At 60.3% G+C, this 57,671-nt stretch carries 47 protein-coding genes and 1 pseudogene (1 of these 48 running past the window's edge); 33 read left to right on the top strand and 15 right to left on the bottom strand.

Annotated features, from left to right (window positions below; all coding sequences use genetic code 11):
* Positions 1 to 1,349: the 5' portion of a TonB-dependent siderophore receptor gene (locus tag GGR38_RS20610; RefSeq protein WP_183628287.1), read on the bottom strand. 760 nt of this gene lie to the left of the window's left edge; 1,349 of the gene's 2,109 nt are visible here — the first part of the coding sequence; the start codon lies at positions 1,347 to 1,349; its stop codon lies beyond the left edge, outside the window.
* Between the two features lie 296 nt (positions 1,350 to 1,645).
* A complete protein-coding gene (locus tag GGR38_RS20605; RefSeq protein WP_246405112.1) occupies positions 1,646 to 3,199 on the bottom strand; it encodes an acyl-CoA synthetase in 1,554 nt (517 codons plus the stop codon).
* Between the two features lie 267 nt (positions 3,200 to 3,466).
* On the opposite strand from GGR38_RS20605, the gene GGR38_RS20600 reads away from it, so the two are divergent.
* From GGR38_RS20600 to GGR38_RS20580, 5 genes are read left to right on the top strand one after another with little or no spacing between them, the layout of a single operon-like run.
* Positions 3,467 to 5,722: a TonB-dependent receptor gene (locus tag GGR38_RS20600; RefSeq protein ID WP_183628285.1), complete on the top strand. Its 2,256-nt coding sequence runs from the start codon at positions 3,467 to 3,469 to the stop codon at positions 5,720 to 5,722.
* Between the two features lie 20 nt (positions 5,723 to 5,742).
* The gene (locus tag GGR38_RS20595; RefSeq protein WP_183628283.1) at positions 5,743 to 6,993 is read left to right on the top strand and encodes a cytochrome P450; all 1,251 of its coding nucleotides are present in this window, start codon (positions 5,743 to 5,745) and stop codon (positions 6,991 to 6,993) included.
* Between the two features lie 26 nt (positions 6,994 to 7,019).
* Entirely contained in the window at positions 7,020 to 7,904 is an 885-nt protein-coding gene (locus tag GGR38_RS20590; RefSeq protein ID WP_183628281.1) for a helix-turn-helix domain-containing protein, read from the top strand.
* A gap of 4 nt (positions 7,905 to 7,908) precedes the next feature.
* Entirely contained in the window at positions 7,909 to 9,375 is a 1,467-nt protein-coding gene (locus tag GGR38_RS20585; RefSeq protein WP_246405111.1) for an aldehyde dehydrogenase family protein, read from the top strand.
* Between the two features lie 10 nt (positions 9,376 to 9,385).
* Positions 9,386 to 10,486: an NAD(P)-dependent alcohol dehydrogenase gene (locus tag GGR38_RS20580; protein ID WP_183628280.1), complete on the top strand. Its 1,101-nt coding sequence runs from the start codon at positions 9,386 to 9,388 to the stop codon at positions 10,484 to 10,486.
* Here GGR38_RS20580 and GGR38_RS20575 read toward each other — a convergent pair whose 3' ends face one another.
* The gene (locus tag GGR38_RS20575; protein WP_246405110.1) at positions 10,487 to 11,104 is read right to left on the bottom strand and encodes a TetR/AcrR family transcriptional regulator; all 618 of its coding nucleotides are present in this window, start codon (positions 11,102 to 11,104) and stop codon (positions 10,487 to 10,489) included.
* Positions 11,105 to 11,194: 90 nt separating this feature from the next.
* On the opposite strand from GGR38_RS20575, the gene GGR38_RS20570 reads away from it, so the two are divergent.
* From GGR38_RS20570 to GGR38_RS20530, 9 genes are read left to right on the top strand one after another with little or no spacing between them, the layout of a single operon-like run.
* Positions 11,195 to 12,328 carry an acyl-CoA dehydrogenase family protein gene (locus tag GGR38_RS20570; protein WP_183628278.1) on the top strand — a complete coding sequence of 378 codons (1,134 nt, stop codon included), beginning with the start codon at positions 11,195 to 11,197 and terminating at the stop codon, positions 12,326 to 12,328.
* A 37-nt stretch (positions 12,329 to 12,365) separates the two neighbouring features.
* Positions 12,366 to 13,133, top strand: a complete 768-nt coding sequence (locus GGR38_RS20565) for an SDR family NAD(P)-dependent oxidoreductase (RefSeq protein ID WP_183628276.1) — start codon at positions 12,366 to 12,368, stop codon at positions 13,131 to 13,133.
* Positions 13,133 to 14,326 carry an acyl-CoA dehydrogenase family protein gene (locus GGR38_RS20560; RefSeq protein ID WP_183628274.1) on the top strand — a complete coding sequence of 398 codons (1,194 nt, stop codon included), beginning with the start codon at positions 13,133 to 13,135 and terminating at the stop codon, positions 14,324 to 14,326. The genes GGR38_RS20565 and GGR38_RS20560 overlap by 1 nt, the downstream gene beginning before the upstream one ends.
* The gene (locus GGR38_RS20555) at positions 14,316 to 15,395 is read left to right on the top strand and encodes a phosphotransferase (RefSeq protein WP_183628272.1); all 1,080 of its coding nucleotides are present in this window, start codon (positions 14,316 to 14,318) and stop codon (positions 15,393 to 15,395) included. Before GGR38_RS20560 ends, GGR38_RS20555 begins: the two co-directional genes overlap by 11 nt.
* Complete coding sequence (locus GGR38_RS20550; protein ID WP_183628270.1) at positions 15,392 to 16,189, top strand: enoyl-CoA hydratase/isomerase family protein; 798 nt, start codon at positions 15,392 to 15,394, stop codon at positions 16,187 to 16,189. Before GGR38_RS20555 ends, GGR38_RS20550 begins: the two co-directional genes overlap by 4 nt.
* Positions 16,186 to 17,346, top strand: coding sequence for an acetyl-CoA C-acetyltransferase (locus tag GGR38_RS20545; protein ID WP_183628269.1), 1,161 nt, complete (start codon positions 16,186 to 16,188; stop codon positions 17,344 to 17,346). The genes GGR38_RS20550 and GGR38_RS20545 overlap by 4 nt, the downstream gene beginning before the upstream one ends.
* The gene (locus GGR38_RS20540; protein ID WP_183628266.1) at positions 17,346 to 18,323 is read left to right on the top strand and encodes an NAD(P)H-dependent flavin oxidoreductase; all 978 of its coding nucleotides are present in this window, start codon (positions 17,346 to 17,348) and stop codon (positions 18,321 to 18,323) included. Before GGR38_RS20545 ends, GGR38_RS20540 begins: the two co-directional genes overlap by 1 nt.
* Before the next feature lie 11 nt (positions 18,324 to 18,334).
* Complete coding sequence (locus GGR38_RS20535) at positions 18,335 to 19,111, top strand: enoyl-CoA hydratase-related protein (protein WP_183628264.1); 777 nt, start codon at positions 18,335 to 18,337, stop codon at positions 19,109 to 19,111.
* The gene (locus tag GGR38_RS20530) at positions 19,108 to 20,199 is read left to right on the top strand and encodes a CaiB/BaiF CoA transferase family protein (protein ID WP_183628263.1); all 1,092 of its coding nucleotides are present in this window, start codon (positions 19,108 to 19,110) and stop codon (positions 20,197 to 20,199) included. The genes GGR38_RS20535 and GGR38_RS20530 overlap by 4 nt, the downstream gene beginning before the upstream one ends.
* A 713-nt stretch (positions 20,200 to 20,912) precedes the next feature.
* On the opposite strand, the gene GGR38_RS24020 is transcribed toward GGR38_RS20530, so the two are convergent.
* Positions 20,913 to 21,050, bottom strand: coding sequence for a hypothetical protein (locus GGR38_RS24020; protein ID WP_221227182.1), 138 nt, complete (start codon positions 21,048 to 21,050; stop codon positions 20,913 to 20,915).
* A 33-nt stretch (positions 21,051 to 21,083) separates the two neighbouring features.
* Here GGR38_RS24020 and GGR38_RS24015 point away from each other — a divergent pair, with 33 nt between their 5' ends.
* Positions 21,084 to 21,332, top strand: coding sequence for a hypothetical protein (locus tag GGR38_RS24015; RefSeq protein ID WP_221227181.1), 249 nt, complete (start codon positions 21,084 to 21,086; stop codon positions 21,330 to 21,332).
* 62 nt (positions 21,333 to 21,394) lie between these two features.
* Entirely contained in the window at positions 21,395 to 22,627 is a 1,233-nt protein-coding gene (locus GGR38_RS20520) for a sensor histidine kinase (protein WP_183628259.1), read from the top strand.
* A 2-nt stretch (positions 22,628 to 22,629) separates the two neighbouring features.
* Here GGR38_RS20520 and GGR38_RS20515 read toward each other — a convergent pair whose 3' ends face one another.
* Together GGR38_RS20515 and GGR38_RS20510 are read right to left on the bottom strand one after the other, a co-directional pair.
* Positions 22,630 to 23,457 (bottom strand): DUF3313 domain-containing protein, encoded by an 828-nt coding sequence (locus GGR38_RS20515; RefSeq protein ID WP_221227180.1) that lies wholly within the window; start codon positions 23,455 to 23,457, stop codon positions 22,630 to 22,632.
* Positions 23,421 to 24,074, bottom strand: coding sequence for an outer membrane protein (locus tag GGR38_RS20510; RefSeq protein ID WP_183628257.1), 654 nt, complete (start codon positions 24,072 to 24,074; stop codon positions 23,421 to 23,423). Before GGR38_RS20510 ends, GGR38_RS20515 begins: the two co-directional genes overlap by 37 nt.
* Positions 24,075 to 24,188: 114 nt before the next feature.
* Between GGR38_RS20510 and GGR38_RS20505 the strand changes: the two genes are divergently transcribed.
* Entirely contained in the window at positions 24,189 to 24,926 is a 738-nt protein-coding gene (locus GGR38_RS20505) for a response regulator (RefSeq protein ID WP_246405108.1), read from the top strand.
* A 311-nt stretch (positions 24,927 to 25,237) separates the two neighbouring features.
* On the opposite strand, the gene GGR38_RS20500 is transcribed toward GGR38_RS20505, so the two are convergent.
* A protein-coding gene (locus GGR38_RS20500; RefSeq protein ID WP_183628255.1) for an IS3 family transposase occupies positions 25,238 to 26,340 on the bottom strand; the annotation gives its coding sequence in 2 pieces (ribosomal slippage) (positions 25,238 to 26,079 and positions 26,079 to 26,340; 1,104 coding nt in all).
* A 485-nt stretch (positions 26,341 to 26,825) separates the two neighbouring features.
* Between GGR38_RS20500 and GGR38_RS20495 the strand changes: the two genes are divergently transcribed.
* Positions 26,826 to 27,476, top strand: coding sequence for a BON domain-containing protein (locus GGR38_RS20495; RefSeq protein WP_183628253.1), 651 nt, complete (start codon positions 26,826 to 26,828; stop codon positions 27,474 to 27,476).
* Positions 27,477 to 27,659: 183 nt separating this feature from the next.
* On the opposite strand, the gene GGR38_RS20490 is transcribed toward GGR38_RS20495, so the two are convergent.
* Both GGR38_RS20490 and GGR38_RS20485 read right to left on the bottom strand, forming a co-directional pair.
* On the bottom strand, positions 27,660 to 28,466 hold the full coding sequence (locus GGR38_RS20490) for a universal stress protein (RefSeq protein WP_183628251.1): 807 nt from the start codon (positions 28,464 to 28,466) through the stop codon (positions 27,660 to 27,662).
* Positions 28,467 to 28,545: 79 nt separating this feature from the next.
* Positions 28,546 to 29,517 carry a zinc-dependent alcohol dehydrogenase family protein gene (locus GGR38_RS20485; protein ID WP_425497078.1) on the bottom strand — a complete coding sequence of 324 codons (972 nt, stop codon included), beginning with the start codon at positions 29,515 to 29,517 and terminating at the stop codon, positions 28,546 to 28,548.
* Between the two features lie 194 nt (positions 29,518 to 29,711).
* Between GGR38_RS20485 and GGR38_RS20480 the strand changes: the two genes are divergently transcribed.
* The 7 genes from GGR38_RS20480 (at position 29,712) to GGR38_RS20450 (ending at position 44,511) form a co-directional block, all read left to right on the top strand.
* Positions 29,712 to 30,206: an Hsp20/alpha crystallin family protein gene (locus tag GGR38_RS20480; RefSeq protein WP_183628249.1), complete on the top strand. Its 495-nt coding sequence runs from the start codon at positions 29,712 to 29,714 to the stop codon at positions 30,204 to 30,206.
* A 314-nt stretch (positions 30,207 to 30,520) separates the two neighbouring features.
* Positions 30,521 to 31,531 carry a universal stress protein gene (locus GGR38_RS20475; RefSeq protein ID WP_183628247.1) on the top strand — a complete coding sequence of 337 codons (1,011 nt, stop codon included), beginning with the start codon at positions 30,521 to 30,523 and terminating at the stop codon, positions 31,529 to 31,531.
* 143 nt (positions 31,532 to 31,674) lie between these two features.
* Positions 31,675 to 39,882: a GH36-type glycosyl hydrolase domain-containing protein gene (locus GGR38_RS20470; RefSeq protein ID WP_183628246.1), complete on the top strand. Its 8,208-nt coding sequence runs from the start codon at positions 31,675 to 31,677 to the stop codon at positions 39,880 to 39,882.
* A gap of 245 nt (positions 39,883 to 40,127) precedes the next feature.
* The gene (locus GGR38_RS20465) at positions 40,128 to 42,047 is read left to right on the top strand and encodes a PAS domain S-box protein (protein WP_183628245.1); all 1,920 of its coding nucleotides are present in this window, start codon (positions 40,128 to 40,130) and stop codon (positions 42,045 to 42,047) included.
* Positions 42,040 to 42,699, top strand: a complete 660-nt coding sequence (locus tag GGR38_RS20460) for a response regulator transcription factor (protein WP_183628243.1) — start codon at positions 42,040 to 42,042, stop codon at positions 42,697 to 42,699. Before GGR38_RS20465 ends, GGR38_RS20460 begins: the two co-directional genes overlap by 8 nt.
* Before the next feature lie 186 nt (positions 42,700 to 42,885).
* Positions 42,886 to 43,542 carry a Crp/Fnr family transcriptional regulator gene (locus tag GGR38_RS20455; RefSeq protein WP_183628241.1) on the top strand — a complete coding sequence of 219 codons (657 nt, stop codon included), beginning with the start codon at positions 42,886 to 42,888 and terminating at the stop codon, positions 43,540 to 43,542.
* 198 nt (positions 43,543 to 43,740) lie between these two features.
* A complete protein-coding gene (locus GGR38_RS20450; RefSeq protein WP_183628239.1) occupies positions 43,741 to 44,511 on the top strand; it encodes an outer membrane protein in 771 nt (256 codons plus the stop codon).
* Positions 44,512 to 44,679: 168 nt separating this feature from the next.
* Here GGR38_RS20450 and GGR38_RS20445 read toward each other — a convergent pair whose 3' ends face one another.
* The 5 genes from GGR38_RS20445 to GGR38_RS20425 all read right to left on the bottom strand — a co-directional run bounded on the left by GGR38_RS20445 (position 44,680) and on the right by GGR38_RS20425 (position 47,682).
* Entirely contained in the window at positions 44,680 to 45,048 is a 369-nt protein-coding gene (locus GGR38_RS20445; RefSeq protein ID WP_183628237.1) for an ANTAR domain-containing protein, read from the bottom strand.
* Positions 45,049 to 45,216: 168 nt separating this feature from the next.
* Complete coding sequence (locus GGR38_RS20440; RefSeq protein WP_183628236.1) at positions 45,217 to 45,669, bottom strand: baeRF12 domain-containing protein; 453 nt, start codon at positions 45,667 to 45,669, stop codon at positions 45,217 to 45,219.
* A complete protein-coding gene (locus GGR38_RS20435; protein ID WP_183628234.1) occupies positions 45,653 to 46,339 on the bottom strand; it encodes a hypothetical protein in 687 nt (228 codons plus the stop codon). Before GGR38_RS20435 ends, GGR38_RS20440 begins: the two co-directional genes overlap by 17 nt.
* 351 nt (positions 46,340 to 46,690) lie before the next feature.
* Positions 46,691 to 47,110 carry a CBS domain-containing protein gene (locus GGR38_RS20430; RefSeq protein WP_183628232.1) on the bottom strand — a complete coding sequence of 140 codons (420 nt, stop codon included), beginning with the start codon at positions 47,108 to 47,110 and terminating at the stop codon, positions 46,691 to 46,693.
* A gap of 230 nt (positions 47,111 to 47,340) precedes the next feature.
* Positions 47,341 to 47,682 carry a hypothetical protein gene (locus GGR38_RS20425; protein WP_183628230.1) on the bottom strand — a complete coding sequence of 114 codons (342 nt, stop codon included), beginning with the start codon at positions 47,680 to 47,682 and terminating at the stop codon, positions 47,341 to 47,343.
* A gap of 285 nt (positions 47,683 to 47,967) precedes the next feature.
* Here GGR38_RS20425 and GGR38_RS20420 point away from each other — a divergent pair, with 285 nt between their 5' ends.
* Genes GGR38_RS20420 through GGR38_RS20390 form a run of 7 tightly spaced genes read left to right on the top strand, consistent with a single transcriptional unit; the run spans position 47,968 to position 55,280 of the window.
* The gene (locus GGR38_RS20420; RefSeq protein ID WP_183628228.1) at positions 47,968 to 49,314 is read left to right on the top strand and encodes an erythromycin esterase family protein; all 1,347 of its coding nucleotides are present in this window, start codon (positions 47,968 to 47,970) and stop codon (positions 49,312 to 49,314) included.
* Positions 49,311 to 49,952, top strand: a complete 642-nt coding sequence (locus tag GGR38_RS20415; RefSeq protein ID WP_183628226.1) for a dienelactone hydrolase family protein — start codon at positions 49,311 to 49,313, stop codon at positions 49,950 to 49,952. Before GGR38_RS20420 ends, GGR38_RS20415 begins: the two co-directional genes overlap by 4 nt.
* Complete coding sequence (locus GGR38_RS20410) at positions 49,949 to 50,641, top strand: phosphoribosyltransferase (RefSeq protein WP_183628224.1); 693 nt, start codon at positions 49,949 to 49,951, stop codon at positions 50,639 to 50,641. The genes GGR38_RS20415 and GGR38_RS20410 overlap by 4 nt, the downstream gene beginning before the upstream one ends.
* 8 nt (positions 50,642 to 50,649) lie before the next feature.
* On the top strand, positions 50,650 to 53,025 hold the full coding sequence (ppsA, locus tag GGR38_RS20405; RefSeq protein WP_183628222.1) for a phosphoenolpyruvate synthase: 2,376 nt from the start codon (positions 50,650 to 50,652) through the stop codon (positions 53,023 to 53,025).
* A 4-nt stretch (positions 53,026 to 53,029) separates the two neighbouring features.
* Positions 53,030 to 53,590, top strand: coding sequence for a nitroreductase family protein (locus tag GGR38_RS20400; protein ID WP_183628220.1), 561 nt, complete (start codon positions 53,030 to 53,032; stop codon positions 53,588 to 53,590).
* Positions 53,591 to 53,625: 35 nt separating this feature from the next.
* A complete protein-coding gene (locus tag GGR38_RS20395) occupies positions 53,626 to 53,826 on the top strand; it encodes a hypothetical protein (protein WP_183628219.1) in 201 nt (66 codons plus the stop codon).
* Entirely contained in the window at positions 53,823 to 55,280 is a 1,458-nt protein-coding gene (locus GGR38_RS20390; RefSeq protein ID WP_183628218.1) for a CYTH and CHAD domain-containing protein, read from the top strand. Before GGR38_RS20395 ends, GGR38_RS20390 begins: the two co-directional genes overlap by 4 nt.
* Positions 55,281 to 55,548: 268 nt before the next feature.
* Here GGR38_RS20390 and GGR38_RS20385 read toward each other — a convergent pair whose 3' ends face one another.
* Positions 55,549 to 56,496: an IS110 family RNA-guided transposase gene (locus tag GGR38_RS20385; protein WP_183628215.1), complete on the bottom strand. Its 948-nt coding sequence runs from the start codon at positions 56,494 to 56,496 to the stop codon at positions 55,549 to 55,551.
* Positions 56,497 to 57,078: 582 nt separating this feature from the next.
* On the opposite strand from GGR38_RS20385, the pseudogene GGR38_RS20380 reads away from it, so the two are divergent.
* Positions 57,079 to 57,671, top strand: a pseudogene (locus GGR38_RS20380) (DUF932 domain-containing protein); the annotation flags it as partial.

Raw genomic sequence — 57,671 nt, 5'->3', positions numbered from 1 at the left:
TTGCGATAACCAACGGTCGCCTGCAACCATTCGCCCAGCGAGGCGCGGTCGAAAATATAGACGCCGAAGTCCTCCACCCGCGATGGATTGGCGATGATGCGCGCCGGGTTGGGCTGCTGGGGGATTGCGACCGGATTGTAGAGGTTTTGCGCGAAACTGTAGCGTACCGCCGTCGGCACATTGCTGTCGCGGGTGTAATAGGAAACGCCCACCATCAGCGCGTGGCTGATCGGCCCGGTCTGAAACGAACCGGAAATGTCGCTGCGATAGATGACGTTCTTGTAGTCATTGCCGCTGGTCATGGCCACCGAAAGCGTGCCGTCGCCTGTGCCCAGATTATAGCCCGAGAAAGAGGAATAGGCCCGGTTGCGCGTCAGATAGGACTGTCCCGCCGCCAGCGCGAGGCGCCATTTGGGCGCGAAATCGTAATTCACCCGCGCCAGCAGGTTCGTCTCCCACCCGCGCCCCTGCATCCATGCCGCGCCGAGGTTTTTCGACGAAGCCTGAAGCGGCGGGATGGCGATCACGCCGTTGACGGCGGCGGGCAGGCTGAATTCGGTCGGTTCGGTGATGGTCTTGAAATTATATTCCGCATCCAGCAGCACTTCGAGCCCATCCAGCGGCCGCCAGTCGAAGGCGCCGGAGATGAAGCGGCGCGAACCCGAACTGCGCTGGATGCCGGTTTCCAGCGAGGTTCCACCCGCATTGACCCGCAGTCCTGCGCGCGATCCCAAATTGCGCGAAACATCGACGCTGCCGCCAATCGTGCCATTGGAATCGCCCATGACGTCGATCCGGTTCACCGGTGCTTTGCCCGGCCTTTCGGTGACAAGATTGATGATGCCCGATGGTGTGGCAAAACCATAATAGAGGCCTGCGGCACCTTTGAGCACCTCGATGCGGTCCTTGCTCTCGATGGGTTGCTCGATCAGGTTCACGATCGGCAGGACACCGTTCCAGCGTACATTGGTAAAATTGTTGAGCGTGATGCCTCGGATAGCCAAATTGCTGTAGATTGCGCTGTTGATCTGGGCCTGTGTCACGCCCGGCGTGTTGCGCACCGCATCGACCACCGAGCGCACCTGCTGTGCTTCCAGAATATCCTTGGTCATGACCGCGATGGTCAGCGGCGTGTCGCGCAGGCGCGCATCGCGGAATGTTCCGGCCTGAACATAATCGGCACTGAAGCTGTCACGGCGATCGGCGGTGACGACGATTTCCTCCCCCTTCGCTCCATCGCCATCCTCGACGGTCGCGGCCAGAGCGAGGCCCGGCGCGGCCACGAGGGCCAAGGCAAGGAGCGAGGCGCCAGAGGTGCCGGACCATCGCGATGTCTTCTGCATTTTCATTTCGTCCCCACAAACAACATTTTGCAGGGCTAATACGCAAATGAGAATTAATTGCAATAGTGGAGTTTGACGAAAATCGCGGGATTTGGGCAGAACGGCGGCAAATAATCCGGATCAGAATATGTCCTTGGCCTGTCTCGCATAGGCATTGAAAACATCCGTCCGCGGGCAGCCAAGAGCTCTTTGACAGGCCCACCTTTTCCGCCCGCTACTGAGACATGGGCTTGGAGCGTAACGCTTGGCCACGCCCGAGCATCTATGAAAGCTTCCCCGAAGCCCCGGCGATCCGGCTGACTTTACCCACCAGCCCCGGCGCGAAATTCCTCCACCAGCTTGCTTTTCAGCAATTTTCCGGTCGGCTCCCGGGGCAGATCCCGGCGAAACTCAAACCGCTTGGGAGCCTTGATACCGCCCAGCCCTTGCCTGGCATAGGCCTGCAGATCGCAGGCAAGCGCTTCATCACCGACAACCCCCTCAACCGGTTGCACCACCGCTACCGCGATTTCGCCCATTTCCGCATCCGGCGCGCCCACCACGGCAATATCGGCAATGGCGGGGTGCGAGATCAGGTAATTCTCGATCTCCTGCGGATAGATATTCACCCCCCCCGAAATGATCATGAAATTTTTGCGATCGGTCAGAAAAAGATAGTCGTCCGCATCCAGATGCCCGATGTCGCCCATCGTGGCCCAGCCGCGATCATTGTGGGCCTGACGGGTCTTGTCCGGGTCCTGATGATATTCAAAGGCCGGGCCATGGGCGAAATAGACATTGCCGGTATGGCCAATAGGCAATTCCTGTCCCTCGTCATCCAGAATATGCAATTCGCCCAGCACGGCCTTGCCTACCGAACCGGGCCTTTCCAGCCATTCCTGCGAACACAGGGCGGTGATGCCGCACATTTCCGTGCCGGAATAATATTCCTCGATGATCGGCCCCCACCAGTCGATCATCGCCTGCTTCACCGCCACCGCGCAGGGCGCACCGGCATGGATCGCGGCCCGCATCGAGGAAAGATCATACCGTTTGCGCAAGGATTCATCCAGCTTGAGCAGGCGGACGAAATGGGTGGGCACCCATGTGCCATGCGTAACCCTATGCTTCTGAACCAGCCCGAGTGCGGCTTCGGCATCGAATTTGTTCATCACCACGACGCTGGCGCCAAAGCGATGCGCGGTGAGCGCCCAGCGCAGCGGCGCGGCATGATAAAGCGGCGAGGTGGAGAGATAGACCATGTCATGGTCCATGCCGTAGAGTCCCTTGCCCATGGCCATCAGCGGGGTGATCTGGCCCAGCGATCCTTCGGGCAGAGGCGGTTTGACACCCTTGGGCCGCCCTGTAGTGCCCGAGGAATAGAGCATATCCGCGCCGGGGCTTTCATCGCCGATCGGGGTGATGGGCATGGCGACGATCGCTTCCTGCCAGCCCTGCGGCCCGCCGATGGTACGGACGGGCACATCGGGCGCAAGCGCGGCGATCTGCCTGCTCAGTTCCGCCAGACGGTCGGACAGCACCAGCAGGCGCGCGCCGCAATCATGCAGGATATAGGCGGCATCCTGCGGGCTCAGCCGGGTCGAGATGCTGGTGAGATAGAGGCCGCAGCGCTGGGCCGCCCAGGCGATGGTGAAGGTGGCCGCTTCATTGTCCAGCATCACCGCCAAGGCATCGCCTCGCCGCAGGCCCATGCTGCGCAGGAAATGCGCGCCCTGATTGGCCGCTGCCTCCATCGCGCCATAGCTGAGCGCATCGTCTGTATCGGCAAAGATGCAGGCCGGTTTCTCGGGACAGATCCTGGCAAAATGGCGCGGATGAGAAAGCTGGCGGTCAGAAGGAAACGGGGGGTCGAACAAGAGGCCTCTCCATGGCTTTGGCTCGCTTGCCGCGCGGAGCCCAAACAGGGCGGGCGGGCATACGGCGCGCTTTCTTTGACCGGGAAAAGCAGCCGGCAGCACAAGGAGGCAAGGGCAGAGCAGGAAATGCCAAATTTTGCGACAAGGACGTCTAAAGCCATCGCCATCCATTAACGATACATCGATCCTCACAGCCACCGGTAAGGTCCGGACGGCGCAAAAAGCAGCCGAGCGGTAAATGCCGCCGGTTAATGGGAGGAGAGGATAATGGGAACGAAAGTTCTGGCGCATGCGGGATGGCGTGTCGGCCTGCTGACCCTTGGTTCCATGCTGGTTTTGGCCATGCCCGCCCGCGCGGCGGCCGATGAGAAGGACGGCGGCGCCCGGCCCGAGGCCGCCGAGATCGTGGTGACCGCGCAGCGTCGCGCGCAATCGGTGATGGATGTGCCGCTGGCCATTTCCGCGCTGGGGGGCAGCGGCCTGACCAGCAAGGGCGTGACCAATTCGGTCAATCTGGCGCAGGCCGTGCCCAATCTTCAGGTCAGCACCAATTTCGGCGCGGCTCAGCCCAATTTCTCGATGCGCGGCATTTCGGTTGCCAACGAGTATAATTCCAATCAGGTCTCGCCGGTGGGCGTCTATATGGACGATGTCTATCTGGCTGCGCGGGCCAGCCATGGCATGGGCCTGTTCGATCTGGACCGGGTGGAGGTGCTGCGGGGGCCGCAGGGCACGCTGTTTGGCCGCAACACCACGGGCGGTGCAATCAATTTCATTACCCGCGCGCCCAAGCTGGAGGGCACCAACGGCTATCTTGAAGCCGGATATGGCAATTTCAACACGTTTACCGCGCAAGGCGCGCTGGAAACCACGCTGGCGCAGGATCAGGTCGGCCTGCGCATGGCCGTCAATTATGTGAAGGGTGATGGCCAGTTCAGGAACCTCTATCCGGGCGGGGTCAATCCATCGAGTCAGGACACTTTGCAAGGCCGCTTGTCCTTGCGGATCAAACCCACCGGCTCGGGGCTGGACATCAAGATCCGCGCCTATGCCGGGCGGGACAATCCCACCGGTTCGGCCACTTTCGGGCTGCAATCGGCGCGCAGCGGGCTTGGTTTCTTTGAGGTCAATGAGAAGAACCTTGGTCTGAACCGCACCCGTGCATGGGGCGTGGCCGCCAATATCTCCTATGCCCTCAGCTCCGCCGTCACACTGACCTCGATCACCTCCTATGACGGGGGCAGCATCAACATGGGCCAGAATGCCGATGGCGCCCCGCTCGACATCCTTTACATCAACTGGAAGTCCGATTTCCGCCAGTTCGCCGAAGAAGCGCGGATCAATTACAGTTCTGACAGGCTCAAGCTGGTGACCGGCCTGTTCTATGGCTGGGACCGCACGATCACCGACAACAATTTCAGCATCGGCAGCGCGCTGGCGCCGGGCGTCAATGGTGGTTTCTTTCAGCATTTCCGTCAGGCCCGCACCTCCATCGCCGGTTTTGCCCAGGCCGATTACACGCTCGCGCCGCGCCTGACGCTGACGCTGGGCGGGCGCTATACGTCGGACAAGGCGCAGTATCGCGATGGCTATGCCTATCTCTTCATGGGCGGTTTCGGTGCGGCGCAGACGCCGCTGGCCACGACCGTGCCCTGTGCGGGGCTGGCGGGCACCTGCGCCTATGATCCTGCGGCGCGTTTTGCGCTCGATGGGTCGAACAATGCTTTCACCGGCCGCGCGGCGCTCAGCTACAAGTTTGATAACGGGCTGCTGTCCTATGTCAGCTACAATCGCGGCTATCGCTCGGGCGCTTTCAACGGGGGCAGCTATACGTCCTCGGCGGGCATCAATTATGTGAAGCCGGAAACGGTGAACGCCTTTGAGGCGGGGCTGAAGGGGCGGCTGTTTGACCGCAGCCTGTCCTTCTCGACCGCGCTGTTTTATTATGATTATGCCAATCAGCAATTGCAGGACACGCGCGCCGGGCCGGTGGCCTTCCTCGTCAACGCGCCCAAATCCGAAGTCTATGGCGCGGAGGCTGAATTCAACTGGCAGGCGGCGAGGGGGCTGTCCTTCAACGGTTCGGTCGGGTTGCTGCATGCCCAGTACAAGGAACTGACGCTTCAGGGCGCCAATTTGGCGGGCAAGGATCTGCCCTTTGCCCCGCATGTCACGGCCCAGGTCGGGGCGGACATCAACCTGATCGACAGCGGGCGCGATGTGCTGACCCTCTCGCCCAATCTGGCTTATAGCGGGCGCCAGTATTTCGCCCCGTTCAATCTGGCCAATGCGCCGGGCACGGGACAGATGAACAGCGAGCTGCAGCAGAATGGCTATGCCAAGGTGAACGCGCAGCTGCTCTGGAAACACGGTAATTATCAATTGCGCGCATGGGTGAACAATGCGCTGAACGCGCGGGTCTATGCCTATGGGCTGGACCTGCGCGGGGCGGGCTTTCCCTATAATTTCCTCGTGCCCGCAACGCCCCGCACCTTTGGCCTGAGCGGCCGCGTCAGCTTCTGACGCTTTTTCGGAGAACCGCCATGGTGCTTGCCACACTTACCCGGTCATTGGCCCGACCGGATCTGAAAAATCCCGATCTCTATGTGGAGGAGGTTCCCCACGATCTGTTTGCGCAATTGCGCCGGACCGATCCGGTCTATTGGAACGAGGAAAGCGACGGGCCGGGCTTCTGGGCGGTTTTGCGCTATGCCGATATTGTCGAAGTGTCGCGCCAACCCAAGCTGTTTTCCTCCGCCCATGCCAATGGCGGCCATCGCATCTTTAACGAAAATGAAGTTGGTCTGACCGGGGCGGGGGAAAGCTCCATCGGCATTCCTTTCATCTCTGTCGACCCGCCGGTCCATACCCAATATCGCAAGATGATGATGCCTGCCGTTTCTCCCGGCAGGCTGGCGGGGATCGAGGAGCGGATTGTCGAGCGGTGCAGGGTGTTGCTGGACGCCATTCCCCTCGATCAGCCAGTGGATATGGTGCAGGCGCTGTCGGCACCTTTGCCCCTGATGACTTTGTGCGAATTGTTCGATTTGCCGCCCCAGATCGACTGGCATTTGCTTTACGACTGGACCAACGCCTTTGTGGGCGAGGATGACCCCGATTTCCGGCAAAGCCCCGAACAGATGGCGCAGGTTCTGGGCAGCTTCTTCACCATGATGGGGGAATTGTTCGAAAGCCGCCGCCAAACGCCGGGACAGGATCTGGCCAGCCTGCTGGCCAATGCCCAGATTGACGGGCAACCGACTCCGTTTCGAGATTTCCTGGGCAATATGATCCTCGCGCTGGTCGGCGCCAATGAGACCACGCGCAATTCGCTCAGCCACACGATCGTCAATTTCGCGCGGCACCCCGATCAGTGGCAAATACTGCGCAGCAATCTCGATCTTTTGCCCGGCGCGGTGCGCGAAATGGTGCGCCATGCCAGTCCCGTGATGCATATGCGCCGCACCGCCACCGAGGATACGGTCCTTGGCGACAGGCGCATCGCCAAGGGCGACAAGGTGGTGATGTGGTACACGTCCGCCAATCGTGACGAGACGGTGTTTGAACGCCCCAATGATTTTGACATCACGCGCGGAAACATCCAGCATCTAGGCTTCGGCAGCGGCCAGCACGTGTGTGTCGGATCGCGCCTTGCCGAAATGCAATTGCGGGTGGCGTTCCGTCTGCTGGCAGAGCGGGTCAAAGGTTTCGAACTCTTGTTCACGCCGCGCCGGTTCCGGTCGAATTTCATAAACGGGCTCAAGAATCTCGATGTGAAATTGCAGGCCGGGTGATCGCCGGACCCGCGGGGAGAGAACAGATGCAGGAACATGCACGCTCAAATCCGGCGGGCACCAGCGAGGCGATCATTGCCGATGCGCTGGGGCGGGGGCCGGACATGCAATTGGGGTCAAAGCAGGATGGCTGGCAATTGTGCCGGTGGCGGCAATTCGTCGGCTCCTACACCGTGCCGGCCTTGCCCGAACCGCTCTACACCATGCATATCGCCGGGCAGCAGCACAACCGGACATGGCTGAACGGCGGGTGGAGCGAGCATGTCTCGATCCCCGGCTGCGCCACCATCGTGCCGGCGGGGCAACAGACGGGCTGGCTGGTGGATGGCGAACTCGATGTCGTGACGCTCAGTGTTTCGTCCGAGCAATTGTTCCGCGCGCCCGCGCAGGATCAATTCCGCCAGATGCGTTTTGCTTTTTCCGATCCGCTTGGCGCGGCGCTGACGCGGCAGGTGCTCTCCGAACTCTATGCCCCGCAAAGCACGGAGCGTGAGGTCTATATCGGCGCGCTGGTCAACGCGCTCAAGGCGCATATCCTGCGCGGCGCCAATTCGATGACATCGCAGGATATTCCTACCGCCTCCTTCTCCTCCTACCGCATTCACCATGTGATGAACGCCATCCTGCAAAACCCAGAGGCCGAGCATTCGCTCGAGGAAATGTCGAGCGTGGCGGGCCTTACACCTTCGCATTTCTGCCGGGTGTTTCGCAAGGCGACCGGGCTTTCCCCGCATCAATATGTGATGAAGACCCGCCTCGATAAGGCGCAGCAGATGCTGCACCAGAGCGACATGTCGATCGCCATGATTGCCGAAAGCCTGGGCTTTACCAGCCAGAGCCATTTCACCCGTGCCTTCCGCCATTTCTCGGGCGAGGCGCCCAGCGATTTCCGCAAAAGAAACAGGAATTGACCTCATGACGATGCAGCCCGGCTTTGCCGATTTGCAATTGCCGGACCTTAGCCTGTCGGTCGGCGCCGCGCCCTTGCCGGAGGCAGGGCGCTATGGGCTCGAAGATCCCTGCACCGGCGCGATCTTTGCTGATGTGCCGGTGGCGGGGGCCGATGCGGTCGATGCCGCCGTCGATGCGGCGCGGCGGGCTTTGGCGGACCCTTCGTGGCGCGATCTGGCCCCGCTGGCGCGCGAACGCCTGCTCCACCGCCTTGCCGATGCGATGGAGTCCGATCTACCCCGTCTTGCCGCGCTGGAGGCGCTCGATTGCGGCAAGCCTGTCGCCCTTGCCGAGGCGGTGGACATTCCTGCCGCCATTGCGTGGCTGCGCTGCTATGCCGGATGGCCCTCGAAACTGGCGGGCCGGGCCGGGACATTGGCGGCAACGCCGGGCCATTATCACGTCTATTCCCGCCGTGAACCGGTGGGCGTTGTGGCGGCCATCACGCCGTGGAATTTCCCGCTGGTGCTGGCCATGTGGAAAATCGCCCCGGCGCTGGCGGCGGGATGCACGCTGATCCTTAAACCGGCGGCGGAAACCCCGCTTTCGGCGCTACGGCTTGCCGAACTGGCACGCGAGGTCGGTTTCCCGCCCGGCGTCTTCACGGTCTTGACGGGTGATGGGGCAACGGGGGGGGCGCTGGCAGGTCATCCCGGCATCGCCAAGGTGGCTTTTACCGGCTCCACCATGACGGGCCGCGCCATTCTGGGCGCCAGCGTGCCTGATTTCAAACGGATCACGCTGGAACTGGGAGGCAAATCGCCCTCGATCATCTGCGCCGATGCCGATCTTTCGCTGGCCATTCCGCAGGCGGCGATGGGCTGTTTCTTCAACTCCGGTCAGGTCTGCTATGCGGGCAGCGTGGCCCATGTCCATCGCTCGATCTATGAACAGGTGCTGGAAGGGCTGGCGCAGGTTGGGGCCTCGCAAACACTGGGCCCCAGCGCGGATCGTGCCAGCCAGCTTGGGCCGCTGATCAGCGCGCGCCAGAAGGCCCGCGTGTCCGGTTTTGTCGAACGTGCCATGGCGGCGGGCATCGCGCGGGTAGGACCGCAGGCGGCCATACCCGCGCAAGGCCATTATGTCGCCCCAATCGTGCTGCGCGATGTGCCCCATGGCGCCGAAATCGCGCGTGAGGAAGTGTTCGGCCCGGTGCTGGCCGTCACCCCCTTCGACGATCTCGACGAGGTTATCGCTAGGGCCAATGACAGCGCCTATGGCCTTGCCGCCCATATCTGGACCCGTGATCTTTCCACCGCGCATCACGCGGCGGCGCGGTTGGAGGCGGGCACGGTCTTTGCCAATTGCATCATGCTGGCCGACCCCGCTTTCCCGTTTGGCGGGATGAAGCATTCGGGTCTGGGCCGGGAAAACGGGGCCGAGGTGCTGGACGCCTATCTGGAACCCAAAACCGTCGTCATGGCGATCTGAGGAGCGATTTATGCAGATTACCGCCGCCGTTGCCATTGCCCCCCACAGCGATTTTGCGATCCAGACGCTGGATCTGGACATTCCGCGTGCGGGTGAAGTCCTGGTGCGCATCTTGGGCGTAGGTCTGTGCCATACCGATCTGGTGTTTCGTGATCAGTTCGTGCCTTTGCCCTTGCCCGCCGTGCTGGGCCACGAAGGAGCGGGCGTGGTTGAGGCAGTGGGGGAAGGCGTCACCGAACTGGCGCCGGGCGATGCGGTCGTGCTGGGCTTTTCCAGTTGCGGCCATTGCCCGCGCTGCGACGATCATCTGCCCTCCTATTGCCGGGAATTCGTGCCGCTCAATTACGCGGGCGCCCGGCCCGATGGCAGCAGTCCCCTGAGCCGCGACGGCACGCCGGTGTCGGGCGCCTTTTTCGGCCAGTCCTCCTTTGCCAGCCATGCCATCACCCATCACCGTAATGTGGTGAAAGTTGAGGCGGGCGATGATCTGGCCATCCTTGGCCCGCTAGGTTGCGGGTTGCAGACCGGGGCGGGGGCGATCCTGCGTTCGATGGATTGTCCGCCGGGCAGCACGGTCGCAATTTTCGGTGGCGGTCCGGTGGGGCTGGCCGGGGTGATGGCGGCGCATTTGCGTAGGTGCGCCCGGATCATCCTGGTCGAACCGCTGGCCGCGCGTCGGGCGCTTGGGCTGGAGCTGGGCGCCAGTGAGGTGATCGACCCGGCGGCGGGCGATGTGGCGGGGGCGCTGCGTGCCTTGTTGCCCCAAGGCGTCGATTTCGCGCTGGAAACAAGCGGGCGTGAAGCGGTGGTCGAAGCCGCGCTGGCCAGTCTGACCAGCCGCGGCCTGCTGGGGCTGGTGGGCGTGCCGCCCAAACCGGATAGCGCGGTCAGCATCAATCTGGCCGGTCTGATCACCTTTGGCCACCGCATCATCGGGATTGTCGAGGGCGACAGCGACCTTCAGGGCTTCATCCCCGAACTGGTCGCGCTCTATCGCGCGGGGCAGTTTCCCTTCGACCGGCTGGTCAAGACCTTTCCTCTGAACCAGATCAACGCGGCCATTGCCGCGCAGCATCGCGGGGAATGCATCAAGGCGGTGCTGATCCCATAATCAGCGGGGCAGGAACCCATGGGCGAGATGCTGCACCAGATGGCGGGCAATCTGCGCCGGGGTTTCGTCTCCGGCGGGATCGTGCCATCGGGCGGGCCAGTTAAGCGCGCCTGCAAGAGTGAAGGCCAGCATCTTGGCATTGCCGGGCGCGATCGAACCGTCTTCCATGCCTTCCTCGATCAACTGACGCATGGCGGTGTCGATCTTGCGCTTAAGCGCGTGAAACTGCGCCCGGCTTTCGGCGCCCAGCGCCTCATCGCTGGTGCGGATCACGCATCGGCCAAAGTCATCCATGTTGATTTCGGCATAGCGCAAAAGGAAGGCGGTCAGCCGATCCGCCCCGCTGCCCTGCGCCTCACGCGATGCCTGCGCGGCCTCCAGCAATTGCGACAGGCCGATGGTCACGCATTCGAACAGCACCTGATCCTTGTTGCCAAGGTAATGATAAATCGTCGGTTTCGATACGCCCAGCCGCGCCGCGACATCATCGAGCGAGGTTTGATGAAAACCGCGTTCGTTGAACATCTGCACCGCCGCGCGCAGCACCGCGTCCCGTTTGGCCGCGCGTGCATGGCTGCGCTGTTGCGGGGTTTGAAAGGGGGATGGGCTTTGCGTCAAAATTTGTCTCCCGAACCGGCTTTGCCCTGTTGACACGAAACCAATCAGAAGACAATCTACTAATGAGTAGAAAATATACCGGAGAGTTTGATGATTCTCTCAGACACACAAACCGCCATCCGCGACATGGTCCGTACCTTTGCCAGAGAGGCCATTCGCCCCAATGTCATGGCCTATGAGGCGGCGGGCGCTTACCCGACCGATCTGTTCGCCAGACTGGCGGAGCTTGGCCTGTGGAGCATGACCGCGCCTGAAAGCGTGGGCGGGGCGGGGCTGGATGCGGTGTCCTATGCGCTGGTGCTGATGGAGGTGGCGGCGGGCGACGGGGCGCTTTCGACCATCCTGTCGATCCATAACAGTTTGATCGTGTCGGCCTTGCTCAAATATGGCTCTGCGGCGCAGCAGGATCGCTTCCTTGGCGATCTGATTGCGGGCCGTTTTACCGGCGCCTTCGCCCTGACCGAGGCGGATGCGGGGTCCGATGCATCGGCCTTGCGGACAAAAGCGTTGCGGGTCGATGGCGGCTGGAGGCTGAATGGCGCGAAACAGTTCATTTCGAACGGGCGCATCGCGGGCCTTGCGATTGTGTTTGCCGTTATCGATCCGTCGGCGGGCAAACGCGGGCTGTCGGCCTTTCTCGTTCCGACCGACAGTCCCGGCTACGGCGTGGATAAGGTCGAGCATAAATTGGGGCAATCGGCCTCGGACACCTGTGCGATCCGGTTTGACGATGTGTTTGTGCCCGATGAACTGGTGCTGGGCACGGTGGGGGATGGCTATCGCATCGCTCTGGCCAATCTGGAGGCGGGGCGCATCGGCATTGCCGCACAATGCGTGGGCATGGCCGCTGCCGCGCTGGACATCGCCATCGCCTATGCCAGGGACCGCCAAAGCTTTGGCCAGCCGATTATTCAGCATCAGGCGGTGGGCCATCGCCTGGCCGATCTGGCGGCAAGGCTTGAGGCGGCGCGGCAATTGGTGCTGCATGCCGCCGCGGTGCGCGACAGCGGTGCATCCTGTCTGATCGAAGCATCCATGGCCAAGCTGGTAGCATCGGAAATGGCGGAGGCCGTGGTGTCGGGTGCGATCCAGACTTTGGGCGGCTATGGTTATCTGGAGGATTACGGCGTGGCCAAGATCTATCGCGATGTGCGTGTGTGCCAGATTTATGAGGGCACCAGCGATATTCAACGGATGGTGATCGCGCGCGCTTTGGCAACCTGATCGCCGACACAACATTTCAAAAATCTGGAGACGAAAAATGGACATTCAAGGAATGGCGGCCATTGTGACCGGTGGTGCGTCCGGTCTGGGCGCGGCCACGGCGGAGATGCTGGCGGCGCGCGGCGCCCGCGTGACGATTTTTGACCTCAACGCGGGTTTGGGCGAGGCGAAGGCCAAGGAGATCGGCGGCCTTTACCGACCGGTCAATGTGACCGACGAAGAAGCCGTGCAAAATGCGATAGCGGAGGCCGAGGGTCTGCATGGCAAGGCGCGGATTCTGGTCAATTGCGCCGGGATCGGTCCGCCCGCCAAAGTGTTGAATCGCGAAGGCGCGCCGCTGCCGCTCAGCGAATTTGCCAAGATCATCAACATCAACCTGATCGGCACATTCAACGTGCTGTCGAAATTTGCCGCGCGTTTGGCCGATGCTGATGCGCTGAACGCCGATGGCGAACGCGGCGTGATCGTCAACACCGCCAGCGTCGCGGCCTTTGATGGCCAGATCGGCCAGCCCGCCTATGCCGCCAGCAAGGGCGGCGTGGTGGCCATGGCATTGCCCATCGCGCGTGAATTTGCGCGGATCGGCATCCGTGTAAACACGATTGCGCCGGGCATTTTCTGGACGCCGCTGCTGGCCACCCTGCCAAAGGAAGCGCAGGATTCGCTGGGCAAGCAGGTGCCTTTCCCCAGCCGCCTGGGTCAACCGCGCGAATATGCGCATATGGTCGAGGCGATTGTCACCAATCCCATGCTGAATGCCGAGGTGATCCGTCTGGACGGCGCGATCCGTATGGCGCCAAAGTGATGACGGGCATCGGCATGGAGGCGGCAAGGGCGCTGGCAGACAAGGTGGAGGCCTTTGTCCGCGATGTGGTGGCGCCCTATGAGCGCGACCCGCGCCGCGATGCCCATGGCGGGCCGGGCGAGGATCTGATCCTTGAACTGCGCGACAAGGCGCGGGCGGCGGGTGTACTGACGCCGCATATCCTGCCCGATGGATCGCATCTGACCCAGCGTGAAACCGCACTGGTGCTGGCGGCCAGTGGCCTGTCTCCGCTGGGGCCTATAGCGTGCAACACGGCCGCGCCCGATGAAGGCAATATGTTCCTGCTGGGCAAGGTGGGCAGCGCGGCGATCCGTGAGCGTTTTCTGACCCCGCTCGTCGCGGGGCGTGTGCGCTCCTGCTTTTTCATGACCGAACCGGCCGCGATGCAGGGTGCGGGGTCTGATCCGTCGATGATGATCACCACCTGTCGGCGCGATGGCAATCACTGGCTGGTCAATGGCCATAAATGTTTCAGCACCGGGGCCGACGGCGCCGGGATCGGCATTGTCATGGCCCGTTCGGAGGAGCCGGGCACCGAAGGCGGGGCCTGTATGTTTCTGGTCGATCTGCCCGATCCGGCGATCCGCATCACCCATGTGCCGGACACCATCGACAGCTCGATGCCCGGCGGCCATTGCGAGGTCGCCATTGAGAACCTGCGTATTCCCGCCGATCAGATGCTGGGCAATGCGGGCGAGGGTTTCATCTATGCGCAGGTGCGTCTGGCCCCGGCGCGGCTGTCGCATTGCATGCGCTGGCTGGGCGCGTGCCGCCGCGCGCATGAAATCGCCACGGATTACGCCAACCGCCGAATGGGTTTCGGCAAGCTGCTGATCGAGCATGAAGGGGTTGGATTCATGCTGGCCGAAAACATGATCGATCTCAAACAGGCCGAAGTGATGATCGACTGGTGCGCCGATGTGCTGGATGCGGGCAACCCCGGCACGGTGGAAAGCAGCATGACCAAGGTGGCCGTGTCCGAGGCGCTGATGCGCATCGCCGACCGCTGTGTTCAGGTGATGGGCGGAACCGGCGTGACCGACAAGACCATCGTCGAACAGGTGTTCCGCGAAATCCGCGCCTTTCGCATCTATGACGGGCCGACCGAAGTGCACAAATGGAGTCTGGCCAAAAAGATCCGGCGGGATTGGAGGCAGAGCCATGCTTCCTGAACCTCTGGGCGCGTCGGATATTGAGCAGGCGAATAAGGGCGCGGGCGCGGTGCGCGCCGCCCTTGACGAGGCGGCGCTGTCGGACTGGATGGCGCAGCATATTGCCGGTTTTTCCGGACCGCTGACCCTTGCCCAGTTCAATGGGGGGCAGTCGAACCCGACCTATCGCCTGTCCACCCCTGATGCGCGCTATGTGCTGCGCCGCAAGCCGCCCGGCGCGGTGCTGAAAGGTGCGCATGACGTGCTGCGCGAGGCGCGGGTGCAGCAGGCGCTGGCCGGTTCCGATGTGCCCGTGGCGCGCATTCTGGGCGTTTGCAGCGATCCGGCGATCATCGGCAATGATTTCTATATCATGGAGATGATCGAGGGTCGGGTGTTTTGGAACGCCGGTTTCACCGATGTCTCGGTGGAGCATCGCGCCGCCTATTTTGACGAGATGAACCGGATCATCGCCGGGCTGCACGGCGTGGAACCGGCCTCGGTCGGCCTCGGCAATTATGGGCGTCCGGGCAATTATTTCGCGCGGCAGATCGCGCGCTGGTCGCGTCAGTATCTGGACGATGAACTGGCCGGGCGGGACGAGAATATGGACGCGCTGGTGGCATGGCTGCCCGGTGCCATTCCGCCGGGCGATGAGACCGCGATTGTCCATGGCGATTTCCGCTGTGACAATATGATCTTTCACCCGACACAGCCGCGCGTTCTGGCGGTGCTGGACTGGGAATTGTCGACGCTGGGCCATCCGCTGGCCGATTTTGCCTATCACGCGATGATGTATCGCATGCCGCCTGACATTGTAGCGGGGCTGGGCGGGGCGGACCCTGTTCCTTTGGGCCTGCCGTCCGAGGCCGATTATATCGCCCTTTATTGTCAGCGCTCCGGGCGGACCGGCATCGACAATTGGGACTTTTACCTGGCGTTCCAGTTCTTTCGACTGGCCGCGATTTTTCACGGCATCAAGGGCCGCGTGCTGCGCGGCAATGCCAGCAATGCGCAGGCGCAGCAGCGGGCCGGGGCCTTTCCCCGTCTGGCAAGGCTGGCGCGCGAAGCGATGGAGGCATGTTCATGACAGCATCGGACGTTCTTCTTGACCGCCATGGCGCGGTGGCTGTGCTGACGCTGAACCGACCGGCGGCGGGCAATACGGTCAATATGGCGCTGGCGCTGGCATTGGAGCAGCGGGTCGATGAGGTCATCGCTGATGATGGCGTGCGCTGTGTGGTCCTGACGGGCGCGGGCAAATTGTTTTGCGGTGGCGGGGATATTGGCGCCTTTGCCGATGCGGGCACGGATGCAGGGGCCTTCCTGTTTGATCTGGCCGGCGCGCTGCACCGCTCTGTCCTGAAACTCGCCGCGATGGCCAAGCCGCTGGTCACGCTGGTCAATGGTCCGGCGGCGGGGGCAGGGCTCAGTCTGGCCATTTCCGGGGATGTGGTCCTGTGCGCGGCGAATACGCATTTTACTGCGGCCTATGGCGGCGTGGGCCTGACGCCTGATGGCGGGATGAGTTGGCTCTTGCCGCGCCTTGTCGGTCTGCGCCGCGCGCAGGACATGATCATCACCAACCGCCGCATAGGTACCGAGGAAGCCGCCGTCATCGGTCTGGTCACGCGGGTTGTAGCGCCCGATGATCTGCTGCGCGAAGGTCTGGCTCTGGCCGCATCGCTGGCCAATGGCCCGACGCGGGCGATCGGCGGAGCCCGCGCTTTGCTGGCCGCCAGCTTTCAGAACGATCTGGCCAGCCATCTCGATCTGGAGGCCGCGCGCATCGCAGTGGCTGGAGATGGCCCCGAGGCACGCGAGGGGATCGCCGCCTTTCTGACGCGCCGCAAACCCGATTTTACCGAAAGGACCAACCCATGAGCGAAGCTTATATCGTCGAGGCCGTCCGCACCGCCGGAGGCAAACGCAAGGGGGCCTTGGCCGGTTGGCATCCGGCGGATATGGGCGCGCAGGTGCTCAATGCGCTGGTCGAGCGCAGCGGGATTGACCCGGCGGCCATTGAGGATGTCGTGCTGGGCTGTGTGACGCAGGCGGGCGAACAGGGCTTTGCCTTTGCTCGCAACGCTGTGCTGGCCTCGAAATTGCCGCAGACGGTGCCCGCCGTCACCGTCGACCGCCAATGCGGGTCCAGCCAGCAATGTCTGCAATTTGCCGCCCAAGCGGTGATGAGCGGGACGCAGGATGTGGTGATCGCGGCGGGCGCGGAAAGCATGACCCGCGTGCCGATGTTTTCAAACATCAGCTATCATGCCGCCGATGGCGTGGGGGTGGGGCCGTTCAGCCAGAGCATCCTCGACCGCTTTGGAGTCAAGGGTTTCAGCCAGTTTGAAGGGGCCGAGATGATCGCCCGCAAATATGGTTTTGACCGTGAAGCGCTCGACCGCTTCGCCCTGCAAAGCCATCAGCGGGCCCATGCCGCTACGCAGGCGGGGTGGTTCGCCAAGGAGATCGTGCCGCTGGCCATTGAGGGCGGATGGCACGCGCGCGACGAAGGCATTCGCGCGGACGCCACGCTGGAAAGCATCGGCTCGGTCAAATTGCTGAGTGAAGGGGGCGCGATTTCGGCGGCCAATGCCAGCCAGATCTGTGATGGCGCCAGCGGGGTGCTGGTGGTCAGCGCGGCGGCGCTCAAGGCCCACAACCTGACCCCGGTGGCGCGGATCGTCAATATGACCGTGACGGCGGGCGATCCGGTCATCATGCTGGAGGAGCCGATCAACGCCACGCGCAAGGCGCTGACCAAGGCGGGCATGAGCATCGGCGACATTGACCTCTACGAGGTGAACGAAGCTTTTGCCCCGGTTCCGCTGGCCTGGGCTAAGGCGCTGGGGGCGGACCCGGACCGGCTGAATGTCAACGGCGGGGCGATTGCGCTGGGCCATCCGTTGGGCGCGACGGGGACCAAGCTGATGACCACGCTGATCCATGCCCTGCGTGCGCGAGGGCTGCGTTATGGGCTGCAGACCGTGTGTGAGGGCGGCGGCATTGCCAATGTCACCATCGTGGAGGCATTGTAATGGCGCTCAACACACGCATCACCCGGATGCTGGGCATTGCGCATCCCATTGTTCAAGGGGGCATGATGTGGGTGGGCCGGGCCGAGTTGGCCAGTGCGGTGTCCAATGCGGGCGGGCTTGGCATCCTGACCGCGCTGACCCAGCCGACGCCTGATGATCTGCGCCGCGAGATTGACCGCTGCCGCGCGATGACGGACAAGCCTTTCGGGGTGAACCTGACCATCCTGCCCGCGGTCAGCCCGCCGCCCTATGCCGAATATCGCCGCGCAATTATCGAAAGCGGGGTGAAGATCGTTGAAACGGCGGGCCATAATCCGCGCGAACATATCGAGGATCTCAAAAGCCACGGCATCACCGTGCTGCACAAATGCACGGCGGTGCGACATGCGGTTTCGGCCCAGAAGATGGGGGTGGATATCATCAGCATCGACGGTTTCGAATGCGCAGGCCACCCCGGCGAGGATGACATTCCGGGCCTGATCCTGATCCCGGCGGCGGCCGATCAGGTCAGCATTCCGATGCTCGCATCGGGAGGGATCGGCGATGGACGGGGCCTTGCCGCCGCGCTGGCGCTGGGGGCTGAAGGGGTCAATATGGGCACACGCTTTTGCGCCACGGCAGAAGCGCCGATCCATGACCGCATCAAGCAGTTCATCGTGGGCAACAGCGAGCGCGACACCCGCCTGATCTTTCGCCGCTTTCACAACACCGGGCGTGTGGCGGCCAGCTCGGTTTCCAAGCAGGTGGTGGAGATTTCCGCCCGGCCCGAGGCGGTCTTCGAGGATATTCGCCCGCTGGTTTCGGGTGCGAAGGGGCGCGTGGCGCTGGAAACCGGAGATCTGGACGCCGGGCTGGTCTGGGCCGGACAGGTGCAGGGGCTGATCCATGACATTCCCACCTGCGCCCAGTTGCTGGCCCGCATGGTGGGCGAGGCTGAAACCATCATCCGCGACAGGCTGGCTGCTTTCGCCGTCTGAGGAGTTTTATCATGACAATGACCTATGCGCTGGTCGAGCGGGAAGGGCCGCTGACCATCATCACCATCAACCGGCCCGAGGCGCATAATGCGCTGAATGCCGCCGCCCACCGCGAACTGGAAGCGATCTTTGACGATTTTGCCAAGGACGACAGCCAATGGGTGGCCATCATTACCGGCGCGGGCGAAAAAGCCTTTTGCGCGGGCCATGATCTGAAACAGCAGGCGTCGGGCGGCGGGCTGGAAACGCCGCCCAAGGGCTTTGCCGGGCTGACGGCAAGGTTTGACCTGACCAAGCCGGTGATCGCGGCGGTGAATGGCGTGGCCATGGGCGGCGGTTTCGAGATCGCGCTGGCCTGTGATCTCATCGTGGCGCATGAGCGCGCCCTCTTTGCCCTGCCGGAGGTGAAGGTGGGGCTGGCCGCGCTGGCGGGGGGGCTGCAAAGGCTTCCGGCGCAGATCGGCCTGAAACAGGCGATGGGCATGTTGTTGACCGGGCGCCGTGTCTCGGCGACAGAAGGCCATGCGCTGGGCTTTGTCAACGAGGTGACGCAGGACGACGTGCTGGCGCTGGCCCGGGAATGGGCGGCGCAGATCATCGAGTGCAGCCCGCTTTCCGTGCGCGCCACCAAGCAATCGGTGATGTTGTCGCGTACTCTGTCCGTGGCCGAAGCCATGGCGGCGCAGTGGCAGTTTTCCGCGATGGAAGCGATGCTGGCCTCCGAAGATGCCGTGGAAGGGCCGCTGGCCTTTGCCCAGAAGCGCAAGCCCGAATGGAAGGGGAAATGACACGAGAAGAGGCCGTCGGGCAGGGGCCGTTGGCCGGGCTGAAAGTACTGGAATTTGCCGGTATAGGTCCGGGGCCTCATGCCGCGATGTTGCTGTCCGACTTGGGCGCCGATGTTTTGCGGATCGATCGTGAGGGTGGCAATGGCTGGCCCAATCCCATTGTTGACAGGGGCAGGGCCGGCAAGGTGGTCGATATTCGCTCGCCTGAGGGGCGCGACTGGTGCCTTCAGGCGGCCCGTCTGGCCGATGTGGTGATCGAAGGTTTTCGCCCCGGTGTGATGGAGCGGCTGGGGCTTGGCCCCGAAGTGTTGTGCGGCGAAAATGAGCGCCTAATCTATGGCCGCATCACCGGCTGGGGGCAGGAAGGGCCATTAGCGCAACGGGCCGGGCATGATGTCAATTATATCGCCCTGTCCGGCGCATTGGCCGCGATGGGGCGGCCGGGAGAGCCTGCCGCGATCCCGCTCAATCTGGTGGGTGATTTTGGCGGTGGGTCGATGTTCTTGCTGCTCGGTATTCTGGCGGCTTTGTGGGAGCGGGAGCGCTCCGGCAAGGGGCAGGTGGTGGATGCGGCGATCATCGACGGCGTGGCCTCAATGATGACGATGTTCACGGGCCTTGCGCCTTCCGGGCGGCTGTCGCTGGATCGGGCGGATAATCTGCTGGGCGGGGCCGCGCCTTTTTACCGCACCTATCTGTGTAGCGATGGCGGCGAAATTTCTGTCGGCCCGCTGGAGCCTGCGTTTTTCCGGAGCATGATGGACCGGCTGGGTCTGTCGGAATGGGTGTCGGCGCAATATGACACATCGCGCTGGGGCGGTTTGACGGGCGTGCTGGCGGCCACTTTTGCCAGATGGCCAAGGGACCATTGGGCCGCCCTGTTTGAGGGAAGCGATGCCTGCGTCTTTCCGGTGCTGACCGCGCAGGAAGTCGCCGATCACCCCCACCATGCCGCGCGCGCGAGCTACATCGAGCATGATGGCCTGATGCAGGCCGCCCCGGCGCCTCGATTGGTGCGAACGCCAGGGCGAATAAGGTCTTCCGGCGATGCGGACAGGATGATTGAGCGGTGGCACACCTTGGCCTGAATGTTGAAACGGCGGATGGTCGGCGCAATGTCGCCCGGAATGCGCATGGGGCTTGAGGATCGTAAATAGATCGGCGTCAAGGCTCTGCCTGATCTGACCTCCGAAAACCGGACCGTTCGTGATCGGAATTTTTCGGGGTAACCTGTCACTATTATTCGTTCCGTTGGAGCAGGCCGCCCTTGAAGCCTGCATCCGAGTGATCTGTGAGACCTACGTTGGCTATGGCTAGCGGCGGGCGTATGTCCTTAGTTGTTGTGAAGGCTGGAAGATCAACATGAAACGGGCTCGCGGGATTTACAACCAGTCGAATCTACAGCTGCGCAACAAGACGTGCGGGCGCAACAACGATCCGGAAGGTGGGGCCAGTATTGCGCGAAACTACTGGTTCGATTTGTTCCCAATTCGGCATGCAGAGGCGGCGCCTGAGAGCCAGATCCGAAAGTTGTGGCGCGATACCAGCATGTTGTGATTCAGCCGTCTTTGCGAAGAGATGGGATGGGACTGGTACAGCTCGGATGGATCGCGAATGGGATGTGCTGGCGCCTTTTATCGCGCCAGCCAGGACGGGCGGTCGCCGCGATGCTGCCGGATGTAGTCGCGAAACGGCCGCCCTGCCAGAAGCGTTGGCGTTGGTGTGGGCGCCTTTGGCGCGGAAATGGGGTTACGGACAAAGGCGCGGGCAGGGCCGATAGCAGTGATCTTCGTCGAAATCTTTACAGGCGGGTTGCCGAGAAAGTGCCCTGACGGCCCTTGGCGCTGATGGTGCCCATCATGCGTGCGCCATTGATTTGTCCGGTAAACCTGATTTCAACCGGCATCAGCATCACCTTGACCCCATAGGACCATGTCATGTCGTTTCCCCGTAGGCTTCCATCGATCAGTTGATGGCTCTTGCCCACTTTGTCAGGACCGGAGGCGCCGGTGACGAGATCAACGCAGTTACCGCCCAGATGCTGGCCTTTTTCCTCGAACTGACATTTCACCACAAAGGATTTGCCGCTGATGTCACCGGCAATACGCCATTGGCTGGTGCCATGCGCCATGGCCGGGGTGGGGGTAAGAAGGATGGTTGGGGTCAGCAGGGCAAGCCAAATGCCTGTATGCATGAAATGACCTTTCTTTCGATGGGGTAGCTTTTCTTCAGGCGCGTCCTGCCACGGAATGATGGAGGTTTTGTGGAGGCGGCAATTACAGCTTGATCCCCGCCATCCGCAGGCCCATCGCTGCTGTCGGCCATGGAATTATCGTTTACGGCAGGGTTGCTATGCTTGGACGCTTTCGCTTTCCTTTTCAGACCATTGTCGGGCGCATGTGGCTGATGGCCTTGATGATGACCCTCATCACCTCGATCATTGGCATGATTGTTTATTATGCGGCGATTAGCCTGCAATTGATCGATCTGAAGCGCGACATGCCGTTGCAGGCACGCGCGGAGATTGATTACCTCGTCACCCATGGACAGATGCACAGCAGCCGCTTCTACGAGATTTATGACCGCTATGGCTGGACCAGCCTGAGGGTCGAGCATATTCCGGCTGTGCTGTTCATCATCCTGATGTCCACCGGCATCGGAGGGTTGATGGCGATGGTGGTTGCGCGCCGGATCAGCAGGCCTGTGATTGCGGTGGCCCAAGCTGCCGCCCAGGCTGCGGCCGGAGACCGCAGCGTGCGGGTGGACTCCAGCGGCGCCTCCATTGAGGTCGCGCAATTGATCGACAGTTTCAACGCACTGGTCGGCGAGGTTGAGACCTACGAGCGTGAACGTCAGCTTTTGACGGCAGGCGTTGCGCATGAATTGCGCACCCCTCTCACCATTCTGAAAGGGCGCCTGCACGGTATCGAGGACGGTATCATTGACCCTGCTGTCGGAGAGGCAAGCCGTCTGTTGCAGCAGGTCGAGCACCTGCTGACGCTGGTGAATGATCTTGATACCCTGGCTCGGGCCAATATGCGCCAGTTGCCCCTTGATCGCCGCCAGGTGGATGTCGGCGAGGTGATGCGTCGCGTGGTCGCCGACATTCGCCCGGTGGTGGCGCTGCGTGGAGTGACGTTTTCGGAACAGTATCAACCTGCGCCGGTGATGGCGGACCCGGTCCGTCTGGCGCAGGTTTTCACCAATATCGTTGCCAATGCGATCAAGCATGCGCCCAATGACTGTCTGGTCACGCTGGATCTGCGGGTTAATGACGGCAAGGCCATTGCAAGCATCACCGATGAAGGCCCGGGATTTGCCGAGGACAGGCGCGATATGCTGTTCACGCCCTTCTGGCGGGATGAGGCCAACCGCCACGCCGGGCGGCCGGGTATCGGCTTGGGCCTGGCGCTCGCTGCCAGGCTGGTGGAGGATCATGGCGGACGGATTTCCGCCCATAATCGACAGGATCGCAGCGGCGCCTGCTTCGTGGTTGAACTTCCGCTTGCGCCGTAGCCTCAGTCGACAGGCTGTCCGGCGCTGGCGCCGGGCAGATCACCGCGCAACAGGTCCTGCGTCAATTCTTTCGCGCCTTTGTCGATCCCGACCTTTGCGGCCTTGAGCGCGCCAAAACTGGCCGGAATGTTCAGGGCGCCGGGATATTGCTTGGTCACCTGCGCATGCAGCAAACGGTTGCTTTGCGCATCGCGAATTTCCACGGCATAGACCACCGCGCCGGACATCATGCCCTGCTTTCCGCGCACCCCCTGCATCGTGTTGTACAGGCCGCCCGCCAGATCGAAATGAGTCAGCGTGCCGACCACGGGTGGCGTAACACTGGCACCGGTCAGTATCAGGTGCAGCCGCAGCGTGTCTGGTCCTGTTCTTTCGACGATGCGGTAATCATGCGAGAGGCTTCTGGAGAAGCGTTCGTGCATATATCGGGCCAGGGTCTCCTGATCGCGCGGGCGGATCTTGCCAAAGTCGGCGTCAGCACCCTTGTAGACCTCGACAGGGTCAATGATGATCTGGCGATAACGGTTCCAGTCGGCGGCCTCCGAAAAGGTGAGGGGCGTGCGGGCTGCATGGCGTCCGTCATTGACATGCAGTTGGGTGCGTGACGGCATGTCGGCATAGGCATGCGGCTTTGGGCCGATGCATCCGGCGAGGACGGGTAAGGCGAGCGCGGCTATTGCCCATGGTAGGCGGGGGAAGTCTGGCATTGGATCAATCTCCGGATCATAGGATAAGGTGCGGCTGCCCGGCCCGGGGATGGATGGGGCCGAAAGCACGGGCAGCCACAACGTGATCAAAAACGGTAACGGAGACCAATCGCTCCTGACCACGTGTTCAATTTGGGGTGATAAGTGGTGTTTATCGTATTGTTTTGGCCGGAAAAGCTCAGACTGCCGATCTGGCTGTAGCGTCCGCCGACCTCCACCGTCATTTTCGAAGTCAGCCGATAGCCGACACCGGCATCCGCATGCCAGAGAAAGCCCCAGTCCTTGCCGTTGTAGGCGCTCGACAGGCTGTTGGCGGATTGCGCGGCGCGGGCCTGAACCCGCGCCGCTCCGGCACCGGCGCCGACATAGGGCTCAAAGCGCGTGCCGGTGGGAATGTCCACATAGCCTGCCACGCTGACCGTGAAGGCGTCGGTGTTGCCGATGGCGCCACTGCTCGCCTTGGGCTTGAATTGCGTGTAGCCTGCGGTTTGCTCCACCCGAAAGAGGCCAAAATCATAGCCAATGCCCAGTTCGCCCGTGATGCCCGGCTTGTAATCGGAATCGGCGCTGAAGGCAGACCTGTCGGGCAGCGAGCCCAGTTTCTGGCCCGTGCCGAACGTGGCGCCAACGCGCCCCACGCCGTAAATGCCCTTGTCCGTGTCGGCTTGCTGGGCAAGCGCCGGGAGGCTGATCCCGCACAAGGCTGCGGCCAGAACGAGTGTGAACTTGTTGTTTCGCATGGTGACCCTCGATGTTGACGCAGGCCTTGGTGGCCCGCGTTACAACCGCTTGATCCGGCCGGGATGTGTAGGGCGCATGGAGGAATCATGGAGAAACGATGAAGGTGCTTCTCCATGATTCCTCCATATTCCATGGCCAAGGAGTGGCGGGGAAAGGACATAAAGATGGCACAGCGTATCCTGATTGTTGAAGACGAGCGTGAGATTGCCGAATTATTGGCGACTTATGTCAGGAGCGCCGGTTTTGAAGTGGACCGCGCGGTGAGTGTCGCCGAGGCGATCCGCCTGCATGCCAGCCAGCGACCTGATATGCTGTTGCTTGATATCGGATTGCCCGGCGGGGATGGGCTGGATGTTTTGACCACGATCCGCAAACGTTTCGAAACGCCCGTCATCATGGTGACCGCTGTGCATGACGATGTGACCAAATTGTCATCATTGCGGGTCGGAGCGGACGATTATATCGTCAAGCCCTTCAATCCTAATGAGGTGATCGAACGCATTCGCGCCGTATTGCGCCGGGTGGAGGGACAGGCCTCACGCAGGTCGGTTCATGTCGGGCCGCTGTTGATTGATACCGAGGCGCGGATTGTGACCTGCCGGGGCGAGGGGGGGGATATCCGTTTGGCGCTGACTCCAACCGAATTTGCCATCTTGGTCCATTTGGCCCGACAACCGCATCGGGCTTTCTCGCGCAGTGAACTGCTGGAATCCGCGCTTCCCGATAGCGATGCCTATGACCGTGTGGTTGACAGCCATCTTTCCAAATTGAGACAAAAGCTGGTGACGGCAGGCTGCAGCGAGATGATCGAAGCTGTGCGTGGTATCGGCTATCGTCTGATCGCTCAATGAGGCGCGCTTTTTTTTGAGTCCTCTACCTTGGAGGAACCATCTTACTTTCTTGGACTGAGCCGGTTGGCCTCAAACCTCTAAGGCGTCCTTGATGCCCATACGGTCAAACCGACTTCGAATGGGGCATGATCGATCCGTTGCTCTGTGGCGTGACCTACCCGAACGCTACGGTCCGCGTAGGGGGAACTGCAAAATTCGTCGCGATCTACGCGTCGAGTTGCTCGATATGACGACCGATTTGGTTCAGGCGATGTGACGTGACCTGACCCTGTCCCGGAATTGCCACCGGCCAGAACGAGAGATCCGGCGCTTCATCGGCCGGGGTTAACCCCGGCCGATGAAGCAAATTCGGCAGGCGTCATGAACCCCAGGGATGTGTGAGGACGGCTCTCGTTGAAGTCCTTTCGCCACGCCTCGATCTTGCTCCTGGCATCGTCCAATGACAAGAACCAATGCGTGTTGAGGCACTCGTCGCGCAGGCGGTCGTTGAAGGATTCTACGAAGGCATTGTCGGTGGGCTTGCCGGGTCTGCTGAAGTCCAGCGTCACCCGGTTGATGTAGGCCCAATGATCGAGCGCCCGGGAGATAAATTCGGGGCCATTGTCTACCCTGATCTTGGCTGGCGGAACGCCGCGCTGAAACAGCAAACGATCCATGGCCTCGACCACCTGCTCACCCTTGATCCCCTGATCGACGTGGATTGCCAGACATTCGCGGGTGTAGGCATCGACAACGGTCAGCGCCCGGAATCGCTTGCCGTTGAACAAGGCGTCAGACACGAAGTCCATCGCCCAGATCTCATTGGCGCGCATGGGCAGCGGACGCTCCACCCGCCGGGCGGCCATAACATGCCGACGCGGGCGTTTAGCCCGTAAATTCAAGCCCTCCAGGCGATAAAGGCGATGTACGCGCTTCACATTGATCGCCCAGCCTTCCCGCCTAAGCAGCACATGGATACGACGATAGCCATAGCGCACGCGCGTCGCGGCGATGTCCTTGATCCTGTTTCTCAGTGGCGCCTGGTCGCCTCGGATTGATCGGTAACGGTGCGTCTTGCGATCGAACCGGAGAACGGCACAACTGCGCCGCTCGCTCACCCGGTATCGATCCTGCACCCAGTAGGCGATCTTCCGCAGTCGGCCAGGCGCTAGACTTTTTTTGCCAGAACCTCCTGGAGCATGGCCTTGTCCAGCGACAAGTCGGCAACAAGCCGCTTCAGCTTCAGGTTCTCCTCCTCGAGCTGTCGCATCTTGCGTAGTTCAGATGGGCCAAGGCCGCCATACAATTGCTTCCAGCGATAATATGTCGCCTCCGAAACTCCCATCTTCCGACACACCTCTGCGACCGGTGTGCCAACCTCGGCCTGGCGCAGCGCAAACGCTATCTGCTCGCCCGCGAACTTCGATTTCTTCATGCAAAATCTCCAGCTCCAATCAGCTTCAATTTTGCCAGATTCCTCTCATTCCCGCTGGAGGCATTTTCAGGGACAGGGTCATTCAACCCCAAGCCTCTCGTTATGATCGAGGGACTACCGGGGGGCAGGTCACGATGATAAAATCGTCCTAGTATTGCTACAGATCGTTCTATCTTATTGCATGTGATTGGCGATTGCAGCGTTTGCGCAACGATTTTTCGCCAATCATTGCGGCGAACAACTCTGCCGATATGATTGTGCAGAGGCAAAGCAGACTTCTTCTGCCCCTGGTACCTTATGCTGCCGTGTTCATTGTACGGCATAAGGCAAGCGCTGCGAGAGCTCCGCGCGCCATAATCGCTCCGTAACATTGCGAATACTTGTGTCGGGGTCTGGTGGCCAGATTGCGCCGATCAAGCCTTTCAGGGGGCAAGTTTATGCCAGCATAATATCAATTTTTAGATATGTTTAGGAGATGTAATGCCATGAAAACGGATGTCCAATTGCAAGGCGATGTCGTCGCTGAACTCGAATGGGAACCGAGCATTGACCAGGCAGACATTGGGGTTGCTGTAGTTGATGGAGTGGTCACGTTAAGCGGTTATGTGAAGAGCTATGCCGAGAAACTCGCGGCCGAACGGGCTGCGCGGCGGGTCAGCGGCGTCAAGGCCATCGCTCAGGAATTGCAGGTACGCTTCAAAACCGACCCCAAGACGGCCGACCATGAAATTGCCAAGCGCATTGTCGATATCATGCATTGGGCGGTCCTCATCCCTGAGGATCGGATCCATGTGACGGTCGAGCATGGCTGGGTAACGCTGACCGGGACAGTCGATTGGCATTATCAGCGTGATGAAGCCAGTCAGGTCGCCGCACGGATCAGCGGGGTTACCGGCGTTTCCAATAACATACTCGTCGCATCCCATGTATCTTCGCCGGAAGTGCGCAAGCGAATCCAAGATGCCTTTGAGCGGCAGGCCGATCTGGATGCGGCTGCTGTCACCATTACGCTGGATGGCGGGAAAGTGACGCTTGGCGGCAAGGTTCGCGCACCCTATGAGCGGCGCGTTGCCGAACAGGCGGCATGGGCGGCCCCCGGCGTCACGCAAGTGGAAGATCACATCATCGTGCTGTGATGCCGCAACATGAGGGCGCAGAGCCAATCCATGCAGGCATCATAATAGAACTCGCCCGGGCTGCCTCAATCTCGATTGCGGACGTCCGGGCTGTTCATCAAAGGACGGTTGTTTGGCCTGCCGTCGGCAGGAGGGACAGGGCTGATCTGTCCTTTGCCGTCAGCCCTTCGCCAGTGACGGTTTTCAATGGGCCAGAACAACGGGCCGATCGCTCTTTGCCAGTATCGAGCGAGTGACACCGCCAAAAAATGACTCAAGGGTGGGCGAGTGCCCATAGGCGCCCATCACGATATAGGCGGCATTGGCCGCGCTGGCTCTGGCAAGGATTGCGGCATAGATTGTCTGGCCGCTTTCGATCTGGACTGTTTCGACAATGGGGTGAATGCCGTGACGGGACAGATAGACGGCGGCTGATTCCGCGGCAAAAGGCCCATTGGGTTCATTGGCATCTATCATAATGACCTCGCCCGCAAGGTTTAGCAGGGGCACGGCGTCATGCAGGGCCTGATCGGCCTCGCGCGAACCATCCCAGGCAACAAGGGCGGTTCCGTTCAGATCGAGCCTCTTGCAGCCCTTGGGAACCGCAACAATCGGTCGCTTTATTCCTATTACAATCCGGTTGATCAGATGGCGCAGTTCGACAGGATCGTCTTTGTCGAGATCGCTGGACAGGACGAGGATGTCTGCCGGTCCGACCGCATCCTCAATGGCTGTATCGGGCATTCCGATCACTCTGTGCCAGTCCCATGAAACACCTTCGCGCGCGAGATAGTCGGTGATGCGGGTACGATTGGCGGCGGAGCGGTCATGTTCTTCGCATACCAGTTGGGCGGCCGCCATGCTGCTGTGGGAATCGGCCGCCACCATCGGAAGCAGTTCGACATCGAGGCAGGCAAGGTGTCCCTCGAGCGCTCTGACCATATCAAGCGCGACCTGAAGGCGGGCCTCCTGACCTTTGTCATCATGAACAAGCACAAGGATGTTTTTCATAGATTGCACTCCGAAAACGAGATGCAAAACTATCCGCGCCGGACATGCCCACCATTGGGAAAGATACCGATATGAGCGGTCAGGGAACCAGCACAAATGCGCCCTCGACCTCGCCGGAGCGGAGCCGGTTCAAGGCTGCATTGGCCTCAAGAAGGGGCATGGACGTCACTTTTGTGCGGATCCGGACCTGTTCGGCCAGTGCCAGAAATTCGGTGCCATCCGCTCTGGTGAGATTGGCAACGGACAGGATGGCCCGCTCTCCCCAGAGGTCGTTATAGGCGAAGGAAGGTATGTCGGACATATGGATGCCCGCACAGACCACCCGGCCGCCCTTGCGTATATGTCGCAGCGCGGTGGGCACCAGCGCACCGACCGGAGCAAAGATGATGGCGGCATCCATCGCTTCGGGGGGAGCTTCGTTCGAACCTCCGGCCCATGCGCAGCCCAGACTGCGCGCAAAGGCCTGTCCGGCAATATCGTCGTCACGGGTGAAGGCGAATACCTTGCGCCTTTCCCAAACGGCGAGCTGGGCCAGAATATGGGCCGCCGCGCCAAAGCCGTAAAGGCCAAGGACGGGCGCCTCGCCGGCCATTCTGTAGGCTCGATATCCAATAAGCCCCGCGCACAGCAAAGGTGCGGCATGGATATCATCGAAGCTGTCAGGAAGGCGAAAGCAGTAGTTCGCATCGGCAACACAATGGCTGGCAAAGCCGCCATCACGCGAAAACCCGGTAAAGAGCGGAGCATCGCAGAGATTTTCACGATGGCTGGCGCAATAGTGGCATGTGCCGCAAGTCTGGCCGAGCCATGGTATTCCTACCCGCTCTCCGATTGCGAAGGAGGACACGTCGGCGCCGATCTTCGCAATTTTGCCGACGATCTCGTGCCCCGGCACAATGGGCAGCCCGTTGCGAATGTCCCCATCCACCACGTGCAGGTCGGTGCGGCACACGCCGCATGCGGATATGGCGACAAGGACTTCTCCCGGCCCCGGTTCCGGGATTGGTCGGTTTGTAGGCCTGAGCGGCTGGCCCGGCGTATCAAGTTGCATGGCACGCATGGTTGATGTCGACATAGGAGGCCTCCCAAAAGCCTGCCGGTGAGGGTGGTATGCCTACCTGTCCGGCAGACATCCGTATCATACCTGATATGGCAGCCCGCAGCCACGACGTAGCCCTTGGATCAGCCCGGTCCGGGGCAAGATCCGAGAGCCGGCTGCCTCACCACCAATTTCAGGAGTGCATCATGAACGAGCAGACGAGTGTTCCCGTATTGGGCACAAAGCAGGCTGTTGAAGTGAAATCCGGCGGCCCGATCAACTGGTTGCGCGGCGAGATTGACCGATTGTTTGATGACCTTCCCTTTGGCAGGACCATGCACGGACTTCTCACATTCCCGAACATCTCGCTCGATACCATGCCGGTTACCGAAATGGTCGAAAAGGATGGCGGCTATCTGCTTTCTGTCGAGATGCCGGGGGTGCCGGAGAAGGATATTTCGATCGAACTCGACAATGATGTTCTGACAATATCCGGCGAGAAAAAGGCGGAAACCGAGACAAAGGAGGACGGCTATATCATCAGCGAGCGCAGTTACGGCGCGTTTCGCCGCCGCTTCACTTTGCCGCGCGACGTGGATCCGGCCTCGATTGAAGCCAAGATGAAGGACGGGGTCCTCAAACTCGAGATGAAAAAGGACAAGGATGCGGATCAGCGACTGCGCAAGATCGCAATCGGCTAGATCCGGCCATCGGCGGACGGGCGGCAAGGCGCATTTTGATCGTCTTTGCCGTCTGTCAACGTTGTGCTTGCCTCTTCATTCTGACGTGACAATCGGCCGGTCTGATCGCAATGTTTGGATGTGAATTATATTAAATAAATGATTTTGTATAAAAATATTGGTTGCGCATCCAACTTCGCAAACCTTACCCGTAACATTCCGGATAACGTCGATCAGCCCATTTGCCGAAGTTTTGGACCTCAAACATGTGTGAGCCTTTGCCGGTCTTCCAGGCAATCCTCGCATCCCCTCTTTCAGCCCAAGGGCCGTTAATCATGGCACTCCCGTCCAATCCGCATAACTTCATTCTCAAGGCGTCGGCAGAAAGTCCGGTGATTGCTTTTGTCGACGGTTCACGCCATTCGCGCGACGTCGTGCTGGCTGCCGCCGATTTTGCAAGGTCCAGCGTAAGGCCGTTGATCCTGTTTCATGCTATGCCTGAAGCATCCGATCTGTCGGCCATTCCCGATCCTCTTGCCTGGAGTTTGCGCAGGCAGGAAGCTCGTAGAGAACTTGCCCGTTGGCGAGACATGTTGCCGCAGCTGCCCCAAGCTGTTTCCGTGGAGCTCAGCGAGGGTGACTGGCTCAGTGCGCTAGGCCATCGGGCCTGCGAGGCGGGCGCCCTGACCGTGATCGGTTCTCCCCATGCCGACGAGTATCGCGAAACCGCCGGACAGGTGGCCAGGCTGATTGCCGACTCCCAGCTGGGCTCGGTTTTGCTGGTGCCCTCCGGCTATACGCCGCGTGAAGTCATGATGCGGCGCATCGCGGTGCCTGTCGATGGTTCGAATTATGCCGAAGCGGCCCTTGCCGAGGCGGTCCGGCTGGCCCGGAAATCGCAGGCGGAACTGTTGCTGGTTCATGTCGTGCCCGACGGCGCGCTCACTGAATTCGGACCGCTGGCCACCGGCGACATCGAACTGCGCAAGCGCCTTGACCAGCGCAATGAGCAGGCGGCCTGCGGATTTATGGAATCCACCCGGCGGCACCTGATCGATCAGGGACTGGCCGCGAGCATCCTTTGCGCCAAGGGCGATACGCGCAGCACCTTGCTCAGGGTGCTCGGCGAATTGGCGCCTGACCTGGTCGTGATTTCGGCCAAAGGGCAAGGCGGCAGGCATTGCAGCGATCTGTCGATCGGGGGAACGGCCAGCTATCTGCTGGATCATTTGGATTGCCCGGTGATGCTCGTCCGCCCGCCTCGACCGATCGCCGGCCGCGCCAACGTGCATTCACAGTTGGGCGCCCATGGGCCGCGGAGCCCCCTCGCGCCCCACACCGCCTGATGGACCCCGCATCAGAAGATCCAGTCGCCTGTCATGCATGGGAGACCGGCAAGGCGCACGCTTTGGCATGCCGTCCTGGACCGCCGCGATCGGTTGAAGCCTGGGCGCGCATCGAACGTATCGGCGACTGGCTTAAAGCTGCCATGGCGGCTGCTGCAAGCGCTGAGCCGTCCAATTCCTCGGCGGCTGAATGGCTTCTCGACAATGGCTATCAGGTGCAGCGGGCGGTATTGCAGATCGCCGAAGATTTGCCCTCCGGTTTCTACTGCAAGCTGCGGACCATTGCCACCGGGAGGATGCAGGGTGATCCGCGGATACTCACCATCGCGCATGACCTGCTCTATGCCACGCATTTCCAGATCAGCCGTGAAAGCGTGTTGGCCTATCTTGAAGGCTATCAACAGCACGATCCGCTTGATATCGCGGAGATCTGGGCTTTGCCTGCAACCTTGCGGATCGCCTGTCTTGAACTGTTGATGGCAGGCTTTGCGCGGGCGTTCCCTTCGGTGCCCGAACCCATTCTCGTCAGCGCGAGCTGCAGGGAGTATCTCGGTTTTTACCAGCCGGTGGAATGCGTTGCGCGCTCAATCGCCAATCTGGGCATTGTTTCCAATATCGCCTGGTCCGACGTGTTCGACGCGATCAGCCATGTTGAGCGCACGCTGGAGCGAGATCCTGCAGGCAGCTATACGAGCATGGATTTTGAGACGCGCGATGCCTATCGGCGCTCGGTAGAGCGGATCGCCGAGCATTGCGGGGCAGGCGAGGTTGCGGTTGCCGAGAGCGCCATTCTGCGTGCCGGTGAAAGCAGCGAACTGCCCCATTCCCATGTGGGCTACTGGCTGATTGGAGCAGGCAGGCCGGAGTTTGCCAGGCAGCTTGGCGCGGGCCGGTCGCTGGCCGGCAGGCTGTGGGCTTTCTTGCGCGAAAATCCCGGCGCGGCCTATTTCGTGGCGCTGCTCTTATGCGGGCTGGTCGGACTGGTTCTCCCTTACGCCTATCTCGCGTTCAACCGGGCATCGCTGTGGCAATGGGTGCTTGGCCTGGCCTTCTCTGTGCTCCCGGCAACGGTTCTGAGTGTCACGCTGGTCAACTGGCTGGTCACAAGCGTGGTGGCGCCCAGACGTCTGCCCAAGCTTGATTTCTCACGCGGCATCGCGCCTGCATGGCCGACGCTGGTTGTTATGCCTGTCATCATAGGCGATGCGGGGCAGGTGGCAGGTTTGCTGGCCCGTCTCGAGGCGCATTGTCTGGCCAATCCCGAGGCAAAGGGGTTTGTCATGCTCTCGGACCCATCCGATGCGGCCCTCGAACGCAGACCGGGCGATGAAGCGATTGAGGCGGCGCTCCAGCAGGGGATCGACAGGCTGAACCGTAAATATGGCGCGGGCGATGCCACGGCCGGTTTCTGTCTTTTACACCGAAACCGCCGATATAACCCTGCGCAGGGATGCTGGATGGCCTGGGAACGAAAGCGCGGAAAGCTGGAGGAATTCAACCATTTCCTGCAGACCGGAGACAGCCGCGCCTTCCCCTTGACCGCAGGCCCGGTTGATCTGCTTGTCGGAGCAAAGTTTGTCGTGACGGCCGATGTCGATACAAGGTTGCCGCCCGGCTGTGTGGCACGGATGGCCGGAGCTTTGGCTCATCCGCTGAATCGGCCGATTTTTGACGGTTTGGGCAGAGTGGTTTCCGGCTATACCGTGATGCAGCCAAGGGTCGAGATCGCCCCGCATGGTTCGGACAGCCTTTTCGCCAGACTGTTTGGCGGCGATACCGCGATCGATATCTATTCCCGAGCCGTCAGCGATGTGTATCAGGACCTTGTCGGTACAGGCAATTTCGTGGGCAAGGGCATATATGACGTCCCCGGTTTTGCCCGCAGTCTTGAAGGACGCATTCCTGAAAATTACCTGCTGAGCCACGATTTGTGGGAAGGGCTGCACGGTCGTTCGGCGCTGGCGAGCGACATCATCGTCTATGAGAGTTTTCCATCGAGCTACGGCGAATATGTGCGTCGTTGGCATCGCTGGGTGCGCGGTGACTGGCAATTGCTCCCCTGGCTTTTGCCCAAGGTGCCCGGGCCGGGACAGATGCGCCTTCGGAACAGGCTGACGCTGTTTGATCGCTTGCGGATCTGGGACAACATGCGGCGCAGTCTGGTGCCTGTCAGTGTCCTGTTGCTGATGATCGGCGGGTGGTTCCTGCTGCCGGGCAGTCCTTTGGGCTGGACCATTCTGGCTCTGCTGGTTCCGGGCGCCTGGCTCTTCACGGATTTGGTGACCGGGCTGGCCCGCGGTCGCCGCCGAGGGGTGATGATCAGCACTTTTCGTCAGACGGGAGAGCATCTGGCGCGCTGGCTGCTGCAGATCGTTTTCCTGCCTTCCGATGCGGCAACCGCTCTCCATGCCATTGCGGTCACCATGTGGCGGATGGGGCGCCGCAGACATATGCTGGAATGGACCAGTGCAGCCGATGTCGAGCGCAAAATGGCAAAATCCACCCATCGCGCGGGGCAATGGCGGATAGGCTCTGCTTCGACCATCTTTGCGCTGGGGCTGTTTTTGGCCTTTATGCTTGACGGACACGGATTTGTCGCGGCCGTTCCCCTCCTCTGCCTGTGGCTGATTGCTCCGGAAATTGCCGTGGTCACCGGTACGCCACGTTCACACGCCATGTCGCAGCTGGATGAGCAGGCACGGATTTTCCTCCGCCGCACGGCAAGGCGCAGCTGGCTGTTTTTCGAAACCTTTGCCCGCCCCGAGGATAATTGGCTCCCGCCCGACAATCATCAGATGGAGCCGATCCAGGCCACCGCTCATCGCACTTCGCCCACGAACATCGGCATGATGGCGCTGTCCATGCTCTGCGCCTGGCGCCTTGGGCATATCAGCACAGAAGAGTTGCACACCCGGTCCGAAGCGATGTTTGCATCTCTTGGTCGGCTTGAGCGGTGGCATGGTCATTTTCTCAACTGGTACGATACCACTTCGCTGGCTCCTCTCGAACCGCGCTATGTGTCCACTGTCGACAGCGGCAATCTGGCCGTCAGCATGGTTGTGCTTGCGCGGGGATGCCATCTGGCGGCTGATGAGCCGGTCTTTTCAACGGCCCGCTGGGACGGGCTGGAGGATTGCCTGGGCCTGCTGTGTGAACAGCTGGAGCAGGGTGGCCATGATGACAGGGCCTTGCTTTCGTTCATTGCGCAGATACGCCTTGCGCGCACCGAGCCGACACGCTGGCCCGCGCTTGTGGAGCAAGGTCTGGAACAGCTGGCGCAATTGCGGGCCGAACTTGTGCACTCAAGCAAGGAAGTGACCCTGCAGTCAGGCGAAAGATTGCGGCAATTGCAGATCTGGATGGAGCGCAGCGAGCACCATCTGGCCGCCTGCCGGCGCGATCTTGACGCTTACTTGCCATGGCTGCGGCTGCTCGCCCATGCGCCCCCGGAAGCGGAGGCGAGCGCAAGACAGATCATCGAAGGCCTGTCGCCCTATGCGCGTCTGAACGATATTGCCCGACTGAGGAATGCGGCCAAAATGCTGGAAGGCATGTTTGCCCAACAGCACGAATCCGATCCGGTGCGGATTTGGAAGGCGGAACTGGGCAAGGTCACGCGGCGGGCTCTGGTTCGGTGGCGCAGATTGAGCCGCGCGTTGAAGCGCAGCGCCGACCGGGCCGCTGCTCTGGCCTATGAGATGGACTTTGGCCCTCTCTATGACACGCGCCGCAAGCTCTTCCATATCGGTTACGATATCAGCGCCCAACGGATTGATCCGCATTATTACGATCTTCTGGCCAGCGAGGCGCGATTGGCGAGCTATTTTGCCATCGCCAAGCAGGATGTCCCGCCCGAGCACTGGTTCCATCTGGGCAGACCGATCGTGAAACATCCCGGTGCGCTGGCGCTGGTTTCGTGGAACGGGTCGATGTTTGAATATCTGATGCCGGCTCTTTTCCTGCGCAGCGATCCCGAAACGCTGCTTGGTGAGAGTGAGCGCAGCGCGGTCCTGAGCCAACGGAATTATGGCGCGCGCATGGAGGTGCCTTGGGGCATTTCGGAATCGGGCTTCGCTTCGGCGGGGGCGGACGGCATTCTGCGCTATCGCGCCTTTGGTGTGCCCGAACTGGGGCTGCGTCGCGGCCTCAATGAAGATCTTGTCATCGCGCCCTATGCCACGGCTTTGGCCCTGGCGGCTAATCCTCAAGCTGCAGTGGCCAATCTACAGCGCCTCAAGGCATTTGGCGCCATTGGCCCTTTCGGCTTTTACGAGGCGCTCGATTTTACCGCAGCGCGCTGTCCGGAGGCTGGAAAGCCCGCTGCGGTGCAGTCCTTCATGGCCCATCACCAGGGCATGATGATTGCGGCAATCGGCAATGCCTTGTGCAATAATCTCTTTGTTTCGCTCTTTCATGCCGATCCCAGAGTGCAGACTGTCGATCTTTTGCTGAATGAGCGCATACCATGGGAATTGCCCCCCGAACTCGAACGGCTGGACCGCATGGTCCAAACACCTCCGTTCGGTTCGGAGATGGCGCGGCCCCAGCCATGGGAAATTGCGGTCCGCCCCGAGCAGGGGCGCCATATACTTGGCAATGGCCGCCTTTCCCTGCGGCTTGGGGGAAGTGGCGATGGTGATTTGCGCTGGAACGCAATGGCATTGACCCGTCCTGCTTCTGTGGATCAGGACGTTGGCCATTTCTTCTATTTTCGGGACCAGGAAAGCGGTGCGGTGTGGTCGGCCGCGAAAATGCCATTGGGTCGGGGTGTGCATCATACCATCTATAATGCGCATAAAGTCGAATTCCGGAATGAGGCGGAAGGTATTGTTACTGTTCTGGACGTGCTGTTGGCGCCTTCCGAGGATGTCGAGATCCGCCGGCTGCGCATGGTCAACACGACCGGTAAAGCGCGGCGGATCGGGTTGATCAGCGATGCCGAGATCGCGCTGGCACCCATTGCAGAATGGCAGCGCCACCCCGTTTTTGCGCGCCTGTTCGTCGAGGCCGAAACCCATGTGGAAATGAATGCCTTGCTGTTTGCCCTACGTCCCCGTTCTCCGGGAAACCCGTCTCCTGTGCTGGTCCAGCGCCTTGTGATGTCCGATGACCGGGTGTCTTTGCGAGGATGGGAAGTCTCACGGGCAAAGTCGCGGCAGCGGTTGGCCAATTCCCGAGACTGTCCCTACAGTTCCGGTGAGGTCGGTGCACGCGGCAGGTTTCCGCTCGATCCGGCGGCGGTTTTCGACATGGACATCGAATTGCCCGCCCATGGCGAGACCGAATTGGCGATTGTGACCACGGTTGCCTCATCGCGCGAGGAAGCGCTGGATTTGTCGCGTCGTTACGGCTCGCTCGGCGCGCTGGATTGGGCGGAACAGGAAGCCGCAGCCCGATCTGCACGCGATCTCCATACACTGGGCCTGAGGCCGGATCGCCTTGCCGAGGCGCAAGCGATGTTTGCCCAGCTTGCCGACAATCTTGCTCCGCGCCATGCGCCGTCGGACCTGGGATACCGGGATGATCTTTGGGCGCTGGGCATTTCGGGCGATTGTCCTTTGCTGCTTGCGGAACTGGATGAAGACTTTGCTGCCGAAGAGCTGCGCTTTGTCCTCGCTGCCCAGCGCTTCTGGCGATGGCGCGGTTTTGAAGTGGATCTGGTGCTCCTGCACTCGGGCCTTTCGGGCTACTTTGAGCCTTTGCGCGACCGGATCGTCGAAGCGGTGCGTCAGGCCGGAAGCGATGATCTGCTCGGCGCTCGCTCGGGCGTGCATATTCTGGCTCGCGAATATATCGAGGCGAGGCGCCTGCGCACCCTGCAGCATGCTGCCACTCTGTGTTTGCACAGCACAGGCGGGGCATGGAAGATGCCGCCGCGTGAGGGCGAGGACGAATTGGGTCCTCCCTTCATTCCGGCGGGGCGCAAGGTGGAATTTCAACCCCTGGCGCAACCGGAGGAGATCGTTGCGCTCCAATTCGGCAATGGTCTGGGCGGTTTTACTGCCGGTGGGGATTACCGCATTGACCTTGATCCCATGCGTGCCACGCCCGCGCCCTGGGTCAATGTCATTGCCAATGCGGATTTTGGCAGCATCGTTACCGAGGCGGGACCTGGTTTTACTTTTGCCGGCAACAGCGGAGAAAACCGGCTGACGCAGTGGCATAATGACCCCCTGTGTGATCGGCAGGGCGAAGCGCTTTACCTGAGGGATGAAGAAACGGGGCAGGTCTGGTCGGTGACGCCGCTGCCTGCCGGACGAGGCGGGCCCTGCCGGGTGGAACACCATCTGGGGCAAACACAATGGCACCGACAGGGCATGGGGCTTGTCCAGGATTTGTCCTGTTTTGTGGCCGCCGACGACCCGGTCAAAATCTTCCGTCTCAAATTGACCGACTGCACGGGGATCGCCCGCCGCGTTACGGCCACATGCTTTGCCGATTGGCTGTTGGGCGCGATCGCGGGTGAGCCTGCAATGCTTCGCCACAGCGTCTATCGTCCGGAACTGCGCGCCATTCTCGCTGTCAATCATTGGCATAGCGATTTCTCCGGTCGTATTGCCTTCCTTGCCGCCAATGCTCCTCCGCACAGTCTGACAACGTCGCGCCGCGCTTTTCTTGGCGCCCCGGCCGATTGGCAATGCCCGGTCGGGCTGCAAAACTGGGATCTGGGCAATCGTTCTGACGACGCCGGAGACGATGCCATCGCCGCGCTCCAGCTCCACATGGATATTCCCGCCAATGGGGTCTGCGAGATCGCCTTCATGCTGGGCGAGGGGGCGAATGAGGAGCAGGTGGCCGATATTATCGGGCGCTGGCAAACCGTCCAGCAGATCGATGGCGGTGAGGCCCGTCTGGCGCAGACATGGGGTCGCCATTGCGCGATCGAGATCGAGACGCCCGATCCCGCGTTTGACCTCATGGTTAACCGTTGGCTTCCCTATCAGACGATGTCCTCGCGTCTTTTTGGCCGTGCCGGATATTATCAGGCATCCGGCGCTTTCGGTTTTCGCGATCAGTTGCAGGACGTGCTGGGCCTGCTCTGGTCGGATCCGGACCTCGCGCGGCGGCAGATCCTGCAGGCCGCCGCCCACCAGTTTTCACAGGGAGATGTCTTGCACTGGTGGCATCCGCCGGCCGGAAGAGGGGTGCGGACGCGCTGTTCGGACGACCTGCTCTGGCTTCCCCATGCGGTGACCCAATATGTCTGGGCTACCGGTGATGCTTTGTTGCTGGACGAAGAAGTGCCCTTTCTGGATGCCCCTGAGCTGAGCAGACAGGAGCATGATCGTTTCGCGCAGTTTCCTGAAGGGGGAAAAGCGACGGTGCATGAACATTGCCTGCGCGCCTTTGGGCGTGCCTGGCATCTGGGCGACCACGGTTTGCCATTGATCGGCGACGGCGACTGGAATGACGGGATGAACCGGGTGGGCAGCGCGGGCAAGGGCGAGAGCGTCTGGCTGGGCTGGTTTATGGCGGCCACCATCCGTGATTTCGCTGAACTTGGAAGCGAGGGGGACCGCAAAGACTTTGCCGAAATTTGGCATCCGCGCGCCCGGATGCTGACCGATGCCATTGATCGCTTTGGCTGGGATGGCCAATGGTATATCCGGGCGATTGATGATCAGGGTCGAAACTGGGGCGCGCAATCCAGCGATGAATGCCGCATCGATTCCCTCGCCCAGTCGTGGGCGGTGATCGCCGGCGGCGGTGATCCTCTGCGGGCAAGGCAGGCTCTCGACAGCGCCTTTAAAGAACTAGTGCGTCCTGAGGATGACATTGTTCGCCTGCTGCATCCCCCCTTTGACGCAACGGCGCGCGATCCCGGTTATATCAAGGCCTATCCTCCGGGGATCCGCGAAAATGGGGGGCAATACAGCCATGCAGCGGCATGGCTGGGCATTGCCGCCGCGATGTTGGGTGATGGTGCGCGGGCCAAAACGGTGTTTGACCGCATCAATCCCATCAAACACAGTTCTACGCCCCAAACGGCCCAGCGCTATGCGATTGAACCCTATGTTGTGGCCGGAGATATCAGCGGCGGCGAGGAACACCTGGGGCGTGGGGGCTGGAGCTGGTACACAGGCGCGGCGGCATGGAGCTGGCGTCTTGCCAGCGAATTTATCCTTGGGCTCAGGCTTGAAAAGGGTGAACTGAGGCTGGTTCCCTGTCTGCCGCCGGACTGGCCCGGCTTTACCGCAACATTGCGCGGCCAGGGTATCATCGAAGTGACTGTCGAACGGGGCGGGGAAACTGGCCTGAGCGTGGATGGTGAGGCTTATTCGGGTTCGACAATTCCGTTTCCCGGACAGGGGGCACGGCGCAAGGTTGTCCTCGTTATCGCCCCGGCCTGAGCCGTGACCTTCTATCTTAGAAATCCCATATTACCTTTAATTCATAGGGGAATATGAGAAATTAAATGGCTGCATCGGTTTAAGTTGATCCGGAATGTTAAGTATAATTACGCGTAGATAAAATTTCAAATTTGCGAAAATAGATGGTCCCTCAACTGGGTTGCAGTCGGTTGAAGGAGGCCGAAAGAGCTGCGGCTTTACCACTGGAGGGGACGTGATTTGGTGGTACAGAGGGATTGCGCTTGATGCGTCTGGTTCAAAAATGGGGGTGTGCTGGACGCATGCGGGGCCGGATGGCGAAATTGCTGCAGAGCGGAGACATTGCAGATCTCTTTTTGACCCACCTTCCCATAGCCGTCGCCATATTCGACTGCGAAATGCGCTACTTGGCCTGCAGCCGCCGCTGGTTGCAGGATTATGGCATTCAGGATCAATGTATTGTCGGAAAATCCCATTATGAAATCTTTCCCGAGATCGATGGTCGCATAAGAGAGACCCATCGTCGCGTTCTTGGCGGTGAGAGTCTTTGCTGCGATGCCGAAGCATTTAAGCGGCAGGACGGCTCAATTGATTGGGTCGAATGGGACATGGTGCCCTGGCATGGGCCGGCTGGAGAAGTTGCCGGAGCCATTTTGTTCACCCGGCTAGTCAACGATTTGGTCCATATGCGCCGAGAGGCCATGACGCTGCAGACAGAGCTTAACCTGTTGATTGACAGTGCCCGGCAATATGCCATTTCCATGTTCGATCCGGACGGAAAGGTAGTGCTCTGGAACAAAGGTGCCGAGCGGCTCTATGGCTGGAGCGAAGCCGAAACGCTGGGCAGGCACATCAGCTTTTTCTTTGAGAACCGATCAAGCGATGAGGAGCAGGTCCGGGCATGGCTGCAAATGGCGCTGGTATCCGGGCCGGTCGTAGAGCGCAGCTGGCGCAAGAAAAAGGACGGAACTTCGTTTTTTGGCGAAATTAACATCAGCAGGATTGATGCTGCTGCTGGCGGCCTCATCGGATATAGCTGCGTCGTTCGAGATATTACGAAAGAATACGACCAGTTGAGGCGCATAGAGGCCAGCGAGGCCCAGTTGCGTGCCATTCTCGATACCGTTCCCGATGCGATGATGACAATCAATGAAAATGGAATTGTGCAGTCCTTCAGTAATGCTGCGCAAAATTTATTTGGATATAAAAAAGATGAAGTAATTGGAAAAAATGTTTCCATGTTGATGGATGATCATGATGCGCAGCGGCACGATGAGTATCTGAAGCGTTATCTGGAAACAGGACAACGCCACATCATCGGCAATATGCGCTGTGTGACCGGAAAGCGTAAGGACGGTACCCTCTTTCCCCACGAGCTTTACATAGGCGAGGCTGTCTCTCAGGGCAGCCGTATTTTCACAGGTTTTCTCCGCGATCTCACGGCGAGGCGCGAGGCGGAGGCGAAACTGCAGGAATTGCAGTCTGAATTGATTCATATTTCGCGCGTGTCCGCGATTGGAACCATGGCCACGGCGTTGGCGCATGAATTGAATCAACCTCTGACCGCCATCGCCAATTATGTTCAATCGACAGCCATTCTGCTTGCTCCTTATGAAGACGAAGCGATCACGTTAGCCCGTAGCGCGATGGATGAGGCTGCCCGCGAGGCATTGCGGGCAGGGGCGATCGTCCGGCGGCTGCGTGAATTTGTTGCGCGCGGCGATCTGGAGCGCGTGATTGTCCATCCCTACGATCTTGTGTCGCAGGCAAGCGCGCTGGGCGCGGTCGGCAGCAAGGCCCGCGGTGTTCTGTGTGATATAGACGTGCCTGCCTCCTTGCCCTGCGTTTTGGTGGATCGCGTACAGATCCAGCAAGTGCTTCTCAATCTGCTGCGCAACGCATTGGAGGCCATAGATGACTCCGGCCGTATAGTCATCAGCGGGCAGGTGATGGGCGACATGGTCCATATTGCAATGGTCGATAACGGGCCGGGAATTGCCCCCGACCTGGAGGCCGATCTGTTCGAACCCTTTGTCACCAGCAAGGCGACCGGAATGGGCATCGGGCTGGCCATCAGCCGCACCATCGTGGAGGCCCATGGTGGACGGCTTTGGTACGAAAGAGCCGACGGGGGAGGCGCTGCTTTTTACATGACCTTACCGATCGCGGAGACAGGCGATGCATAAACAGGGACTGGTTCATATTGTTGATGATGAGGATTCGGTGCGTCGCTCTCTCGACTTTCTTTTGCGAACATCGGGTTATCGTGTCGAACGCTGGATGGATGGAAACAAATTTCTCGATTGCGCCGATAATTCCGTTGCGGCCTGCGTGCTGATGGACATCCGAATGCCTGGTCTTGATGGTTTGACGGTCCTGGAACGCATGGCAGGGCACGGCCTGAATTTCCCCGTCATCGTTTTGACCGGTCATGGAGATATTACACTCGCAGTTCAGGCGATGAGAGGCGGCGCTATCGACTTTCTGGAGAAGCCGTTCGATCGCGAAAGACTCATACAGTCGATTGAACTGGGATTCCGGCAGATCGATGATCGCACGGCGCTGTTTGAACGGGCGCAATGGGCAAGGGGGCAAACCGCCAAATTGACGGAGCGCGAGCGTGAGGTGCTCGACGGGCTGGCTTGCGGATATCCTAACAAAACGATTGCCTACGATCTTGGCATCAGTTCGCGAACAGTCGAGGTCTATCGCGCCAATATTATGGAAAAGTTGGTTGTCACAAATTTTGCCGATGCCTTGCGCATTGCGTTTGCCGCCGGGTTGGGGCGGGAGAAGCACTGGAAACAGACCCATCGCATCCGTTCCCGAACAGCCTGATCCGAACAGGCTTTGAACCGGACAATTATGTTTGTGATCAGTGCATTGCTTGTGGCGACCGAGAATGTCGGGTGAGCGGAGATGGGCTCAGATCTCTATCTTTGCGCTATGTATATAACCCAATGCCGCATTGCCGCGCCCTGCTTAGTCTGACTGGTTCAGTCAAGCTGAGGTGTCAGAATCGCCATGAACAATTTTGTGGAATTGGAGCCGCGGCGTTATGAAATCGCCATGCCGGCAAGATCAGGAGAAATGCTCTTCCTGGAGGGCGATCCTTGCGAGCATGTCTATGAACTGCGGGCCGGGGTTGCACGGGGTATAAGCGTGTCGGTTGAGGGATACCGACAGGTTACCGCATTCTTTTTTGCCGGTGACCAGATTGGACTGCCGGTAACTGAGTCTTACCGTTTTACCGCCGAGGCCGTGACGGATCTGCTCTATGTTCGTCACTCACGCCAATGGTGGCATGAGGCGCTGATCCGCAGTTACCGCGAGGATGGAAGGCTGCTGCCTTCTATTTGTGCCGAACAGGACCCCATTTTTCGTCGCGGTATGATTCTGGGTTGCAATGGGGTTCTTGTCAGGCTCTGCGCATTGTTGACCTCGATTGTCGACCGCCTTCCCATGAGGTCGGACGGCAGCCTCTTTCTGCCCCTGCCGCAGGTCGATATGGCGGCCTATCTTGCCACGACGCCGGAATCGATCTGTCGTGCCTTGCGACGGCTGCGTGAGGAAAGCATCATCAGCATGCCGCGGCGCGATCAGATCAACATTATTGATCGCGACCGTCTCGAGTGCTTTGCGAATGGAGGAGCTCGGCAGACCGACACGGTTTTTGTTTAGCCGATATTATGCCTCAATACGCTTTGGCCCGATAGAATTCTCTTCGTTCCTGCTTTTAAGAATTTTCTTTGAAAAAGTGAGGGTTTGTCCAGGTTTCCTCGAAATACGTGATTAACCTAGGCGGATGATTGCGAATAAATGCCTCCCTTGGATAGTGCAAAGTCCCAATTTCATCTGTAAGTGCAAGGAGGGAATTGCATGTATAAGGTAATAATTTCCGCATCTGCTTTGGCTATCGTGGTAGCTGATCCGGCGCTTGCCGCGAATGCAGATGATCCCATTAATTGGAATGGTCCCTATGTTGGCGTCAATGTTGGACTGGGCAGCAGTACGCTGAAATATCCATTGAGCGCGACCATTCATACCAGCACGGACACGACATTGTCGGGCGAAGCGCGTCAGACCTCGAGCGGGGTCATTGGTGGCGGCCATTTGGGCTATAACATCACAACGAGCGGCGTTGTGCTAGGGCTGGAGGCCGATATCATGGCAAGCGATGTGAAGGGCGAAACCTCGCTTTCCGGCAGTGCCGGGGGCGGGGCAAGCGGAACCGCTTCCATCGGCATGGTTTCCAGTCTCGACTATCTCGGCACGGTTCGGGCGCGCATCGGGGCGCCGATCGTGGAGGGCCGCTTCATGCCTTTCGTCACGGGCGGCTTTGCCTATGGCCGCGTCAAAACGAAATTGTATGGAACGATCAGCGGCTCTTTGTCCGGGGCCTCTTCATCGGTCAATTTGGCCGGTGACAATTCGTACCATTCGGATCGGACAGGATGGGTGCTGGGGGGCGGGGCGGATTATGCCCTGAGCAAGAATTTGATATTCCGTGCCGAATATCTCTACACCGATCTGGGCACCAATACGGTTACGAACCCATCGCTTTCTTTATTGGGAGCGGGCATTGCTGCCAATTTCCAGATGAAGACAACGGCCAATATCCTTCGTGTCGGCCTGTCTTACCACTTCTGATAAAGCTTGACCGTGGGGCTTGTGTCAGGCGCATGAGCCTTCGGCGGCTTCCGATCGGATTAGGGCAGGTAAGACCATGCCGGAGCGATGGTGTTTCATCGCTCCGGCATGGTTATTGGATGCTGTCCTCAGGATTGGATATTGCGCGTCGTCCCCGCGCGGTGAGATTCACTCATCCAAGCTTCGAGGCGAGACGTGGCGGGCCTGCTTTACCGCTTCCTCGATCTGATTGAGCAGAAACGGCCCCTTGACCGTTCCCTGATCTTCGATGGCCAGTTTTGCACGGATCGGGTCGGCCGTCACCATCAGCACAGGAACCGGCACCTTTTCGGTGATCGCTTGTGCTGCGCGCAGCGCGGAACCTTCCTCAACATCGTCACCGATCACGATGAGATCGGGATTGCGCCGATCAGCGGCCGTCAATGCCTGAGCCTCGGTCCAGGTCTTGTCGAAGGACCGAAAACCAATTCCTTCCAGCCGTTTCTGGACCGAATGGCTGAAAATCATATTGTCGTCGATAATCAAGGCGTGGGTCACAGTTGATTCCCTCATTATTTCGCAGACAATTATTGGACTGCCGAAATGTTGCAGAAACTCCGCAAATAAACGGAAACGACCGGAAAGAATTTTGGCTCTGACCATCGACGGAATTAGCGTTCGGGATGCCCCGAAAACGGGTGTCTGCCGGGCGCGACAATGGCGCAACTACTCGCCAACGGCTGCCTGATACCCTCCCAGAAGGCGCGTGATGTCGTCCAGCGAATGCTTGACCAGATCCTTGTCGATTTCTGCGATCAGCCGGACACGAATCCGCTCATCATATTGGCGGCGCAATACGCCAAGCGCGCGGGGCGGGGCCGCAACGACAAGGCCGCTGCTGTCCTCTGCTGCCGCAGCGAGCGCTTCTGCGCAAGCGGCAAGGAATGCGTCCTCATTGGCCTGATGCGGATCTGCACGCGCCATTGTATCGTGCCCCGGATAGGCTCGAGAAAAGCCGACGCCCGGCGCATCGGCAAGCAAATCCCGGTTGGGAGGGTTTTCGAACTGGCGATGTCCGATCACGCGCAAATCGGGCTCCAGTTGGGTCCCGCAATTTTTGAGCAGGAGCATGCGCGCGCCATCGGCGAGCAGAATGATGACATCATGAGGCAGTTTCATGTGGTGGTCTCCCAATCGGTTGGGTGTGCAGCAAAACCTCGCCGTGATCCCGTCCCGCTCGCCCTGCGGCCTTGTCTGCGGCCCGCATCAACAACTGTCTTCCGGCATCCTGTGCGATCTGTCGCGCGATCTGCATTGCCTGCTCGCGGTTCGAGTCTGACTTTGTGTCCGGGATGTTGGCTCGCGACATCCATAATTCCCTGATTGTCAACAGCGACGCGCCGCTATTCTGGATCTCGCGCATCAGCACCAGTTGCGCCCGCCGCGTATTTCCGCCCCCGGCCATAATTGCGATGGTGCTCTGGCCGTCAAGATCGGCGCGATCCAGATAGTCCTGTGTCGGCCAATCCGGCGCCCAAAAGAAAGTGTTTGAAACCACGGCGATGATCGCAAAACCTCGCGGGCGCGTGGGTGTGTGCCTGGACATGCTCCACCGTTCCACGGCAAAGCCATCGGCCTCAAAGCCGCTTGCGAGCGCCATGGTTATATCATCGCTGAAATGAGCATCCTTGCTCGGATGATAGAGGATGAGTGCCTTGGCACGTCCGGCGCCGCCCAGTCGCTCCCGGCGGAACGGCGTTTCTGCCTGTACCCAGACCGTGATGCCGATGATGCACAGAACGGCAATCACCAGAAGCGCGAGCATCAGGAAAATCAACCATTTCCACATAGGATCATCCTTGTGCGGCGGATGCGGGACGCAATCGATATGGAGGGCGTGATGCCATGGTTCCAAGGCTGGTGCCGGGCGGAATGGTCATCACAAGGAGGCGGGAGGCCAGTATCCTCGTGGTCCTTTCCTTGCGGGAAACAATGGTCAGCCCGCGGCGGAACCATCACTGTGCTAGCTGCCTTGCGGACAGTGTCAGACAATGGTCGCCACGGGCCTAGCCATCGAGGTCGCTGTCGGTGAGGCAGGCTGTTCTTGGGGATCTAGCTTTCCCTTTTGAACCGATGCCTTCCGACTCGCCGTCTGGCCATTACTTGATCGCATGACCGGATTTTCGCGAGTTGATGGGCATCAAGTATGATGAGCGGTAACGGCTCGAAGTGTCTGCGCCAGTACCGAAGTTGAGGCGCGGGCCGCGACATCGCCCAGACTGAGCATGCCCACCATCCGGTGATTGTCGTCGATGACGGGCAAGCGCCGGATCCGCTTGCTTTCCATGATTATTACAGCATCTTCCAACTCTTCGTTGGCATGACAGTAGATGATGGGTTCGCTCATCACGTCGCGCGCGGTGAGCTGCAGCAGGTCGGATTGTCCATCGAACCCGCGCAAAACGATATCGCGGTCTGTGACCATTCCTACCAACCGGTCATTTTCGCCCACCGGCAAGGCGCCGACGTCTTCCTTGCGCATGCGCTCAGCGATGTCGGACAACAGGGCATCCGGAGCGATCCAATTGGCACCGCGATGCATGGCTTCTGAGACTTTCATGGAGGCCTCCTTCGTTGGTCAGCTCAGGTTGCGCCTATTGCCCATGTTTGACTTGCGCCTCGTCAAGCCTGCCGGTGGATTGCGCCCGATTTTGGATGGAGACACCTTAAAGATAACAATACCAGCCCGTTGGATGAGTTGGCCATAAGGTCAGCGCTTTCCGTTGGGCGTCTGATCACCGTCTCCGTACAATTCCCAGCATCGGGGAAAAATTCCGGTGCCTATTCTTATCAGACCGCTGCCGCTTTGCGCTGGGCAGACCTGAACGGAGAAGCACGATGATGGAAGGACATGAGCATCCTGAGGCGCATGGCCAGGGCCATTGCCATCAATGCGATTGCCATATCGACGGTCATGACGACATGGCGGCCAAGATGTTTCATCTGGCCAAATGCGCGAAACATGCGCTTCTCAAGCGCAAGATCGAACAGCATCTGGACGCAAAGATCGGTGCGAAGCTGGACCGCATGGCACAGCTCGCAGCCGACGCTCTGATCGACAGCATGCAGCGCACTGGTGCCAGAAAGCAGGCCTGCCGTCGCTATGAGGATGACCTGCTGGCCGAGATGCAATCGGAATGGCCTTCGTCCTTTGCACCTATCGAATAGGGAGGCTCAAACCATGAAAGACCCTGTTTCAGGACCATCGCCTGCCAAAAGGTGGCTCTCAGCAATCGTGGTCTTGCTCTTCGTGCTGGTCCTGACCGTCTGGTATGTGGCCCCGCCCAGCAAGCCCAAACAGGAGCAGCAGGCTAGACCCGCTCCCAGATCGACTGAATGGGCGCCCGAACCAACGGGGCCTGCAGTCCCGGTGGATTTGCCCAAGACCCCGATGACCAATGTTCCGGATCAGAAGCAATGATCGGACAGCGGCGAGGGCTTGATAAAGACAAGGCACCGGCACCGCAGGCCGCGGCCCTTGCAAGTCGGCTGCGTGAGGCGGGTGAGCCTTTGCCTGCGGTCGAAGCTGCCGATTTTGCCGATGCATTTGACAGGTTTGGGGATGCGAGAATCGTCCTGCTTGGCGAGGCGACTCATGGAACCCATGAGTTCTATGCCGCGCGTGCTGCGATTACGCGGCGTTTGATCGAAGCCCATGGTTTCAATCTTGTCCTTGTGGAAGGCGACTGGCCCGATATCGCGCGCATCGACGGATATGTCCGCCACAATGCTCCGCGGCTGCGGGCGGGGGAGGCATTTCTGCGCTTTCCGACATGGATGTGGCGCAATCAGGAGGTTCTGGCCTTCGCTGATTGGCTGCGCGGACACAATGCGCCCCTTGCCGAAGCGGCGCGCACGGCGGTGCGGGGGCTCGATGTCTACAGTCTGGGCGAATCCATCCACGCCGTGATCGCCTATCTTGAAAACCATGATCCCGCCGCCGCCGCCGAAGCGCGGCGCAATTACGGATCGCTGATGGCATGGCGCGGCGCGCCCCAGCATTACGGGCAGGCGGTCGAACACGGACACATGGCCGGTTGCGAAGAGGATGTTGTTGCCCAGTTGGGCGAGCTGCTGCGAAAGCGCATTCAACTGATCGCCGACGATGGCGAAGCCTATTTCGATGCTGAACAGAACGCACGGATAGTGCGGGCCGCAGAGAGCTATTATCGCGCGATGTATCGCGGGGCAGTGGCCAGCTGGAACCTGCGCGATCGGCATATGTTCGATACGCTCCAGCGTCTCATGGCCTTTCGCTGCGATGCCCGTGCCGTGGTCTGGGCGCATAATTCGCACATCGGCAATGCATCGGCGACCGCAATGGGGTGGCGCGGCGAATTCAATATCGGCGAACTGGTTCGCGCGGCTTATGGCGAAGAGGCCGCGCTGATAGGTTTCGGCACAGATCGCGGGACAGTTGCCGCCGCCTCCGACTGGGGAGGCGACATGAAGGTGATGGAGCTTCGCCAGGCGCGCCAGCACAGCTGGGAGGAGGCGTTCCGCCATACAGGCTACGCCCGCAGCCTGACCGACTGGCGGGGCGGCAAACGTCAGGCTCTGGCGGAGGTCTTGTCGCAACCCCTCCTCGAACGGGCCGTAGGCGTTGTCTATCGGCCGCAGTCGGAGCTTTTGAGCCATTATTTCGAAGCGGTTCTTGCCGATCAGTTCGACGCTTATGTCTGGTTCGAGGAAACCCGTGCCGTCACGCCCCTTGGGCATGAGCGCCCGAAAGGCGCGCCGGAAACCTGGCCTTTCGGGCTATGACAGTGCCGATCGCCATGTCGATGCCCGGCTTTCCGCCGCTGGCTGCCATTCTGGGCGTACCTCCCCGGCCGCATGGTCTCGTAATTTTCGCCCATGGCAGCGGCAGCGGCAGGCTCAGTCCGCGCAACAACCATGTTGCCGACCGATTGCGTGAAGCGGGGCTGGCGACGCTGCTCCTCGATCTGTTGACGGGGCCGGAGGAAGCCGACCGCCGTAACGTCTTTGACATCGGCTTGCTGGCTTCGCGCCTGCGCTGTGCGGTGGATTGGGCGGCGGGACATACCGCGACGGTTGGTTTGCGGCCCTGCTATTTCGGTGCGAGTACAGGCGGCGGAGCGGCGCTGCGCGCAGCCGCAGGGGACGCCCGCATTGCCGCCGTTGTCTCGCGCGGCGGGCGGCCCGATCTTGCCGGGGGCGATGCCCTTGCGCGTGTAAGGGCTCCCACACTGCTGCTGGTCGGCGCGCTGGACCGGGTGGTGATCGAGCTTAACGAACAGGCTTATGAGGCCATGACCTGCGGCCGCAAACTGATGATCATTCCGGGGGCGGGCCATCTGTTCGAGGAACCCGGAACGCTTGATCAGGTCGTCGATTTGGCGCGCGACTGGTTTCTGCATCATCTCGGAGTCAGGCCATGACTGTGTTGTTCAGGGATCGCCGCGCGGCGGGCGTGCTTCTGGCTCGTGAGGTGAAGGCGCTGGGGCTGGAGGACCCTGTTGTACTGGCATTGCCGCGCGGCGGGGTGCCTTTGGGGTTTGAGGTGGCCAAGGCCCTGGGCGCGCGGCTTGACATATTGCTGGTCCGCAAAATCGGCGCACCGGGCAACAAGGAATATGGCATTGGCGCCCTCGTCGACGGCGCTTCACCTCAAGTGGTGATCGACGAATTGGCGGCGCGGATGGCAGGCGCGGACAAGGCCTATATCGATCACGAAATCGGTCGCCAACTGAATGAAATTGAACGCAGACGCGCTGCCTATCGCACAGGCCCTCCTGTATCGCTGAAAGGGCGGACGGTCGTGGTCGTCGATGATGGAATTGCCACCGGCGGCACTGTCTGCGCTGCCCTGAAAGCTTTGGCAAAGGTGGGGCCACGTGGCATCGTGCTGGCTGTGCCTTTGGCGCCGCCTGAAACGCTCCAGAGTGTGCGTAAACTTTGCGATCAGGTGGTGTGCCTTGCTTCGCCCGACCCGTTCTATTCGGTGGGCGTGCATTACGGCGATTTCACCCAGACTCAGGACGCCGAGGTCATTGCTCTTTTGGAAGAGGCTCGCCGCTGGCGTCAGGAAGGCACCCATGCTGACAACGCTCGGGGAGGTGGGAAATGACTTGCACGATGCCCAGCATTCTGTGGTTTGAGCAGATCGGCATGGGGGATGTCGGTTGCGTCGGCGGAAAAAATGCCTCGCTCGGCGAGATGGTGTGCAAATTGGGCGAAAGTGGCGTTCGCGTCCCCGCAGGATTTGCCACAACCTCCGCCGCCTATCGCGACTTCATCGCCGAAAATGCCATCGAGACCCCCATGCAGGAGCGGATCAGGCTCTATCAGGCCGGTCGGATACCGCTGGAGCAAGCGGGGGCCGAGATCCGGGATCTTATTCTGAGCGCTCATCTGCCGGACAATTTCGCCCGCGATATCCGCGCCGCCTACGATCAGCTGGAGGAACGGGCCAAGGCGAAAAATCCGGACGTGGCTGTGCGCAGCAGCGCAACCGCGGAGGATCTTCCCGATGCCAGCTTTGCCGGACAGCAGGAAACCTTTCTGAATATCCGGGGACACCGGGCCCTGCTGGAGGCTTGCCTGAGCTGCTTTGCCTCGCTCTTTACCGATCGCGCGATCAGCTATCGCGAAGCCAAAGGGTTTGACCATTTCTCGGTGGCTCTCTCGATCGGAATCCAGCAGATGGTGAGGTCCGATCTGGCGGGATCAGGAGTGATCTTTACCATCGATACCGAAACCGGTTTTCCCCATGTCGCCGTTATCAGTGCCGCGTGGGGTCTTGGTGAAACGGTGGTTCAGGGCTCTGTTGATCCCGATAAATATGTTGTGTTCAAGCCTCTTCTGGCCACACCGGGCACCTGTCCAATCATTGAAAAGACCTGCGGCGAGAAAGCTGTCAGGATGATTTATGCCGATGGCGGCGGCAAAAGCACACGGATCGTCGCGACCCGTCTTTCTCAACGCGGGAAATTTGTGCTCGATGATGCGGAAATTGTCGAACTTGGCCGCTGGGCCGTGCTCGTCGAAAAGCACTATGGCCGCCCGATGGATCTGGAATGGGCTAAGGATGGGCAAAGCGGTCTGATTTATCTGGTTCAGGCGCGGCCTGAAACGGTGCAGTCGGGGCGCAGCGGCGCCGCTTTCCGCACCTATCGCCTCAAGGCAAAGGCGCAGCCTATCCTTTCCGGGGCAGCGGTCGGGGGCGCCATCGCTGCGGGTAAGGCCTGTGTCCTGCGCAATGCGGGCGATATGGCGCGCTTTCCCGACGGCGCCATTCTAGTGACGGGCAACACCGATCCGGACTGGGTCCCGCTTATGCGGCGGGCGGGCGGTATTGTGACCGATCATGGTGGCAGCACCAGCCATGCCGCCATTGTCAGCCGCGAACTGGGCGTGCCTGCCGTGATCGGAACCGGTCATGCGACGGCGCTGCTGCGCGAAGGACAGCCGATAACGCTTTCCTGCGCCGGGGGTGAGCAGGGTTTTGTCTATGACGGCCTGCTGGACTACGAGAGCGAGGAGATCGATCCGGGCAGCTTTCCTGCCACACGCACGCAGGTGATGGTCAATATCGCCGAGCCGGCCTCGGCTTTCCAATGGTGGCGATTGCCTGCCAAGGGGGTGGGGCTGGCGCGGATGGAGTTCATCATCAATACGCTGATCAAGGCGCATCCCATGGCCTTGCTGCATCCCGAAAGGGTTGCCGAGGCGGACAGGCGCAAGATTGCCGACCTGATCAAAGACCATGCCGACGGCGCGGACTATTTCGTCGATCTGCTCTCGCGCGGTATCGCGCGTCTGGCCGCGCCGTATTACCCGCATCCCGCGATTGTCCGCCTCAGCGATTTCAAGACCAATGAATATGCCCATCTGATCGGCGGAAGCGGCTTCGAGCCGCATGAGGAAAATCCGATGCTCGGCTTCAGGGGGGCATCGCGATATTATGACGAGCGGTACCGGGAAGGCTTTTCGGCGGAATGCCAGGCGTTAAAGCGGGTGCGCGAGGTGATGGGCTTTGCCAATGTCATCATCATGGTGCCATTTTGCCGCACCCCGGCAGAAGCCGATCGCGTGTTGGCCATCATGGCCCAAAACGGCCTTCGGCGCGGCGAGCATGCGTTGCAGATCTATATGATGTGCGAAATCCCCTCCAACGTGGTTCTGGCGCAGGAGTTTGCCAAAAGGTTCGATGGTTTTTCGATAGGCTCCAACGATCTGACGCAGCTCGTGCTGGGCGTTGACCGGGATTCCGAATTTTTGGCCACCCTGTTCGACGAGCGTGAGGAAGCCGTCAAAATCATGATTGGCGATGTCATCGCCAAGGCCCATGCGGCCGGCATCCGGATCGGAATATGCGGGCAGGGGCCAAGCGATCATCCTGATTTTGCAGAATTCCTGGTCCATCAAGGCATCGATTCCATCTCTCTCAACCCCGACAGTTTTGCCAAGGCCATCAAAAGTATCGCCGAAGCAGAGGTGGCAGGAGGATAAGCCTATGGATCTGGAACAAGCCATTTACGGCCGTCGCGCAACGCGGGCCTACACGCATGAAGCCATCGACCCGCCTTTGCTGGAGGCGGTGATCGATGCCGCAATACAGGCACCCAGCGCGATGGACGGTCAGCCCTGGGGATTTTGCATTCTGCGCAATCCGGCCTTGTTGGACCGCATATCCGATGAGGCAAAAGCGCTGATGCTGCGCAGCCCTTCGCCCGATTTGGCGCTGCATCGTTTCGAGGAAATGCTCGGAAACCCTGACTTCCATATTTTCTATCATGCTCCTGTCCTCATCCTGATCTGTGCGACAAAGGACAGTCCCTGGTCGCAGATCGACTGCACATTGGCTGCGCAGAATCTGATGCTGTCCGCCTATGGTAAAGGGTTGGGCTCATGCTGGATCGGTTTCGCCCAGAGCTGGCTTGAAACGGATGAGGGCAGGGCTGCACTAGGACTGCCATCCGGTTGGCGACCGGTCGCCCCGATTATTGTCGGACATCCCGGCGGGGTCGAGCCCGTGCCGCTGCGCGAAAAACCCGAAGTGCTCTGGCGCGAGTGAGACGCCAGTCTCGGAAAGTTTTGGGAGAATGAGCCATGGCCACCCAACCGGAATTCTTTCCTCTGCCCGATGCCACCCCGCCGCCGCCGCCTCCGGAGACCCCGGCCGATCCCGAACCGCAGGAAGAGCCCTTTTTCGAGCCGCCTGAAGTCCTTCCCGATGTTCCGGACGAGGATTATCCGGATCGGGAAAATGAACCGATTGAAGAGCGTTTGGGACAAAAAGGGCGTGTATGACGCGCGAAATCGAACTGAAACTCGACCTGACGCCAAGCGCTGCCGAGGCCTTGGAGGGTTCGACCATTCTTGGGGGGAAACCGGAGAGGATTCCACAGAGATCGGTCTATTTCGACACATCCGATCATGCTTTGTCCATGAATGGATTTTCGCTGCGGATACGTCGGTCGGGTCGAAAGCGCACGCAGACGATCAAAGCCGACAGGGCCTTCCCTGCGGGCCTTTTTGTCCGTTCTGAATGGGAGCGCACGGTTCGCAACGACAGGCCTGTCCTTGATGACACAACGCCTGTCCCTACTGTGCTGGGGGTTGGACTCGAGGAACTGGCGCCGGTTTTCGAGGTGCGGATCGCGCGGTCAGTTTGGAAAGTGAAGCATGACGATGCCTTGATCGAGCTCGTCTTGGATCGCGGCGAGGCAACCACCGATGATCGAATATCGCCGATCTGCGAAATCGAACTCGAATTGAAGTCGGGCACGCTGTCCGCGCTGTTCTCGTTGGCTCGGCACATTGATTCTGTTGCTCCTGTCCGACTGGGGGTTCAAACCAAGGCCGAGCGGGGCTATCGGCTCATCGGCCCGGCCATCTGCTCGTTCAAGGCTGAAGCGGTGCGTTTGTCCAAGGCCATGACGGCGGGGCAGGCATTTCAGCATATAGTGCAAAACTGTATCAGGCAGTTCCGGCTAAACGAGGCAATGCTGCTGACGCATCGAGATGTCGAAGCATTGCATCAGGCGCGCGTTGCTCTACGTCGTTTGCGATCAAGTTTTTCGATCTTCAAACCATTGCTCGCAGGTGCCGAAGAGGCCAAGCTGGATAATTCATTACGCCGACTGGCAACCAAGCTTGGCGATGCGCGCAATCTGGATGTTCTGCTCGAACGCGCTCGTCCCGGTCTGCTGCATGATCATTTGGAAGCGGCGCGAGATAAGATTTATAGCGGCGTTATCGGTGAACTGGCATCGCCGCGCCCGCGATCACTGATGCTCGATTTGGCCGAATGGCTTTCGAGCGGAGATTGGCGCATCAGGCTCGACACGTGCGAGGATCGCGACCAGCCTGCGCGTGAATTTGCGATTGCTGCGCTGGAACGCCTGCGTCGCAAGCTCAGAAAGCATGGTCGCGATCTTGCCGCTAAGAATGATGCTGCGCGCCATCAGATCCGCAAGGACGCCAAGAAATTGCGGTATGCGGCCACATTTTTCGTGTCGCTGTTTGAACGTAAGCATGAGCCGCAAAGATATGAGGCATTTCTGATCGCATTGGAAAAATTTCAGGACCTGCTCGGTTCGCTGAATGATCTGGCGACGGCGCCATCCGTGCTGGAAAGGCTCGGTCTGGCCGATCTCGATGATGCCGCCGTGCTGTTGGCAGGTCACAAGAAAGGGGCACTGCTCAAGGCCGCTTCCGATGCTTATGATGCGCTGAGCGATACACACTCGTTCTGGCGCTGAGGGACCTATTCCGGGATGACACGGACGAGGATTTCCTTGGCTAGGCGCGCAGGGCGCTTGATGGCGGCATCCATCGCATCACTTCGCCTTACCGAGATGGCAGGCCGACCTGTATATAGGTTATTACCGCCCAAATGTCGTCTGCGGGCAATGTGTGATCATAGGCCGGCATAGCCGACTTAAATGGCGCGCCGCCTTCCGCGATTGACCAGTACAGGAAGCCGTCGATGCGTGAGACTTTCATCTGAGAAAGCCAGACAAGTTTCCGTCATGCGCAAGCACGATCAGCGACCCATAATCTATCTGCTTTGATGAGGGCATTTGCCATCACCACGAGCTTGCGCATCAAGGTGACGACGGCAACCTTTGGAGGCTTTCCTGCGTCGATGAGGTTTTGATATTTGGCTTTGAGATCCGGGTTGTAGCGGGCAGCGACAAGGGCCGGCATGTAAAGCGCACGTCGAACATTGGCCCTTCCACCCTGGATGAAGCTGCGCCCTTTCCATTGTCCCGATTGGCGAGCGACAGGAGCAAGGCCAGCCAGGGAAGCAGCTTGCTTGGGATCGAGCGCGCCCAGTTCGGGCATAGTGGCAACCAGTTGATCAGCGGTACGTATGCCTACGCCAGCAATGCTGGAGATAATTTGGTGGCGGCGCGCCAGCGCCGGGTCAGCCGCGATACCCGCCGCAATTTCTGCATCAACCTGCCCGATATGCCGGTCGATCTGGGCCAGACGATGCTTATACTGCCGCTTGAGCAGCGGCACCGTAAGGTTCTTTGCTTGATTCTGGATGGCAATCTTATCGCGGATCAGGCCATCGCGAGCGCTGATTAACTCGGCGAGCCTCGCCTGTTGCGGCGTAGTTGCCGGGCGGATCGGAGGCTGAAGTGTCGTGGCCATGCGGGCCAGGATCGCCGCGTCAATCTTGTCCGTTTTGGCGAGCGTGCCCGCAGCTTGGGCAAACCGGCGTGCGCGGGCCGGATTCAATTTAACGCAGGGCAGATCTGTCAACGCCTGCTCCAGCTGACGGTGATACGCGCCAGTGGCTTCATAGGCGATCCGCTCGATCTGCCATTGGGCGAGCCAGCTTATCAGTTCTTTGTGCCCCTTGGCCGAATTTGGGAACTGCCGCTCACAGCCCGTGGGATGGGCAAACACATCAAGGGTTGCTTTGGAGATGTCGATGCCAACCGTTTGTGGTAGGGAGTTTTCCATCTTTTCCGCTGTCCTATTCTTGTCATCCGGGCCCGAAGCCCTGGTTTCCGTCCAGGCCTGTTGGAAAAGAAAGGGGTGATCACACTAATCGACGGTCCTCGACGACCGAGACAACTTCGATCCATCCCCTTCCGCCCGATCCGGGGTGGCCACCCCGGATCGGGCATCTCATGATGCCCCAGCAGGCGGAAATGTCATAAGACAAGACGACTCCATCAATTCTCGGCGTTACTCAATAGTTTAACTTCAAAAACCAAGCCTGAACCGCCACATTCGTTCCGCGTACGTTGCCCTGCGTCATTTATGATCGCCGCCCACCAGTGTGATCCGCGCGCTATGAAATGCGCGCTTACCATGAACGAACGTCAACCAGGACTGGTTGGCGGGGCAAAGGAGTCCCCCAAAGCCGTCAAAATAAGCCGTGTTGAATTCGTGTATCCGAAATGCATGGACTGGAAGAGATCCGCACAATGTTCGCGGTTCCTAAAACCGATGCTCGACACAAAGGGAGAAAAGCAAGGGGAAATGGGATGAGGCGAGGGGGATTGAGCCCCTACCTCGGTAATCCCAAGGAGACGGCAGATGAACTCTCTTGCCCCTATGATCGAAACCTCCCCTCAGACCGCGCCTTGGCGGATCAATGTCAACCGCGGCCAGCGCATTGGCCGGGTATCCTCCGAATGGTTTTCTCGGCCTGACGACGAGAAGTTCCTCTCGCTCAAAGACCTCTATGCCAGCGTTCGCACCCGCGCCGACAAGGCCAGCACGCGCATCGTCGAAAGCCGCAGCCTTCGCGTTGAGGCCCGCAGCGACAATGCCGAAAGGCTGATGCTCCTTGCCCCGGGCGATGATCACCCCATTGCTCCGACCAACTGGTCCTTCGGCCAGCTCTCCAGTCTGGTCGGGGCGCCGGCTTCCTATCTGCGCAACCTGCCCGCAGCCCTAGCCGGGATCAATCTCCAGCATGGCCTGATCCACCATCGCGGCGAACAGGTCAAACTCCTCCAGACCGAGGATGGTCGCACCGAACTGCGTGCCGCGACGGGCGCCGAATATGGCCGGATCTGGGACCACGAACTCGTTGCGGCGGTGATGAATTTTGCAGGAGACGGCACCGGTGATACGCGCTGGAAAGTCCCGGGGACCATTGACTGGTCCAACATGCGCTACAATCC

The sequence above is a fragment of the Novosphingobium sediminicola genome (assembly GCF_014196525.1).
Lineage (GTDB): Bacteria > Pseudomonadota > Alphaproteobacteria > Sphingomonadales > Sphingomonadaceae > Novosphingobium > Novosphingobium sediminicola.
This window is presented reverse-complemented; position numbering and strand designations above follow the sequence as displayed.

Coding starts and splice junctions, on each gene's coding strand:
- GGR38_RS20490 (WP_183628251.1), bottom strand. CDS start 28,466: ATGAAAAACATCCTTGTGCTTGTTCATGATGACAAAGGTCAGGAGGCC.
- GGR38_RS20430 (WP_183628232.1), bottom strand. CDS start 47,110: ATGAAAGTCTCAGAAGCCATGCATCGCGGTGCCAATTGGATCGCTCCG.
- ppsA (WP_183628222.1), top strand. CDS start 50,650: ATGCCCAGCATTCTGTGGTTTGAGCAGATCGGCATGGGGGATGTCGGT.
- GGR38_RS20600 (WP_183628285.1), top strand. CDS start 3,467: ATGGGAACGAAAGTTCTGGCGCATGCGGGATGGCGTGTCGGCCTGCTG.
- GGR38_RS20580 (WP_183628280.1), top strand. CDS start 9,386: ATGCAGATTACCGCCGCCGTTGCCATTGCCCCCCACAGCGATTTTGCG.
- GGR38_RS20460 (WP_183628243.1), top strand. CDS start 42,040: ATGCATAAACAGGGACTGGTTCATATTGTTGATGATGAGGATTCGGTG.
- GGR38_RS20505 (WP_246405108.1), top strand. CDS start 24,189: ATGATTCCTCCATATTCCATGGCCAAGGAGTGGCGGGGAAAGGACATA.
- GGR38_RS20595 (WP_183628283.1), top strand. CDS start 5,743: ATGGTGCTTGCCACACTTACCCGGTCATTGGCCCGACCGGATCTGAAA.
- GGR38_RS20390 (WP_183628218.1), top strand. CDS start 53,823: ATGACGCGCGAAATCGAACTGAAACTCGACCTGACGCCAAGCGCTGCC.
- GGR38_RS20510 (WP_183628257.1), bottom strand. CDS start 24,074: ATGCGAAACAACAAGTTCACACTCGTTCTGGCCGCAGCCTTGTGCGGG.
- GGR38_RS20450 (WP_183628239.1), top strand. CDS start 43,741: ATGTATAAGGTAATAATTTCCGCATCTGCTTTGGCTATCGTGGTAGCT.
- GGR38_RS24020 (WP_221227182.1), bottom strand. CDS start 21,050: ATGACATGGTCCTATGGGGTCAAGGTGATGCTGATGCCGGTTGAAATC.
- GGR38_RS20560 (WP_183628274.1), top strand. CDS start 13,133: ATGACGGGCATCGGCATGGAGGCGGCAAGGGCGCTGGCAGACAAGGTG.
- GGR38_RS24015 (WP_221227181.1), top strand. CDS start 21,084: ATGGCTCTTGCCCACTTTGTCAGGACCGGAGGCGCCGGTGACGAGATC.
- GGR38_RS20545 (WP_183628269.1), top strand. CDS start 16,186: ATGAGCGAAGCTTATATCGTCGAGGCCGTCCGCACCGCCGGAGGCAAA.
- GGR38_RS20480 (WP_183628249.1), top strand. CDS start 29,712: ATGAACGAGCAGACGAGTGTTCCCGTATTGGGCACAAAGCAGGCTGTT.
- GGR38_RS20485 (WP_425497078.1), bottom strand. CDS start 29,517: ATGCAACTTGATACGCCGGGCCAGCCGCTCAGGCCTACAAACCGACCA.
- GGR38_RS20410 (WP_183628224.1), top strand. CDS start 49,949: ATGACTGTGTTGTTCAGGGATCGCCGCGCGGCGGGCGTGCTTCTGGCT.
- GGR38_RS20435 (WP_183628234.1), bottom strand. CDS start 46,339: ATGTGGAAATGGTTGATTTTCCTGATGCTCGCGCTTCTGGTGATTGCC.
- GGR38_RS20550 (WP_183628270.1), top strand. CDS start 15,392: ATGACAGCATCGGACGTTCTTCTTGACCGCCATGGCGCGGTGGCTGTG.
- GGR38_RS20535 (WP_183628264.1), top strand. CDS start 18,335: ATGACAATGACCTATGCGCTGGTCGAGCGGGAAGGGCCGCTGACCATC.
- GGR38_RS20570 (WP_183628278.1), top strand. CDS start 11,195: ATGATTCTCTCAGACACACAAACCGCCATCCGCGACATGGTCCGTACC.
- GGR38_RS20590 (WP_183628281.1), top strand. CDS start 7,020: ATGCAGGAACATGCACGCTCAAATCCGGCGGGCACCAGCGAGGCGATC.
- GGR38_RS20415 (WP_183628226.1), top strand. CDS start 49,311: ATGACAGTGCCGATCGCCATGTCGATGCCCGGCTTTCCGCCGCTGGCT.
- GGR38_RS20555 (WP_183628272.1), top strand. CDS start 14,316: ATGCTTCCTGAACCTCTGGGCGCGTCGGATATTGAGCAGGCGAATAAG.
- GGR38_RS20395 (WP_183628219.1), top strand. CDS start 53,626: ATGGCCACCCAACCGGAATTCTTTCCTCTGCCCGATGCCACCCCGCCG.
- GGR38_RS20530 (WP_183628263.1), top strand. CDS start 19,108: ATGACACGAGAAGAGGCCGTCGGGCAGGGGCCGTTGGCCGGGCTGAAA.
- GGR38_RS20475 (WP_183628247.1), top strand. CDS start 30,521: ATGGCACTCCCGTCCAATCCGCATAACTTCATTCTCAAGGCGTCGGCA.
- GGR38_RS20495 (WP_183628253.1), top strand. CDS start 26,826: ATGAAAACGGATGTCCAATTGCAAGGCGATGTCGTCGCTGAACTCGAA.
- GGR38_RS20465 (WP_183628245.1), top strand. CDS start 40,128: ATGCGTCTGGTTCAAAAATGGGGGTGTGCTGGACGCATGCGGGGCCGG.
- GGR38_RS20470 (WP_183628246.1), top strand. CDS start 31,675: ATGGCGGCTGCTGCAAGCGCTGAGCCGTCCAATTCCTCGGCGGCTGAA.
- GGR38_RS20455 (WP_183628241.1), top strand. CDS start 42,886: ATGAACAATTTTGTGGAATTGGAGCCGCGGCGTTATGAAATCGCCATG.
- GGR38_RS20565 (WP_183628276.1), top strand. CDS start 12,366: ATGGACATTCAAGGAATGGCGGCCATTGTGACCGGTGGTGCGTCCGGT.
- GGR38_RS20420 (WP_183628228.1), top strand. CDS start 47,968: ATGATCGGACAGCGGCGAGGGCTTGATAAAGACAAGGCACCGGCACCG.
- GGR38_RS20385 (WP_183628215.1), bottom strand. CDS start 56,496: ATGGAAAACTCCCTACCACAAACGGTTGGCATCGACATCTCCAAAGCA.
- GGR38_RS20400 (WP_183628220.1), top strand. CDS start 53,030: ATGGATCTGGAACAAGCCATTTACGGCCGTCGCGCAACGCGGGCCTAC.
- GGR38_RS20585 (WP_246405111.1), top strand. CDS start 7,909: ATGACGATGCAGCCCGGCTTTGCCGATTTGCAATTGCCGGACCTTAGC.
- GGR38_RS20440 (WP_183628236.1), bottom strand. CDS start 45,669: ATGAAACTGCCTCATGATGTCATCATTCTGCTCGCCGATGGCGCGCGC.
- GGR38_RS20540 (WP_183628266.1), top strand. CDS start 17,346: ATGGCGCTCAACACACGCATCACCCGGATGCTGGGCATTGCGCATCCC.